This window comes from Vreelandella titanicae BH1, from assembly GCF_000336575.1.
GTDB classification, from domain to species: Bacteria; Pseudomonadota; Gammaproteobacteria; order Pseudomonadales; family Halomonadaceae; genus Vreelandella; species Vreelandella titanicae.
In genome coordinates this window covers 516,338-574,008 of record NZ_AOPO01000001.1, presented here as the reverse complement: position 1 = coordinate 574,008, position 57,671 = coordinate 516,338, and the positions used below count along the sequence as shown (strand labels likewise).

At 49.5% G+C, this 57,671-nt stretch carries 50 protein-coding genes, 1 pseudogene and 1 other annotated feature (2 of these 52 running past the window's edge); of the genes and pseudogenes, 34 read left to right on the top strand and 17 right to left on the bottom strand.

Annotation, left to right across the window (positions count from 1 at the left end):
• Positions 1-116: the 3' portion of a DUF6691 family protein gene (locus tag HALTITAN_RS02420; protein WP_039857564.1), read on the top strand. It extends 298 nt beyond the left edge of the window; only the last 116 of its 414 coding nucleotides appear in the window; its start codon lies beyond the left edge, outside the window; its stop codon occupies positions 114-116.
• 137 nt (positions 117-253) lie between these two features.
• Entirely contained in the window at positions 254-715 is a 462-nt protein-coding gene (locus HALTITAN_RS02415) for a DUF2892 domain-containing protein (RefSeq protein WP_039857563.1), read from the top strand.
• A gap of 812 nt (positions 716-1,527) precedes the next feature.
• Here HALTITAN_RS02415 and HALTITAN_RS02410 read toward each other — a convergent pair.
• Complete coding sequence (locus tag HALTITAN_RS02410) at positions 1,528-1,863, bottom strand: hypothetical protein (RefSeq protein ID WP_039857561.1); 336 nt, start codon at positions 1,861-1,863, stop codon at positions 1,528-1,530.
• Between the two features lie 120 nt (positions 1,864-1,983).
• Here HALTITAN_RS02410 and hsdR point away from each other — a divergent pair, with 120 nt between their 5' ends.
• The 7 genes from hsdR to HALTITAN_RS25790 all read left to right on the top strand — a co-directional run bounded on the left by hsdR (position 1,984) and on the right by HALTITAN_RS25790 (position 9,961).
• Positions 1,984-4,428 carry an EcoAI/FtnUII family type I restriction enzme subunit R gene (hsdR, locus tag HALTITAN_RS02405; protein WP_009286134.1) on the top strand — a complete coding sequence of 815 codons (2,445 nt, stop codon included), beginning with the start codon at positions 1,984-1,986 and terminating at the stop codon, positions 4,426-4,428.
• Positions 4,429-4,518: 90 nt separating this feature from the next.
• Positions 4,519-6,015, top strand: a complete 1,497-nt coding sequence (locus tag HALTITAN_RS02400; RefSeq protein WP_009286133.1) for a type I restriction-modification system subunit M — start codon at positions 4,519-4,521, stop codon at positions 6,013-6,015.
• Positions 6,016-6,170: 155 nt separating this feature from the next.
• The gene (locus tag HALTITAN_RS02395; protein ID WP_161609167.1) at positions 6,171-7,721 is read left to right on the top strand and encodes a restriction endonuclease subunit S; all 1,551 of its coding nucleotides are present in this window, start codon (positions 6,171-6,173) and stop codon (positions 7,719-7,721) included.
• Complete coding sequence (locus tag HALTITAN_RS02390) at positions 7,718-8,731, top strand: Abi family protein (protein ID WP_009286131.1); 1,014 nt, start codon at positions 7,718-7,720, stop codon at positions 8,729-8,731. The genes HALTITAN_RS02395 and HALTITAN_RS02390 overlap by 4 nt, the downstream gene beginning before the upstream one ends.
• Before the next feature lie 122 nt (positions 8,732-8,853).
• The gene (locus tag HALTITAN_RS26170) at positions 8,854-8,982 is read left to right on the top strand and encodes a hypothetical protein (RefSeq protein ID WP_268871407.1); all 129 of its coding nucleotides are present in this window, start codon (positions 8,854-8,856) and stop codon (positions 8,980-8,982) included.
• Entirely contained in the window at positions 8,961-9,668 is a 708-nt protein-coding gene (locus tag HALTITAN_RS25795; RefSeq protein ID WP_009286130.1) for a PDDEXK family nuclease, read from the top strand. Before HALTITAN_RS26170 ends, HALTITAN_RS25795 begins: the two co-directional genes overlap by 22 nt.
• Complete coding sequence (locus HALTITAN_RS25790; protein ID WP_197671966.1) at positions 9,620-9,961, top strand: hypothetical protein; 342 nt, start codon at positions 9,620-9,622, stop codon at positions 9,959-9,961. Before HALTITAN_RS25795 ends, HALTITAN_RS25790 begins: the two co-directional genes overlap by 49 nt.
• A 248-nt stretch (positions 9,962-10,209) precedes the next feature.
• On the opposite strand, the gene HALTITAN_RS02380 is transcribed toward HALTITAN_RS25790, so the two are convergent.
• Entirely contained in the window at positions 10,210-10,455 is a 246-nt protein-coding gene (locus tag HALTITAN_RS02380) for a helix-turn-helix domain-containing protein (protein WP_039858018.1), read from the bottom strand.
• 151 nt (positions 10,456-10,606) lie between these two features.
• On the opposite strand from HALTITAN_RS02380, the gene HALTITAN_RS02375 reads away from it, so the two are divergent.
• Genes HALTITAN_RS02375 through HALTITAN_RS02360 form a run of 4 tightly spaced genes read left to right on the top strand, consistent with a single transcriptional unit; the run spans position 10,607 to position 12,607 of the window.
• Positions 10,607-10,846, top strand: a complete 240-nt coding sequence (locus HALTITAN_RS02375; protein WP_231896791.1) for a hypothetical protein — start codon at positions 10,607-10,609, stop codon at positions 10,844-10,846.
• Positions 10,839-12,002 carry a site-specific integrase gene (locus HALTITAN_RS02370; RefSeq protein WP_039857559.1) on the top strand — a complete coding sequence of 388 codons (1,164 nt, stop codon included), beginning with the start codon at positions 10,839-10,841 and terminating at the stop codon, positions 12,000-12,002. Before HALTITAN_RS02375 ends, HALTITAN_RS02370 begins: the two co-directional genes overlap by 8 nt.
• 9 nt (positions 12,003-12,011) lie before the next feature.
• Positions 12,012-12,332: a hypothetical protein gene (locus HALTITAN_RS02365; protein ID WP_050712923.1), complete on the top strand. Its 321-nt coding sequence runs from the start codon at positions 12,012-12,014 to the stop codon at positions 12,330-12,332.
• The gene (locus HALTITAN_RS02360) at positions 12,323-12,607 is read left to right on the top strand and encodes a hypothetical protein (protein ID WP_039857557.1); all 285 of its coding nucleotides are present in this window, start codon (positions 12,323-12,325) and stop codon (positions 12,605-12,607) included. The genes HALTITAN_RS02365 and HALTITAN_RS02360 overlap by 10 nt, the downstream gene beginning before the upstream one ends.
• A gap of 86 nt (positions 12,608-12,693) precedes the next feature.
• Here the strand turns inward: HALTITAN_RS02360 and HALTITAN_RS02355 are convergent, their stop codons facing one another.
• Genes HALTITAN_RS02355 through HALTITAN_RS25175 form a run of 3 tightly spaced genes read right to left on the bottom strand, consistent with a single transcriptional unit; the run spans position 12,694 to position 18,862 of the window.
• Positions 12,694-15,978, bottom strand: coding sequence for a tyrosine-type recombinase/integrase (locus tag HALTITAN_RS02355; RefSeq protein WP_152419213.1), 3,285 nt, complete (start codon positions 15,976-15,978; stop codon positions 12,694-12,696).
• Positions 15,975-18,359, bottom strand: a complete 2,385-nt coding sequence (locus HALTITAN_RS02350; protein WP_009286127.1) for a DNA breaking-rejoining enzyme, catalytic core — start codon at positions 18,357-18,359, stop codon at positions 15,975-15,977. The genes HALTITAN_RS02355 and HALTITAN_RS02350 overlap by 4 nt, the downstream gene beginning before the upstream one ends.
• A 20-nt stretch (positions 18,360-18,379) precedes the next feature.
• Positions 18,380-18,862: a hypothetical protein gene (locus HALTITAN_RS25175; RefSeq protein ID WP_152419212.1), complete on the bottom strand. Its 483-nt coding sequence runs from the start codon at positions 18,860-18,862 to the stop codon at positions 18,380-18,382.
• A 550-nt stretch (positions 18,863-19,412) separates the two neighbouring features.
• On the opposite strand from HALTITAN_RS25175, the gene HALTITAN_RS24420 reads away from it, so the two are divergent.
• The 3 genes from HALTITAN_RS24420 to HALTITAN_RS02335 all read left to right on the top strand — a co-directional run bounded on the left by HALTITAN_RS24420 (position 19,413) and on the right by HALTITAN_RS02335 (position 21,771).
• Positions 19,413-19,778: a hypothetical protein gene (locus HALTITAN_RS24420; protein ID WP_050712925.1), complete on the top strand. Its 366-nt coding sequence runs from the start codon at positions 19,413-19,415 to the stop codon at positions 19,776-19,778.
• A gap of 840 nt (positions 19,779-20,618) precedes the next feature.
• On the top strand, positions 20,619-20,825 hold the full coding sequence (locus HALTITAN_RS02340) for an AbrB/MazE/SpoVT family DNA-binding domain-containing protein (protein ID WP_039857552.1): 207 nt from the start codon (positions 20,619-20,621) through the stop codon (positions 20,823-20,825).
• Positions 20,826-21,501: 676 nt separating this feature from the next.
• Complete coding sequence (locus HALTITAN_RS02335; protein ID WP_050712926.1) at positions 21,502-21,771, top strand: MbcA/ParS/Xre antitoxin family protein; 270 nt, start codon at positions 21,502-21,504, stop codon at positions 21,769-21,771.
• A 299-nt stretch (positions 21,772-22,070) separates the two neighbouring features.
• Here HALTITAN_RS02335 and HALTITAN_RS02330 read toward each other — a convergent pair whose 3' ends face one another.
• A complete protein-coding gene (locus tag HALTITAN_RS02330; protein ID WP_009286126.1) occupies positions 22,071-23,486 on the bottom strand; it encodes an amidase in 1,416 nt (471 codons plus the stop codon).
• A gap of 187 nt (positions 23,487-23,673) precedes the next feature.
• Here HALTITAN_RS02330 and HALTITAN_RS02325 point away from each other — a divergent pair, with 187 nt between their 5' ends.
• Genes HALTITAN_RS02325 through HALTITAN_RS02305 form a run of 5 tightly spaced genes read left to right on the top strand, consistent with a single transcriptional unit; the run spans position 23,674 to position 28,148 of the window.
• Positions 23,674-24,858, top strand: a complete 1,185-nt coding sequence (locus HALTITAN_RS02325; protein WP_039857551.1) for an ABC transporter substrate-binding protein — start codon at positions 23,674-23,676, stop codon at positions 24,856-24,858.
• 33 nt (positions 24,859-24,891) lie between these two features.
• A complete protein-coding gene (locus HALTITAN_RS02320; RefSeq protein WP_009286124.1) occupies positions 24,892-25,779 on the top strand; it encodes a branched-chain amino acid ABC transporter permease in 888 nt (295 codons plus the stop codon).
• The gene (locus HALTITAN_RS02315; protein ID WP_009286123.1) at positions 25,776-26,729 is read left to right on the top strand and encodes a branched-chain amino acid ABC transporter permease; all 954 of its coding nucleotides are present in this window, start codon (positions 25,776-25,778) and stop codon (positions 26,727-26,729) included. Before HALTITAN_RS02320 ends, HALTITAN_RS02315 begins: the two co-directional genes overlap by 4 nt.
• Positions 26,707-27,423 carry an ABC transporter ATP-binding protein gene (locus HALTITAN_RS02310; protein WP_039857548.1) on the top strand — a complete coding sequence of 239 codons (717 nt, stop codon included), beginning with the start codon at positions 26,707-26,709 and terminating at the stop codon, positions 27,421-27,423. The genes HALTITAN_RS02315 and HALTITAN_RS02310 overlap by 23 nt, the downstream gene beginning before the upstream one ends.
• Positions 27,423-28,148 carry an ABC transporter ATP-binding protein gene (locus tag HALTITAN_RS02305; protein WP_039857545.1) on the top strand — a complete coding sequence of 242 codons (726 nt, stop codon included), beginning with the start codon at positions 27,423-27,425 and terminating at the stop codon, positions 28,146-28,148. The genes HALTITAN_RS02310 and HALTITAN_RS02305 overlap by 1 nt, the downstream gene beginning before the upstream one ends.
• Before the next feature lie 560 nt (positions 28,149-28,708).
• Here the strand turns inward: HALTITAN_RS02305 and HALTITAN_RS02300 are convergent.
• The 4 genes from HALTITAN_RS02300 to HALTITAN_RS02285 all read right to left on the bottom strand — a co-directional run bounded on the left by HALTITAN_RS02300 (position 28,709) and on the right by HALTITAN_RS02285 (position 33,736).
• A complete protein-coding gene (locus HALTITAN_RS02300; protein ID WP_039857542.1) occupies positions 28,709-29,194 on the bottom strand; it encodes a MarR family winged helix-turn-helix transcriptional regulator in 486 nt (161 codons plus the stop codon).
• 51 nt (positions 29,195-29,245) lie between these two features.
• Entirely contained in the window at positions 29,246-30,433 is a 1,188-nt protein-coding gene (locus tag HALTITAN_RS02295; RefSeq protein WP_039857540.1) for a Gfo/Idh/MocA family oxidoreductase, read from the bottom strand.
• A gap of 15 nt (positions 30,434-30,448) precedes the next feature.
• Positions 30,449-31,438: a PDR/VanB family oxidoreductase gene (locus HALTITAN_RS02290; RefSeq protein ID WP_009286122.1), complete on the bottom strand. Its 990-nt coding sequence runs from the start codon at positions 31,436-31,438 to the stop codon at positions 30,449-30,451.
• Positions 31,439-32,519: 1,081 nt separating this feature from the next.
• Positions 32,520-33,736, bottom strand: a protein-coding gene (locus HALTITAN_RS02285; protein WP_085947139.1) for an IS3 family transposase whose coding sequence is annotated in 2 segments (ribosomal slippage) — positions 32,520-33,451 and positions 33,451-33,736 — 1,218 coding nt in all. Because the reading frame shifts where the segments join, the coding sequence is not laid out codon by codon here.
• Positions 33,345-33,461, bottom strand: a sequence feature (AL1L pseudoknot). (Overlaps the previous gene by 117 nt.)
• 273 nt (positions 33,737-34,009) lie before the next feature.
• Here HALTITAN_RS02285 and HALTITAN_RS02275 point away from each other — a divergent pair.
• From HALTITAN_RS02275 to HALTITAN_RS02255, 5 genes are all read left to right on the top strand, one after another.
• A complete protein-coding gene (locus HALTITAN_RS02275; protein ID WP_051051808.1) occupies positions 34,010-35,308 on the top strand; it encodes a Rieske 2Fe-2S domain-containing protein in 1,299 nt (432 codons plus the stop codon).
• Between the two features lie 35 nt (positions 35,309-35,343).
• Positions 35,344-36,396, top strand: coding sequence for a substrate-binding domain-containing protein (locus tag HALTITAN_RS02270; protein ID WP_009286121.1), 1,053 nt, complete (start codon positions 35,344-35,346; stop codon positions 36,394-36,396).
• 99 nt (positions 36,397-36,495) lie between these two features.
• Positions 36,496-37,491 carry a TAXI family TRAP transporter solute-binding subunit gene (locus tag HALTITAN_RS02265; RefSeq protein ID WP_009286120.1) on the top strand — a complete coding sequence of 332 codons (996 nt, stop codon included), beginning with the start codon at positions 36,496-36,498 and terminating at the stop codon, positions 37,489-37,491.
• Positions 37,492-37,527: 36 nt separating this feature from the next.
• Positions 37,528-39,441 carry a TRAP transporter permease gene (locus tag HALTITAN_RS02260; RefSeq protein ID WP_009286119.1) on the top strand — a complete coding sequence of 638 codons (1,914 nt, stop codon included), beginning with the start codon at positions 37,528-37,530 and terminating at the stop codon, positions 39,439-39,441.
• 84 nt (positions 39,442-39,525) lie between these two features.
• Positions 39,526-40,422 (top strand): DMT family transporter, encoded by an 897-nt coding sequence (locus HALTITAN_RS02255; protein WP_009286118.1) that lies wholly within the window; start codon positions 39,526-39,528, stop codon positions 40,420-40,422.
• A gap of 169 nt (positions 40,423-40,591) precedes the next feature.
• On the opposite strand, the pseudogene HALTITAN_RS24655 reads toward HALTITAN_RS02255, so the two are convergent.
• The 4 genes and pseudogenes from HALTITAN_RS24655 to HALTITAN_RS02230 all read right to left on the bottom strand — a co-directional run.
• Positions 40,592-41,639, bottom strand: a pseudogene (locus tag HALTITAN_RS24655) (IS3 family transposase); the annotation flags it as partial.
• A gap of 220 nt (positions 41,640-41,859) precedes the next feature.
• The gene (locus HALTITAN_RS02240; RefSeq protein WP_009286117.1) at positions 41,860-43,794 is read right to left on the bottom strand and encodes a TRAP transporter permease; all 1,935 of its coding nucleotides are present in this window, start codon (positions 43,792-43,794) and stop codon (positions 41,860-41,862) included.
• Between the two features lie 4 nt (positions 43,795-43,798).
• Complete coding sequence (locus HALTITAN_RS02235) at positions 43,799-44,755, bottom strand: TAXI family TRAP transporter solute-binding subunit (protein WP_009286116.1); 957 nt, start codon at positions 44,753-44,755, stop codon at positions 43,799-43,801.
• A 76-nt stretch (positions 44,756-44,831) separates the two neighbouring features.
• A complete protein-coding gene (locus HALTITAN_RS02230; RefSeq protein WP_197671968.1) occupies positions 44,832-45,578 on the bottom strand; it encodes a class II aldolase/adducin family protein in 747 nt (248 codons plus the stop codon).
• A gap of 118 nt (positions 45,579-45,696) precedes the next feature.
• Here HALTITAN_RS02230 and HALTITAN_RS02225 point away from each other — a divergent pair, with 118 nt between their 5' ends.
• Entirely contained in the window at positions 45,697-46,611 is a 915-nt protein-coding gene (locus HALTITAN_RS02225) for a LysR family transcriptional regulator (protein ID WP_009286115.1), read from the top strand.
• Here the strand turns inward: HALTITAN_RS02225 and HALTITAN_RS02220 are convergent.
• The gene (locus HALTITAN_RS02220) at positions 46,608-48,350 is read right to left on the bottom strand and encodes a thiamine pyrophosphate-binding protein (RefSeq protein WP_039857533.1); all 1,743 of its coding nucleotides are present in this window, start codon (positions 48,348-48,350) and stop codon (positions 46,608-46,610) included. The two genes, HALTITAN_RS02225 and HALTITAN_RS02220, sit on opposite strands and share 4 nt — an antisense overlap.
• A gap of 9 nt (positions 48,351-48,359) precedes the next feature.
• Entirely contained in the window at positions 48,360-49,817 is a 1,458-nt protein-coding gene (locus tag HALTITAN_RS02215; RefSeq protein ID WP_009286114.1) for an aldehyde dehydrogenase family protein, read from the bottom strand.
• Between the two features lie 342 nt (positions 49,818-50,159).
• Between HALTITAN_RS02215 and HALTITAN_RS02210 the strand changes: the two genes are divergently transcribed.
• Together HALTITAN_RS02210 and HALTITAN_RS02205 are read left to right on the top strand one after the other, a co-directional pair.
• Positions 50,160-52,109 carry an FAD-binding monooxygenase gene (locus HALTITAN_RS02210; protein ID WP_009286113.1) on the top strand — a complete coding sequence of 650 codons (1,950 nt, stop codon included), beginning with the start codon at positions 50,160-50,162 and terminating at the stop codon, positions 52,107-52,109.
• A 159-nt stretch (positions 52,110-52,268) separates the two neighbouring features.
• Positions 52,269-52,769, top strand: coding sequence for a MarR family winged helix-turn-helix transcriptional regulator (locus HALTITAN_RS02205; RefSeq protein ID WP_051051807.1), 501 nt, complete (start codon positions 52,269-52,271; stop codon positions 52,767-52,769).
• 394 nt (positions 52,770-53,163) lie between these two features.
• Here HALTITAN_RS02205 and HALTITAN_RS02200 read toward each other — a convergent pair whose 3' ends face one another.
• Complete coding sequence (locus HALTITAN_RS02200; protein WP_009286112.1) at positions 53,164-54,066, bottom strand: LysR family transcriptional regulator; 903 nt, start codon at positions 54,064-54,066, stop codon at positions 53,164-53,166.
• A 111-nt stretch (positions 54,067-54,177) separates the two neighbouring features.
• Here HALTITAN_RS02200 and HALTITAN_RS02195 point away from each other — a divergent pair, with 111 nt between their 5' ends.
• The 5 genes from HALTITAN_RS02195 to HALTITAN_RS02175 all read left to right on the top strand — a co-directional run.
• The gene (locus HALTITAN_RS02195; RefSeq protein ID WP_009286111.1) at positions 54,178-54,936 is read left to right on the top strand and encodes a 5-oxoprolinase subunit PxpA; all 759 of its coding nucleotides are present in this window, start codon (positions 54,178-54,180) and stop codon (positions 54,934-54,936) included.
• A 71-nt stretch (positions 54,937-55,007) separates the two neighbouring features.
• Positions 55,008-55,256 carry an acetyl-CoA carboxylase gene (locus tag HALTITAN_RS02190; RefSeq protein WP_039857531.1) on the top strand — a complete coding sequence of 83 codons (249 nt, stop codon included), beginning with the start codon at positions 55,008-55,010 and terminating at the stop codon, positions 55,254-55,256.
• Positions 55,253-56,641 (top strand): acetyl-CoA carboxylase biotin carboxylase subunit, encoded by a 1,389-nt coding sequence (locus tag HALTITAN_RS02185; RefSeq protein WP_039857529.1) that lies wholly within the window; start codon positions 55,253-55,255, stop codon positions 56,639-56,641. The genes HALTITAN_RS02190 and HALTITAN_RS02185 overlap by 4 nt, the downstream gene beginning before the upstream one ends.
• The gene (locus HALTITAN_RS02180) at positions 56,631-57,527 is read left to right on the top strand and encodes a 5-oxoprolinase subunit B family protein (protein WP_201764670.1); all 897 of its coding nucleotides are present in this window, start codon (positions 56,631-56,633) and stop codon (positions 57,525-57,527) included. Before HALTITAN_RS02185 ends, HALTITAN_RS02180 begins: the two co-directional genes overlap by 11 nt.
• Positions 57,517-57,671 carry the beginning of a 5-oxoprolinase subunit C family protein gene (locus tag HALTITAN_RS02175; protein WP_039857528.1) on the top strand. Its footprint extends 817 nt past the window's final position, so 155 of the gene's 972 nt are visible here — the first part of the coding sequence; it begins with the start codon at positions 57,517-57,519; the stop codon falls past the right edge of the window. Before HALTITAN_RS02180 ends, HALTITAN_RS02175 begins: the two co-directional genes overlap by 11 nt.

Sequence of the window (57,671 nt, the reverse complement as noted above, 5' to 3'; positions counted from 1 at the left end):
ACTGTCCAGGTCCTGCCATCGCCTCGGTCGTCGGACTGAGCACGCCTCTCGTCGCGATGCTTGTGGCAATGATTGGCGGGTGGTGGTTAGCAAAGCGGTTCTCAGGCAGCCGCTGACCAGCGCTTGAGCTTAAACCACCGCTTGCTAAGAGTGAATTATAGAACTAAAAGTGTAGATCTAGATTAGCGTTAAGATTGTTAGCTCTTGGTTAAAGATATCTTTGGACATGTTAACTTAAGGATAAGGAGGTCACATGCTGCCTTCAACGACTTCACGCGTTGAGCAGAATACTGCCGAAAGCATCAACCAGCATATTCGGCGGCGCACCGAAGACAACATCGCGTACTTTGCCCAACATCGCCATGAAATTGAACAGCGTCTGAACGAGCTCGACCATGAGTGGGATATTGAACGCACTCTGGAAGCGAACGCGGCTACCCTGAGCTTGGCTGGAGTGGCCCTTGGGGCGTTAGTCGATAAGCGATGGCTCCTGTTGCCTGCGGCGGTAACCGGCTTTCTGCTGCAACACGCATTGCAAGGATGGTGTCCACCCATTGTTATCTTCCGTAAACGTGACGTACGCACTTCAAAAGAAATTGACCAAGAACGCTATGCGCTTAAAGCCTTACGTGGAGATTTTTCCCAATTAGAAAGCGTTTCGCCGGCAAGCCCGCATGACCGCATGCATGAAGTGCTGGACAGAGTAGAACGTTAAGAGCGCTCCCGCTTATCCAAGCGAATGCTCGTCAGGCCAAGCAAGTCCGACCCTTAGCGGCAGGACCAAAATGTACATGCCAAATCACCGCTCTGCTCTCCTTTATTAAGAGAGCAGAGCTTATTTCTGCACGCTACACCTCCCCCCAGTGTCTTTCAGTCCGCTGAGTAATGTACTTACCCTGCTCAAGGTTTATGTTTACGTGCTAAAACAGCTGTTCCTGGCACAACTAGAAAGTGGAATACTGCGCAATCATGCCAAACAACGTAGCGCTGTTTGGGCAGAGTTGTATGAGTGGTAATATCCACGAACAATTATTCCACAGTGTTTGAGACTGTCTCGAAACGTTGCTTGGTTGCTTGGATTGCTTCGTTTGAAATACCTAGAACACTAAAATTCTGATAGCCAAGTTTGAGAAGATCATCGGCTAACGCAAATTAACCGCCGCCCACGTCGATAAATAGCCGCACTGCGATCTGGTGCAGCTTGTTGAACGAAATGCAATGACTGTGCAAGGTGTGAACAATGCCAGCTGACTTTTCAACGCCCTCTCAAGATTCATAGTGTCGTATGCTTAACAGGTATAAGACTGCCAACTCATTTATTGAGTTGACCCGCTGGCACGTTCATTTGGGTTATACCGCATTTCATTCACGATCTATACCCTTGAAATCACGTGAAACTAAATACAGCTCGGCAGCAAAGCATCAATATCGTACCGGCTGCATAACACTGTCGAACCAACATGCCTAATTGGCCGCAACTTCCGCTTTGGGTCGTCAGCTGTCCCTTTGCAACAATGCATGATGCGATTATCTATCTGCTGTCTTGCTATCTTGATCACGGAAATAGTCATCGGTAGCCACTAAACCCAAGTTGCCATCCGCTTTCACTACCTCAGCACAGCCATCTTCGCTGAATAAGTTTTGCACACGGCGTTCCTGCTTAAAGTAAGCCAAGGTGCTGAAGAAACAGCTTTCACACAGATGCAATTCGTAACGCTCTCCATCGTGTTGAGACCCGTAGCCCCACTGTGCTTGAAGCGTGGCAAATTCAAGCCCTTCATCCGCTACGCGGGTTGAGGAAAGGCATACATCACAGACCACATCGGTGACGGCATCCACTTCTACTTTTTCGATAACTTTCATTTTTCCCTCCCAAGGCCCATCACCTTAGTTTACGTCAGCCTAGCACGGGATGCTTAAGTCGGCTGAGTATCGTAAGCTTGAGTTTTCAACGCCCAACCCGCGAGACGAGCAGGATCTGCTATGGATAAGAAGGCCCTCAGTGAGCGCGATATTTGCACCAAGTTTATTACCCCTGCACTAGAGCAGACTGGGTGGGACATCCAAACGCAGATTCGCGAAGAGGTGACCTTCACTGCCGGGCGGATTATCGTTCGTGGTCGGATGCATACGCGGGGTAAAAAGCGCCGGGCGGATTACCTGCTGAGCTATCAGAAAAATCAGCCTATCGCGGTCATCGAGGCAAAAGACAACCGCCATCGCGTGGGTGATGGCATGCAGCAAGCGCTAGCTTATAGCGACGCGCTAGACGTGCCCTTTGTGTTCTCCAGCAACGGCGATGGCTTTCTTTTTCATGACCGGACTGGGTTGAGCGAGCAAACCGAAACCACGCTCACCATGGCTGAGTTTCCTTCACCGGAAACGCTCTGGGAACGTTATTGCCAGTACAAAGGCATTCAGCCAAACGCTCGCCCTATTATTGAGCAGCCTTACTATGATGACGGCAGCGGGCGAACACCGCGCTACTACCAGCGCGTAGCAATTAACCGTACCGTCGAAGCCGTAGCACGCGGTCAAAATCGTATTCTACTTGTCATGGCAACAGGCACCGGCAAAACGTTTACCGCTTTTCAGATCATTTGGCGACTATGGAAGTCGCGCCAGAAGAAGCGAATTCTGTTTCTCGCCGACCGTAATATTCTGGTCGACCAAACCAAGAACAATGACTTTAAGCCCTTTGGCCAGGCGATGACCAAGGTCACCAATCGCACAGTTGATTCGTCGTATGAAATTTATCTTTCGCTCTACCAAGCCGTGACTGGTAGTGAGGAAGAGCAAAACATCTACAAACAATTCTCACCGGACTTCTTTGATCTGATTGTTATTGATGAGTGCCACCGGGGTAGCGCGGCGGAAGATTCCGCTTGGCGCAAGATTCTGGACTATTTCAGTGCGGCGACCCATATCGGCCTTACCGCCACGCCTAAGGAGACCAAAGAGGTCTCCAATATCGACTACTTCGGTGCGCCGCTATATACCTACTCGCTCAAACAGGGTATCGAAGACGGCTTTCTCGCACCTTACAAAGTAGTACGGGTAGATATCGATAAAGATCTGCAAGGCTGGCGCCCCAGCAAGGGTCAGCGGGACAAGCTTGGCCAAGAGATTGAAGACCGCATCTATAACCAGAAGGATTTTGATAAACAGCTAGTACTGGGAAAACGCACCGCCTTGGTGGCCGCCAAAATTACCGAGTTGCTGGAAAGTACTGACCCGTATCAAAAAACCATCGTGTTCTGCGAAGATATCGACCACGCCGAGCGGATGCGCCAAGCACTGGTAAACCTAAACCCCAGACGCGTGGCCGAAAATCGCAAGTATATAATGCGCATAACCGGCGACGAGCAGGAAGGCAAAGCCGAGCTGGATAACTTTATCAACCCGGAAGAACGCTACCCGGTCATTGCCACCACCAGCAAGCTGATGACCACCGGGGTAGATGCCCAGACCTGCAAGTTGATCGTGCTCGATCAGCGCATTCAATCAATGACCGAGTTCAAACAAATTATTGGTCGTGGCACGCGTATTAACGACGACTATCACAAGCACTGGTTCACCATTCTCGACTTCAAAAAAGCCACCGAGCTGTTCGCCGACCCCGACTTCGACGGCGAGCCCGTTCAGGTGTATCAGCCCCACTCGGATGACGCGCCGATCGTGCCTGAAGACGAGCAAACCGATGTGTATGGGGTTGAAGAAGAAAGCACTGAGGATGAGACAAACACCGAAGGCGTAGAAGCGGGCTGGGCAGAGTACGAGGTGGACGACAACGCTATCTGGGAATCGGATGACGGTGACGGTCGCGGTACAACCGAGAAGCCAGAGCCACGGCGTAAATATGTGGTAGATGACGTAGAAGTCAGCATTGTTGCCGAGCGAGTCCAGTACCTGGGGCCAGATGGCAAACTGATCACAGAAAGTTTGCGCGACTATACCCGTCAACAGGTGCAAGCGCAGTACGCCACGCTCAATGATTTTTTACGCCGTTGGCAGCAAGCGGAACGCAAGCAGGCCATTCTTGATGAACTGGCAGAACAGGGTGTTTTCTGGGAAGAGCTGACGGCCGAGCTAGGCAAAGCCTGGGGCGCTGAGCCAGATCCCTTCGATGTTATTTGCCATATTGCCTTTGATCGCCCCCCGCTTACTCGTCGCGAGAGGGCCAACGAAGTCAAGAAGCGCGATATCTTCACCCGCTATGAAGGCCAAGCACGCGAAGTGCTTGAGTCGCTGGTAGAAAAATATGCCGATGCGGGCATTGCACCCATTGAAGACCCAAAAGTGTTAACGCTGGCGCCCTTTAGCCGTATCGGCGCTCCGATGGAGCTAGTGCAAGCCTTTGGCGGTAAACTAGGTTACGACCAGGCACTGTTTGAATTAGAAAACGCCCTTTATCGGCCAATTGCCTAGTCTGGACTGGTATCCTTCCCATTTTCCCGACCTGCGCCGTTCGCCGCGCAGGTATGCTTGTGTCACTTTAATAATAGGTAACGATTCACCATGGCCATTAGCACCACGATTAAATCCATCCAAGACATTATGCGCAAAGACGTTGGCGTGGACGGTGACGCTCAGCGTATTGGTCAGTTGGTGTGGCTGCTGTTTCTGAAGATTTTTGACGACCGCGAGCAAGAGTGGGAAATGTTCGATGCCGCCTATCGCTCGCCCATTCCTGAGCCGCTGCGCTGGCGTAATTGGGCTGCCAACCCGGAAGGCATGACCGGCATTGAGCTGAAAGACTTTATCGATAATATGCTCTTTCCTGGCCTGCAGCAGTTACAGCCCAGAGGAGATGACTACCGTGGCGTGGTAGTACGCAACGTGTTTGAAGACGCTTACAACTATATGAAATCTGGCCATTTACTGCGCCAAGTGATCAACAAATTACAGGACGGCATCGACTTCAATAAATCCACCGAGCGCCACGAACTCGGCGGGATGTACGAGCAAATTCTCAAAGACCTGCAAAGCGCCGGCAACGCCGGCGAGTTCTATACACCACGTGCGGTGACCGAATTTATGGTCAACCGAGTAGACCCGAAACTGTATGAAAAAGTGATGGATCCGGCCTGTGGCACCGGAGGCTTCCTCACCTGCACTATCGAGCACAAGCGCAAGCATTACGTGGAGACGACGCAGGACGAACAGACCCTGCAGAAGAGCATTCATGGGGTCGAGAAAAAGCCCCTCCCGCACCTGTTGGCCACTACCAACATGATTCTGCATGGCATCGAAGTGCCGGATCAGATTAAGCACGACAACACCTTGGCCCGCCCGTTGATTAGCTGGGGGCCAAAAGAGCGGGTGGATGTCATCGTTGCCAACCCGCCTTTTGGTGGCATGGAAGAAGATGGCATTGAAACCAATTTCCCCAGCGCCTTTCGCACCCGGGAAACTGCTGATCTGTTTATGACTCTGTTCATTCATCTACTCAGGGACGGAGGCCGCGCAGCCGTGGTGTTGCCGGATGGCTTTTTATTTGGCGAAGGCATGAAAACCCGCCTCAAAGAAAAGCTGCTGGAAGAGTGCAACCTGCACACTATCGTGCGCCTGCCCAACGGCGTGTTTAATCCTTATACCGGCATCAAGACCAACCTGCTGTTCTTCACTAAGGGTAAGCCTACGGAAAGCGTGTGGTATTACGAACACCCCTACCCGGAAGGCGTGAAGAACTACAGTAAAACCCGGCCCATGCGCTTTGCCGAGTTCCAGTCCGAAATCGACTGGTGGGGCACCGAGGATAATGGCTTCGTCAGCCGCGAGGAAACCCACCAGGCTTGGAAGGTCTCTATCGAGGAGATCAAGACTCGTAACTACAACCTGGATATCAAGAACCCCCACAAAGGCGAACAGGTCAGCCACGACCCAGACGAACTGCTGGCTAAGTACGAACAGCAACAGGCCGAAATCCAGGAAATCCGCCACCAGCTTCGGGACATCCTGGCCGATGCGCTCTCTCACAACAGCGATGAGAACACCGGCGGAGGTGCGGCGTGAGTGCTCGGGAGCTGATTACCGAGCATCTGGATTTGTGGACCGGGGCGGTTACTAAGAAGTCCAGCAGTGGCCGGGGGAATAATGGTAAGGTTGAGCTGACTGGGATTAAGAGACTCCGAGCCTTGATTCTAGAGCTCGCTGTGAGAGGGCAACTTGTGCCTCAATCTCCCGAGGACACTTTGTTCAGAGAACTTCTGCTGCAGCTGCGAGGAAACCATGCGCCCATCAAAACACGGAGCCGGAGAACGATATCGGGCGAAGTGGAAGAAGATGAGAAACCTTTCAGCATCCCGAAAACTTGGGCATGGACAAGACTCGGAGAAATCGTTGATGTCCTAGACAGCCAGCGGAAGCCAATAACAAAGACTGCTCGGAAGGCAGGCCCCTTCCCATATTATGGTGCCTCCGGAATCGTTGATTATGTTGACGGCTATCTATTTGACGAGTCATTGGTGTTGGTTGGAGAGGATGGTGCAAAATGGGACAAGGGCGAAGCGACTGCCTTCTCTATTTCAGGTAAGAGCTGGGTTAATAATCATGCCCATGTTTTAAGGCCAATAAGAGAAGCTGTTACCGATGAGTATTTGGTGTACTTCTTAACTGCAGCGGACTTGAACCGGTTTATCACAGGGATGACTGTTCCGAAGCTTAATCAAGCACGACTGTCATCGATACCTGTCGCGACTCCTTGTCTTGAGGAACAACACCGCATCGTCCAAAAAGTCGATGAATTGATGGCCCTCTGCGACCGGCTTGAGCAGCACACCAGCGACCAACTCGACGCCCAAGAAACCCTCGTGGACACACTGCTTGGCACCTTAACCCAATCCGCAAATGCTACCGAACTGGCCGACAACTGGGCCTGCCTCGCCGCCCATTTCGATACCCTGTTCACCACCGAACAGAGCATCGACAAGCTCAAGCAGACCATCCTTCAACTGGCCGTGATGGGGCGGTTGGTCGAGCAGGATGAGAGGGATGGGTCTGCCATCGACTTACTAACTCAAATTCATACAAGAAAAACTAAACTAGCTGGCAACAAAATAATCAAGCGGCCTAGACCCCTGACTCTACTGGGCGATGCTCAGCACAGTTACATAGCGCCTTCACACTGGGCTTGGGCTTCATTTCAGGATGTTGCTGACGAGATATCGACAGGGCCGTTTGGCTCCATGATTCACAAGCATGACTATGTTGAAGGTGGAATTCCTTTAATTAATCCGTCGCATATGATCAAGGGCCACATCAAAGAAGACTCATCAGTGAGTGTCTCCATGGCCAAAGCCGACGAACTATCTAGCTATAGACTAGCCACTGGCGACATTGTGATGGCTAGACGGGGTGAAGTTGGGCGTTGCGCAGTAGTGACAGAAAAAGAGGCTGGGTGGTTATGTGGCACTGGCAGCTTCGTACTCCGGTTTCACCCCTCTATGAACAGACAGTTCATTCTGCTGTTGTTTTTAACGGACACGGTTAGAGAGTACCTAACTGGCAACTCCGTCGGCACGACCATGACAAACTTAAATCACGGCATCTTAAAGAAAATGCCGGTTGCCCTGCCGTCTCCAGAAGAACAACAGCGCATCGTTCAAAAAGTCGATGAATTCATAGCCATCTGCGACCAAATTAAAGAACGCCTGAACCAAGCTAGCAAAACCCGCTGCCAATTGGCCGAAGCGGTGGTAGAGAATGCGGTGGCAGAATGACCGATTACTCCAAGCCTTGGCTCAGCCATCTTGAGCAATTGCAGCAGCTCAAAGATCGTGGCCTTACGGTCACAGATGACCAGCGTGGGTTGGCTCACCTCCAACGAATTGGTTACTACCGGCTAAGCGGGTACTGGTTCACTTTCCGGCAGCGTTCAGGTGCCTGCACGCCTTTAAATAAACACGGCAAGCCGCTGCTTAAAAAGGGCAAAACGGATCACCTAGCATTAGATACGTTTAAACACGGCACGACTTTTCAGCAGGCTGTTGACCTTTATGTGTTTGATAAACGGCTGCGTCTTCTCGCGCTGGATGGCCTTGAGCGTATCGAAGTTGCGCTGAGGGTAGATATTGCCCATACGCTGGGGCGATTAGATCCGTATGTTTATTTGAACCCTGCACTGCTGCACGATGAGTTTGCCTATAAAATCGATCAGAAAACAGGCGTAACACGTCTGCACAAGTGGCAAGAAAGTCACGCGCGTTTAATTAACCGTTCTCGGGAAACGTTTATTGAACACCATAAAAAGAAGTATGGCTTACCGTTACCGATCTGGATTGCCAGTGAAGTATGGGATTTTGGCACGCTTTCGCATCTGTTCGGTGGAATGAGAGAGGAAGAGCAGGATGCCATTTCCGTCCGTTATGGTATTAGCAATGGCCGCGTATTCGCTTCTTGGCTGCGCAGCTTGAATTATTTACGCAATGTCTGCGCCCATCACAGTCGATTGTGGAATCGCAATATGACTGACCAACCACGAAAACCCGGCAATAACGAAGCCACCTTGTTTTTCCAGGGCTGGCAAGATTCGCACGTTCAGGCACGCCCATTCTTACTGCTATGCATTGTTCAGTATCTATTGATGACGATTAACCCGACGAGCACTTGGTGGGCTCGCTTATCAGGCTTGTTAGGCAGTTTCCCCGATTTACGCGAAGCAAGCCTGGATTTAAAAGGTATGGGAATTATAGAAGGTTGGGAGCAGTGGGAGTGGGAAGCAAGGCAATAAAAAACCCCTAAGCAATGCTACTGCGTGGCAGTCTCACCGATAGGGGCCGTGTTGCAGTAAATACTAGGCCCCCACGTTTCGAAATACAACACTTTTTAACACCTGTAAGATAGCGAATTAACATGGCCATCGAACAAGGCATCTGGAAACTCGCGAGCACTCCTGGCGCGTTGCTGCAAAAGCTGCGCCCAGCGGGGCTGGCGCATGAAAGCCTGCTGGAAGAGCGGTTATGCAGGATGTCTCGATTCTAAATCAGGACTGGCTGCTGATTGGCCGCCAGGTGCGCACTGGCTTCGACAAGTTGATTGATCTTCTTACTGTGGACGCCAATGGCTCTGTCATCGTGATTGAGCTCAAGCGCGATAAGACACCGCGTGATGTGGTGGCTCAGGCTATCGACTACGCCCCCTGGATCGTGACACTAACGGATTACCAGTTAATCGATATTTACCAACAGTTCGCTGAGCGCTATGCGCGCCCTTACGCCACGCTGGAAGAAGCCTTTGAGGCCAAATTCGGTATATCACTAGACGGTGTCACGCTCAATGAAAACCATCAGTTGGTGGTGGGCGCCACGCAGCTAGATGCCAGCAGCGAACGGATTATCAACTACCTCAACGAGCATGCTCAGCTACCGATTAACGCCATGTTCTTTAATGCGTTTGAGGATAACGGCAATCGTTATCTCAGTCGCGCTTGGATGATCGACCCGGACGAGCCGACTAACCCCATAGACAGAAAAACCAATAAAGACCCTGGAACGGGGAGTTTTACGCCTCCTTTGGCGATGAAAGACCATGGGAGCAAGCGCGGCGTTTGGGCTTTATTGCAGGCGGTGGCGCCGCGTGGTATTCCAAAACTCTCTCAATGCTCTCAGAGGGCGACCGTGTGTGGGTCAATATTCAGAAAACGGGCTATGTGGGGGTCGGTGAGGTAATTGGCGAGCGCTTCCGTGCTACGGAGTATCACTTCGACACAGAAAACGGTGCTAAAACGCTGTTAGAGCTTGCTTCGGCTAGCGAGTACCCACACCTTTATCGAGAGTGTGATGATGAAGAAGAGAGCGCCGAGTACTTGGTACCAGTGCGCTGGCTTTATACGGTAGAGCGCACCGATGCATTCAGCGAGGTAGGCTTGTTCGGCAACCAGAACACGGTCTGCAAACCCACCACGCCAAAGTGGTCGCATACCGTGGAGCGCCTGAGACAGGTCTGGCTACTGAAATGCTAAAGCAGGTCTTATTCTTTAGGGGCGGTTGTGTCGCTGCCTTATTAATATGGAAATAAATCCTCACCTAGTATCATAAAATCTGTGGAACCCTATCAAACTTCAATTCCTAAGCGGTTTACCTCTTCCTAGTATTACCCCTTGATAGTCTCTCAATTGTTATCGGTTTCACGAGCGTCGTTATAATATTTAGGCTTCTTTTCTTCCATGAGTCGAGATAAGTGGCATCTGAGTATTAGCCACTCCATCGGTTATGCTGTTGGTTCAGACTTATCAGGTATTGGGACGTGCTCGATGATGTCTTCGACCTTGCATTTAAAATAATCACATAGTCGATCAACATTTTCCGTTCCCGTGTTGTAACCACGCTGATTAGCGATTTTTGACAGCGTTGTGCGATGGATGCCTGTGGCCTGAGATACTTCATCAATAGTAACCCGCCTATTTTCTTGAAACCCTTTCTCAGCAAGTAGCTCTTTTAAGCGAAATCGAATCATGAAAGTAGCCTTTATCAATTGGCTGCATCCTATCAAATATTTTAACTTCCCGCATCTTATGTTGAGCAAAAGCTACAAAATGCGCTTGACAGCATCTTTTTAATGCCTATTATGTAGCGTGTAAGCTACATAAATCCACTAAAGAGCACATATGATGTCTATCCACTACTTAACTACGGGTGAGCTTGCAGAGCGCATCAAATACGATGCACGCACTATCCGTGAACGTTTAAAAGATGACGTTTTTATTGAAGGTATTCATTACATCCGCCCGTTTGGCGGCCGGAAGATTTTGTACCTTTGGGAGCCCATCGAGCGCGATATGCAGCTTCACTCGAAAGAGGAAAGTATTGGCGTACCAATGGCAGGGGGAGGTGTGTGCCATGGGTAAAATTGTTGCACGCCAGGAAACAGGAAAGCTGTACTTTGACTTCCGTTATTTAGGCAAACGCTGCCGAGAACAAACGTCACTAGATAACACGGCGGCTAACCGGAAAAAGCTAGAGCGGATTCTGGAGAAAATTGAAGCGGAGATTACGCTGGGCTCGTTTGATTATGGGCGCTACTTCCCGGATAGCCCACGAGCAAAGACGTTAAGCAAGCGGGCACTGACTACCTTAGGAGGTTATCAAGCGACGCCATTACTGCGCGGCTTTGCTGAGACTTGGTTTGCGGAGAAAGAAATCGAATGGCGCGAGTCACAGATCATCACCGTGCAAGGATGTCTGGATCGACATATTTTGCCAGCGTTAGGGCATAAGGAAGTCGGCAGCATCACCCGTGCAGAGATTCTTGAGTTCCGGGCCTCACTCGCCAAAGTAAACACCCGGAGCGGCAAGAAACTCTCTGCTAGCCGTATCAACCACATCATGACGCCATTGCGCATGATGTTGAATGAAGCCGCCGACCGCTATGAGTTTAGCTCACCGTACCGCGGGATTAAATCGCTCAATGTGCCACGTACCGATGTGGAACCGTTTTCCCTATATGAGGTGCAGCGGATCATCAGTAACGTCCGCGACGACTTTCGTCAGTACTACACCGTGCGCTTCTTCACGGGCATGCGAACGGGCGAGATTGACGGCTTAACCTGGGAGCATGTGGATTTCTCCCGACGTCAGATTCTAGTGCATCAAGCGATGGTGAACGGCAAGGTTGTGCCCACTAAGAACGATGGGTCCTTTCGTGCGATTGATATGTCGCAGCCGGTCTTTGATGCCTTGAAAGCTCAGTTTGAAGTCACTGGGAAGACAGGTCTGGTCTTCACGACGCGTAAAGGCACCGCGCTATCGCATCATAACGTCACTAAGCGCGTCTGGTATCCGTTGCTAGAAGAGCTTGGGATGAATAAGCGACGGCCTTATCAGACACGCCATACCGCGGCGACATTATGGTTGGCGGCAGGCGAGAGCCCCGAGTGGATTGCACGCCAGATGGGCCATACCACAACGGAAATGCTTTTCCGTGTTTACTCACGCTTTGTGCCCAACCTAACGCGCCAAGACGGCTCTGCGTTTGAGCGCATGCTTAACCAGAAACGCGCCTAGGAGAAGACGATGAAACAGCTCAATACTCTAAAATTGAACCGCGACGCTATCGAACACTCCATGCGCGTTACGGCAGCTATCCAATCTCAGCGACGCCTTGAACGGCGTTTGGCGGAGTCCTTGGCCGCCGCCACCAGCTTAGCTTCTGGCTGCGCGCTCGTAATGTGGCTTGGTGATGGGCAAGAGAACAGCAACCTTGATGCGCTAACGACCTGGGTAGGGCGCACCCTTCAACAACTTGGCCTTGACGCTAATCGCCAAGCGATCCCGCGTCTTCTTGCGGAATTAGAGCGCACATTGTGGGCCTGGGAGGATCAAGCATGGCAGTAACATCGCAGATAACTACTCAGAAGGCAGGACGTCAGTTTGAAGGTGAGGTTTACGTTGCTGGGGTCGAGGGGCCTGAATGGTTGATGCAGCATCAGGTTTGGTCGCTTTATTTGATTTGTGAAAAGGGGAACTGCCGTTTTTATCTCACAGATCGCCATATTACAGAGCAAGGTGTACCGCTAATGGGCCAGCGCATTCAGGTGACCGTTAAGTGGGCGAATTTCGCTAGTCAGAAGCTTTGTTTCATCACCTGTTATGAGGTGTTGGTCGGTTAGGGTTGGTACGGCTTTCACCATCCATTATTTAACTTATCCCCACCCCCTATTAGCAAAGGCGGTGGGGATAGTATTCTAATAAATATCTAGACATTAAACACTCTGAAACCACCCACCAGCATCATCATAAACACAGCAAATCTAAAGGCTTCCCATAGCGGCTGTTGACGATCTGAGTAATGACCGCGCGTGATTTTTAGATTGACATTGCCGTACCAGTACCTTGTGCGGCCGGAGGATGAAGATGTCGGTACAAGCTCGATACGTTTGTGAGGAATGTCAGTGGCATTAGACCAATAATTTTTTACCGGTTTATCTTTGGCCCCTTCTCCGGTTTCAACGATTAGGTAAGTGTGTTTCACACAGCGCAACGGCCGAAGAAGTTCCAGTACAGCGTTTATAGACTCCGCATCTGGGAGGGTGATATGTCCAGTACTTCGCTGCATACAATGGAACAGGTGAGTTGAGCCTACTTCAGCAATTGCTATGTTCTGTGGACACCAATCCATCAATTTGTGAAAAAACTGCCCAGCTTCTCGTAACACATGAGGTTTTATGGGCGGGGCCATGCAGCTGTTCAGTTCAGGCATATAGATGTTTTGGGATGCGATTAACTCACCTCGTTTAACGTTTTTATTGCGGCTGAATTTAGGATTACTTCGGCGAGTTGTTTGGGCCATAAGGTACTCCCCGCTTGCTATCCAACTTTGGAATTCTACAGGGTCGAGTACGAAACGTTTTGTAACTTGTGTTATTGCATCGCCCATGGACATCCCATGATGCTCTAGCTGTTCGAAGAGTCGTAGGCTCTGATAAATCGCGGTGACTTCAGGAAAATTACTACTTGTTTTCAGTACAATGTTCAATGGATTCTGGCTAGGTGCATGGTAGGGCTTCCACGCTGTCTTACTAAGAGAATCGGCCATAAAGTCATGCCATTGATCTTGTAGGTGCTGTAGTAACTCACTCCCGAGGGTGGGGTCTTTAAGCCCCCGCCGATGACGCCAACTTGTAAGCGCTGTTTTGGAGGGCAGGTTGAGTAGTGTGAGTTGCTGATCAATGCTTAGGGCTAGATCAAATTGTTGGTTTAGGGTTTTTCCTAGCGCCCAATCTAGTAAATGGCTATACGAACTGAGTGTTTCGTCGGGGCTGGCATGCCCCGCCCATAGTGCAAGTTGCCATAAGCGCTTACGGGAGGTTCGGTGCAAGGGCGGTAACCCTGCTAGGTCAGATATATCAACGCTGACATTGGGCAAAGCAATTTGGCCGTTATCATCGGTAGTCCACTCGCTGCTCAGCAGTTCGTCTGGTCTTCGTTCAAGCAATCGCAGTAGCGTAAAGGTGACGAAGCTGTGGCGAAGGTGGTGATAACGAAGATTCTTATCACCACTAACGGCTTTGAGGGCGATCTGAATCGGCCTGAAAAGCACGTTGTCTTCTAGCAATGAGTTACCGTCTCCACTACGGCAAAACAGTAGCTGCTTTTCGACGGAACGTGTCGTAACTTCGCCACGGCGCTGTTGTACCCAGTCGGTTAGCAGCGCTCGTTCTTCCGGCATCAATAACCATAGTGGTAGTCGTCGTGTTGCTGAGTAGCTTTTGCCGTTGTGAAATTTGTTCGCGCGTACGATGACGTCCCCTGACATTTCAGGTCTGTCCGGCAGATAGGCTATGTCATGTAAAAGCAGTGAGGCGCATTCATTGCGGCGAAGTCCTAGTCGATAACCAAGTATCAACGCAAGTTGTTGCATGGTTTTGAAACGTTGAGTCTGTTTAGACGATTCAATCATAGCGATCGCCCGACGGTATTCGGCGGGCGTAATAACATTCACATCTACGCGACGTTGTTGCTGGCCAGCTGCCTCAAACGCCATGGGCGGAACAGCATAGGCGTTGGATAAATAATGATGAAAATCGCGTAAACGACTTTGCGTTCTGATGCGGCTGGCCGATGTTTTAGCGTCATTAAGCACAGTCTCGTAAAGCTTTTCCCATTCATCGGTGGTGGCGATTTCCAACTCGTCAATCGTGTGTTCGTGAGTAATCAGCGGACGTGCAATAATAGAAAGGTAGGTGGCAACTGTACTGATGGTTAATGTAGATTTAACTCGACCTCCTTTACGGATCAGCGTTTTACACCAAGCCGCTAATAGCGTCATCATGACGCCGTTTTGCTCGGGTGTGGCTAAGAACGTGTTGATGTTGGCAATGGCCTTGGTTTTTCCTGTTTTTCGAGATGAGGAGGCTGCAAAACAGGCCTGTAGCTGTCTGTATCTCTTAAGCTGATCAGGGTACGAGCGACCACGCGCCGGGAATACAGTAAAGGCTGGATGAGTGTCTTCCTCGTCTTCGGTTACTTCATCTGTAGTAACGGACACTACCTGTCGGCTGACAAGTCGACGCCATGCGCTCGGTCGTAGCGATGAAGATGCGTCTGCGTGGCTAGCGTAGTGGGTTAAGAGAGGCGGCATTTCCATCGATGCCGATGTTTTTGCGACGGAAAGAAGCGCTGTTAGCCTCACTCTAGCCAGTTCGCTGGAGAGGCGTTTTGCGTAATAAAGTAGACACGCTTCGGCGCTGTCAGACGGCGGCCAGCTGCGACCACGTTGCTGGTAGTAATTCAGTAGCAAAAGCTGACTCATAGGGCTCAGAAAGAGGCGTCTGTATTGGTAGTGTTGTTCATACTCCAAAATATTATCAGGTGACTCGTCAAGACAGGCTTTAGCCGAGTTGGTTTCCTTTTTGCTACCGGATCTTCCGGCTTGAAGTTCTTTTTTCAGCGTTAGATAGGCCATGTTCTTCTCAAACGCGATACCGTCAACGACGGCTGTAGGAACCTGTTTTAACCCCTCTTTATTGAGTAACGCGCCTTCGCGAACCAGCTGAAATAAAAAACGCCCCGCCAGCCATTTTTTTAATTCATCCTGCCGAAGGTTAGTGGGTGGCAATAATTGATCGTGCTTGTTTACAGCGGTATCCCAGCCGTGTAGCTGACTAAAAGAGTCCGTCGTGACTGGTGGCGATTTGCGTGGCAGCGTGACCATAGGGCTTGGAATACTCACTCGCCAATCCAGTTCTCGCGTGCCGCGCTCCAATCCTTTCACTAAAAAATTATGCTGTTGGCGTAGCTTTTGTGGGCTTGTGATCGTGTGAAGCGACTCAAACGCATCGCTGGTAGCTCGTTCAGGAAAGTCCAATCCAAGGCGTCCTTCCATGGCCCCCGGCACTCGAGCCTCTAGCTGATTTAGCGCTGAGGACAGCTCTTTGTATTTTTCGCGTGCGCGTTGATAGCGCCGCGACGCTTCGCCGTCAGTACTTGCTTGTATCGGAGGCGTTAATTTCCAGCCGGCCCAAATCGATTGTTCGCTCATAGCACCGCCCCCTCGATGGCTTTCCATCCCTGGTGCTGCATGATTGACTCGATGGCTGAGCTAATGTGCTCACGATACTCGAGTGGGCAAAATGTTGAATATTTTGCCCACGGCTCTTGGCCGGCATCCCAGTGGCCCATATAAGCATCGACTAGCTCGGATGAGCAGCCGCTTTCTTTAAGCTGTGTATGAAGAAAGTGGCGGTTGATGTTAAGTGGTGGAGAGCCTGGCCAGTCCAAGTGTTCCTGAAGTCTTTTAGGTGTGACCTGTTTGGGATGGCCGTATGTATCTAAAAATAGAAAAGGACTTTCCCACGCCTGCTGCAGATATAGCTGTAGGCGACTTACAATTGCTTCACGATGACGCAGGTAGTGTTGGAGTTGTTGCACCATGATACTTGGCAGCGGCAAAAAGCGAGCGTGGCTCTGTGCATCATCGGTTTTATCAGCGATGACCATCATGCGGCGTGACAACGATAGTTGGTTCCATTTCGGCAATGGGTCGCGAATGCTGCGATAACCGGTGCAGAACATCAGCATTGCCAAGGTGTAGGCCGTATAGCTGTTATGTACACTCACCGTCCGCTGAAACAGTGAACCGCTCTGATCGGCTGTCATTAACTGTTGTTGCATATGAGTTATCAGCTTCTCAACATACGCCGAGGTGGGAACTAACTGAGAGCCTACGTAGTGAGCTGTTTGCTGTTGTGAATCTGAAGCCACTGCTGTGTACTTAGAGTCAGCGGTTGTTTGCCCCTTTTCGGTTTTAGGTTTTGGCCACTGTTGCTGGATTACCCGCATGGCATCCTGGTAACGCTTTATCAGGTAGTGATTGCTAGGGGCGAAATAATACAATGATGCCTGCTGGCCAAAAGAGGGTACCCGGGCGGTTATCAAACAGGCCGCAGTTAGATCTGCATCACCGCTGTTCAACGTATTGAAGAGATGCATGCCAAGACGGTGTACCGTCAGTCGGGAACCTGTTTTCTTATTAGTGTTGGCAAGCAGTTTTTTAAGCTCGCTCGTGAATTGCTGTTTAAATTGGTCGGGAAATAAGGTAACTGCCCGCTTCCTTACTCGGTGTCCTCTGTGTCTAGTCAGTAAGTCTACGAGCGGTTGCAAAAATGCTGGAATCGGTAACACGAGATGCGCTTGTGTATTACGCATGGCGTGGCGCCACTGGCTGCTCAATTGGCGGCTATCCGGAGGTCTTATAACCCCAGTTATCCAGCTAGTCGAGTCAGACAATAAATAGAGTGACTGAGCATGAAGTGATGTTTTGGGTACTTGGTCAACGCGCTTTATGACATGCGCATCGAGTACGCTTTCCAAGCTTCGGCCGGTCATCAACATTAGACCAAGAATACATTTTAAGAAATCGTGGTTTTGCTCTGTACGATTTAGCTCAGCGTGTAGATGATGTAAATCGTATGCAGTGAGCTGCTCCCATCGGCCGGGTAAAAGCTGTGCCGATTTATCTAGATGCAGTTGCTGGGATCTGGCGCGAAAAACAGATTGAAGCGACGAATCGCCCTTCGCTAACGCTAATGGCTTGTCGCTCTGTATCAGTTCAATCGATGAGCGCTCTTCAATGGCAGAGAGGCCCGCTTTGCGTATGGTGCTGTAGTCTGCTGTTTGAGACGGGAAAGTGATTACTGAACTCGATAATGCTAACCATGGCTCATCGGGGTCTACGTCAAGGGGTCGAGTACGTTGAGGTAGTAAATAGTTATCGTTATCTGCTTGCTCAGCCCGGTAATTTTTTCGTGGCTGCCGATCATTGAGAGCGTACGCAAAAAAGCGCTCTAATTCTTGTACATAAACTTCACCGCCATCTGCCGTTCTTCCGGCAAGCGTTTGGCAGGATTTTAATAATTCATGAGTGGATTGATCCCATGGAGCAAACCGGGCCAACCTATCAGCATCCATACGTCGAGCAACTTTACAGGCTGCTTCAAGGTTTTTTTGATAAGTGGCCATGTTGAGACGTTTCTTATCATCGGCTGATAGCGATTGATGTTCGGCTAATGCCTCAATCTCTTTTCGCCATTGAAAAGCCGCGTTGATAATATGAGCGAGAAGCTGTAATCGATCTTCAGTGTCGATATGCTTAGATATATTATAGAGCGCGCCGTGGATCGGGTTAGTGCCGTAAATGCCTTTTTCGCCCTTACCTGACTCTACTTGAAACTCGATATTTTGGTTCTCAAGGGCGGAGATCAAATCTCTGATCGTTGTTAAATCCCAGCAGTCATCTCCAACAATAATAAGATGCTGAAGCGTGGCAATCAGAGCGGGAGAGAACTGTGAAAACGAGAAGTAGTCAGCGCGAGGCTGTATCGCATCTTCAAGAAGCAATGTTAGAGATACATTTAGTGTCACCTTAAAGGCCCTTATCTAGGTCAGTATTTTCTTCGGTTGAGGCCAATTGCTTCTAAAAACGATTTTTTAAATTGACACTTAGTCGATATTAACTCTAATACATCCGGAAAGTTGTCTTTCGTATGAGTTCGTAACTCTGAAAAATATGCACCTGCTTTAACTGGATCTAAAGATAAAGCCAAGTCGCTACTCATGTTTAAGGTTAGTGCAACTTTATTTATGTCGCTTTGCAACGGTGGCGCAATCAGGTTGATTCTGATTTTTGAAGAAGCAGGGAGACGTCTGGCAAGTTCAAGCGAACGAAAGTTACCAACACATATGTATTTCTTCCCTCTATTATCATTGTTCTTTTCATAAATTATAGGTGGTGAGTGAAGAACCGCTAGTTTGATGGCTTCCTCAGTCAGATCTCGCGCGTCTCTCAATAGCGGAGGGCGTAGCATAAGTGTTTTTAAAATATCGTGAGTGATATGCTCAGAGATTTCTATCTGAGACGCTGTCACAAGCTTTGAACCTAAGGGATTTATCATCAGTTTTAAGGTGCTTTGGCTTCAGGTTTTTATTTAATCTAACTGTGTTTTTGGTGAAAATCAAGACTATTTTTACATATAAAATTCACCTGTTAAGTTTGAATTTAGAAGTATCGGTATAAACTATATACGTAGTGAAATAGGAGTGCTTAATGAGTAGGTGTAATATACGTATTACTGATATTACACCTAAAAGAAGAGTGCTTAAGCCGGTTGGTAGTTCTTCTGGCTGCTAATCCGTCCATCCTCATGCGGAGTTAAATGAAGGTCCTACCGCCATGCTCAGCATGATTTGAAACAAAGATAGCTTCGCTCTATCTCAAGGAGGCTAGTGTCAGCGATTGATCGATCGCGATTGATTCATTGTGGAGGAGGGGGGCAAGTCTGTATTTGTAAGCTCAAATTTGCCGGTGGTGCGTATGCTGCAGGTGTGTGGGAGATTTGTGAGAAGGGAAGCGGTCGGCGCAAGAAGCGCACTATAATGTATGCTTAATGACGAATTCTGTTGAGAAGGAGAGCAGAGATGCCGGACGATCCTGTACTTAGCGTTTTTGCTTACCGGGCATTTGATCTGCGTGATCATTTTCCACAGCCATTAGAGACTTTCCGTGATGCGTTGGAATGTCTTCAAAGCGAAGATGCCTATTTGCCTGATATGACGGGTGAAATCGTAGCGTATCTGCGAGGCGGTAAAGCACTAACGATTCCAGATGAATTCTTTCTGCGCCGTTTGGACGGTGACGCATCCCTGGTTCACCCAGAAGAAAACGATGTTGTTTGTGATTCAGTGGAAAAATGGCTTCAGGAGACATTGAGTCAGACACAGCCCATTACAGAAGCGTATACCGCTTCATCGGCCTATCCAAGGCGGTTTGAGTTGACGAGCTGATGAGAACGTTGGGTCTCGCTCCAGAAAATGAATGGGCGTATCGTTTGATGAAGCTTTACTTGCCGTCAGTTTGAATGATGCTGCCTATTCACAACTGATAGCGGGCGTCGCCGCCTAATACCGCTGAGGCACAGAAGGTCAAATGAAACCCTATCCAGACAAGTTAATGCGTAAACTCAACCTTCCGCATACTGAGTCGGCGTTGGTTCAGCGCATGACGCCGTGTAGTGCTCATGCGGACGACCTCGCCCAGCTATCCACGAATGAACTGGTCCCAGAAAAAAATGACAGTATCTCTTCCCTGCACGACATGCATCATCATCGGAGAGAAAATTAATCATTACGCTTCAAATGGCTGTAGATGCGTTGATGAGTGTCATTATTAGCTACTACTGCGCGGGACATGTGCTTCGGCCCATCAAATAGGACAGCACATTGGGCTAGGTGGCGAGGCAAGTTTGTTTTGTCCTTTGTCAGTGGGAGTGACTATGGCCTGTACTTGTGGTGGAGAACTTATCAGACTTAATGGCACAAAGCCCGATTGCCATGCAGAGATAGTGTTCAAGAAATGTTTACGTTGTGGTTCAACTTGTTGTGCCGTGCTGTCCATCTATGGCAAAGCAGTGTCTTGGGATTATCAAGACCACTTGGTGGCGCAATGCTGGTTCAATTCATTGACGCTAAACCGCGCTGATGAGCTATATCGGTCTGTCACGGCACTACAGTCAGTCTTAGAGGTGCCTCCCGAGAGCTAGACACGGGGCTTATGAAAGCGTTGAAACCTCACTGTGAGTATCAATCTCTAAGATATATTGGTTCTTTCTAATAAGGCGGTATGCTATGAAAAGTCCTTTAGACACATTGCGAGGCAGTGTTAACACGCAAGGGAATGTTGTTGCTTTTGATAATGAAAATGATTGGGAAGCCTTAGGCGATTCACCCAGGTATACGCTCGAAGAGCTGCTTCATCAGTGTGATCCGTCAGCGCCTGAGGCTGCTGATATGATTGCTTGGCAGAATCTTAAAAAAGTAGGTCGAGAAGAGTGAGCCACTGTTGCTGATGGTATCGGCGCAAAGCGGAGAAGCTCGAGAAGCTGCGTACTAGGATTGAAGCGGATCGTGATTGTGCGGGTTCTGGATAGATACACGTTTGGCATGTGCATAGCACTCGTGTATTTTCTGCTATTATCTTAATCATGCGCGGCATTATTAGAGGTGAAATCATGAATGATGCGTCTCAATTTTGGATAGGTATATCGCCGATTTTGTTTATCATGATCGCTACATTAATTGCTGGCGGCTATACGGTATACAAGAATATTAAGCGCTCTAAGGGTAAATAAACGACTTTGTGCCTATGGTAAAACCTTATGAGCCCTGTGAACTTATTCCCTCAGTTAATGCTGTACTGAACTCATAAATTGAAGTTTCAATATGCCATATCCATCCTTGTTCACTTCTCACCTGTCTTTGTATCAAATGATATGGAGTCTTGTGGGCATTGGCTAAATTGGCAGAAATAGATTAGCCAGCTAGTTATAATTTCTACTGGTGAATGCAGGATCACTATTGATTAGATAGAGTGCATCATAAAAATTTAATTGCTTTAATTAAATTATATTTGTTCTACTCCTATAATGCTGAAAGCGAAAGCAAGCTTTCTTAAAAATTTAGTAGTTAATGTTGGACGAGGAGGGCTCTATGCAATCTAATAAAGAAGAGTATGGAAACCATGCCTGAACAATCAAGCACACCAGATGAAAACGATCAGACAGCCAAACTGGATTATCAGCTTGAGCGACTTATTAGAGTCGCAACTGTCAGCATGTTAGCTGCAGATGTGTGGGAGGACAAAGATGCCGCTGTTGCTTGGCTTTCTCGACCAAACGAATCGTTAAGCGGCAAAATTCCTATAGTGCTCTGTGAAACTGAAACTGGAGCGAAACAGGTTCAGCGTGTGTTAAATGCTTTGGAGTGGGGCGGCTCCGCATGAAGTGTTTTACATATGATGAATATCGTGTATGTCAGCTGACGGCCGAGGCTGTGTAAAAACGCTTGAAGAGTCTCGACCGGCCAAAAAATGATCAAAAATCTCGCTTCCTCGTTAAATTTGAGTCATCTTCATTGCGAAATTTCTCCAGATTTCGCGTACGGACGCTAACTTCTGGACGGCTTAACAGTTTTCACACAACCTCGGCCATGAGCTTACTTTAAGTGGATACTTGATGATGCACTGAATCGCCTCGAGTATTCTAGACACCCGTTAGGCTCTTCAAGTAACGCCTTTCATACTCAACGCATCGAATGGCCATGAAAAGGTTTGGGTTGTTGGACTGGATCCAGAAGGTTCTCCAAGGCGACGGCAATGGCTAATAGCCTCGAATCAGAGTTTCCTGGGCCATTTAATTGCAAGCCCAGTGGCAAGCCATCCGAGTTTGTTCCCATTGGTAGGGTAACGGCGCACCAATCAAAATAATTGGCGGGTTGGGTATTTCGCGTCATCCCCATCGCCGCCTGCATCGCCATGTCAGGATTTTCTAGTTCACTCAATTTCTGCGGTGGCGCCTGAGTGGTAGGGCTAACAATTACGACTACTTGATCAAACAAAGATTTCGCTGCCTCAATATGACAGTGCCGCTCTTCCGCCAGTGTTAGGTAGTGATGGGCTTTGATATCAATCCCCTTATCAATACGTGCACGAATAATGGGATCGACAAGCGCTTTATGGTCCAAAAAGAATTCTTCTCCCAGCCATGCGAGTAAGTGCGCAGGCATGGCAACAGGGAAGTAACGCTCACGTCCATCCACATCGGGTACATGTAGGGAAACCTGCTTTACACCACTCGCTTCAAACCCTGAAAGGGCATGTTCAAATGCGTTTTTCATTTCCGCATCGATGCCATCGAGGAAGTAATTGTCTGGCACGCCCAACGTGAGCTGACCAGGCGTTATCGAAGCATGATGAGTTTGTGATGACGGATTGATTCTGGCATTCAACGCATCGAAGGCAATGGCAGCATCCTGAGCAGTTCGAGTAAGTAAGCCGATGGAGTCGGTATTGGGCTCAAGGGGAAAGGCACCCTCAGTGGGCCATAGGCCTACCGTGGTCTTTAAGCCGAACAAGCCGCACATCGCTGCCGGCACCCTGACGGATCCTCCTGTATCGCTACCGATAGATAAGCCACATAAACCCGAAGCGAGCGCGACCCCGGCGCCTGAGCTTGAACCCCCAGGCAGCCGATGTTGCTGATCATCCCACGGATTCCAGGGCGTGCCACGAGAGACGGAGTGCCCCGTTATCCCAAGTGCAAACTCGACCATCCGAGTGGTTCCCAGAATTACGCAACCCGACGACTTCAACGCACGGATGAAGGTTCCTTCCTGCGTGCCCAGTTTGTCCTGAATAGGCAGATTGGAGCCCGCATGCGGGGTCATCCCATCGATAACAAATAGATCCTTAACTGAGACCGGCAGCCCCATCAGCGGACCTAAGTCGACTCCATTGGCCAACAGCGTATCCATGGCGCGTGCTGTGGCTAGGGCACGGCGGGCATCCACTGTTTCATAGGCACAGAGCAACGGATCCAATATGCCGATACGGGCTAAATACGCGCTCACCGCTTGCTCCGAAGTGATTTCACCTCTGCGCAGCGCGGCGGCAAAGCCAGCGATTCCGAGTGACGCTACTGGATCCGAAGGGATAGTCATGAAAACTCCTTAATTAATAAATGAGCGACCAGATTGGTACATGGCAGTGTAAGGGTGCGTACCGTTTAAAGATTTTGTCTTGCAGCCGTTAGCAAGCTTGGTCTATACATAATTAGTCGTGAATAATCGAAATGCCACTAAAAAATCGACATAAATGGTTTTTATAGATATTGATGGGAGACAAACAATGAAGAAATTGATCGCTGCCGCTTCCGTGGCCCCCTGGCTTCTGGCGGCCCCCGCTGTATTAGCTGATATCGAAGTTGGTGTCATTAATAGCTTGTCGGGTCCCTTCGCCGCCTTTGGTGAGCGCTATCAGGCAGGAATGGAAGTCGCGTTGGAGGAAATCAACGAAGGCGGTGGGGTGAGGGGAGAACCTCTGGAGCTGGTCGTGCAAGATGACCGCTCTGAAGCTACCAGTGCGTTGGCAGCGATCGAGTCACTTAATCGACAGGATGTTCCTTTGATTATGGGCTCCTATGCATCAAGCATTACTGGGCCGATGGCACAGCTAATGACCCGCCAAGAGATTCCGCTCATTGTACTCGGCAGCGCAGACAACAGTATTACCAAACCTGGCTCGCCCTGGGTATTTCGTGCCAAGCACAACTCAACGATTGTGGCTGAAAGCTATTTCGACTATTTCGATTTCCTACGTGAACAAGACGATAGCTTGGAAACCGTCGCCATGCTGTATGGCAATGGGGCTTGGCCGGAGTCTTTGGCCGAAGAGGGCGCACGTTTAGCCGAAGAACGGGGCTATGAAATCGTAGGAGACCAATCTTATGATCAAGGCACCTCTGATTTTCGCCCCATCCTCAACCGTTTCCGCTCCGAGGAGCCCGACCTGCTCTATGTGGTTGCCTACGCTGAAGATGGGGTCGCTATTGCGCGTCAAATGCGCGAGGTAAACCTCAATCCCAAGGCTGTGGCGATCGACACTGGCGCCGCCTTGCCTAGCTTCGTCGATCAGGTGGGTGATCTTGCCGAGTATGTGGCCACTGTGGTGAGTTGGAGCAAGGACGTTCAGTACGAGGGCGTGGAAGATCTCTATGAACGCCTTAAGGCCAAGACGGGCGAAGAGCCTACCTTCTACGAAGCAGAGGGTTATCTGGCACTTCGTGTTGCAGCCGATGCGCTTGAACGTGCCGACTCCCTTGAGCGTAGTGACGTCAGAGATGCGCTAGCCGAAACCGATCTGGATACACCGGTCACTCATGTTGTGTTTGAAAGCTTCGATGGCTTTCAAGGACAGAACCCGATTCGCAGCCTTGTATTACAGATCCAGGACGGTGAGCACGTCACCGTATTTCCAGCCGACCTGGCTGCTGAAGAAGTTCGGTACCCAACACCGGTATGGGACGAGCGCTAATCGGGACGCCTGCATGGCACAACTTGAGAGATCATGATGTTTGACTATGTATCCTTCCTGCAAAATCTGTCTAATGGGGTGTTGATCGGTGGGGTCTATGCGCTGATTGGGGTAGGCCTAACGCTGGTGTTCGGGGTAATGAAGCTAATCAACTTCGCCCACGGGGACTTCGTTATTCTGGGCATGTATTGCGCCGTATTGCTCAACTCCCTACTTGGCTGGGATCCTTACCTTTCTCTACTTGTTGCCATGCCTCTTGGGTTTATGGCCGGGGCATTACTACAGCGATTAGTGCTCTCCCGATTAATGGAAGCACCGCCAGAAAGTTCGCTCCTGGTCACCCTGGGGCTAGCCTTGGTTATTGGCAATATATTGTTATTGACCTTTGGCGCCGAGCCCAAGTCCGTCAATGTGTCGTATGCTTCTAGTACGGTTTCCCTGGGGGATGTCAGCTTTTCATTGATCCTGCTGCTCGCGGGTCTGGCAACGATGGTGGTGATTGCCGGACTCTATACGGTACTCAACCATACGGAACTGGGCCGTGCCATTCGTGCCACTGCTGACAATCGATTAGGTGCCGAACTCGTTGGTATCAATACCCGTTGGATCGAAGCCGTGGTCTTCGGTATTGGCATGGCCCTGGCCGTTACAGCAGGCGTTGTACTGATTCCGCTGCTGTTTGCCACGCCGACATTTTCGGGCGCCATCTTCACGCTTAAGGCTTTTGTGGTCACTGTGCTAGGCGGGCTTGGGAACATCGGGGCTGCTATCGCTGGCGGGCTCCTGCTGGGGGTGGTAGAGGTGATGGGGGCTTCATATCTTACATCGGACTACCGAGACGCCTACGGTCTACTGGTCTTCCTGTTGATATTGTTGCTAAGACCTGAGGGCCTATTCGGGAAGACGGTGAAACGCGTATGAAAAAGCACTACATCATTTTTGCCGGATTAGTTCTGATGGGTATTTTTTATCCACAGATGTTCCCGGGCTATCTATCGGTGGCCATTACCTTGCTGTTATATGCTGGCTGGGCCACCGCCTGGGACATTCTGGGAGGGTGGGCCGGTCAGGTGAGCTTAGGCCATGCGAGCTTCGTAGGACTTGGTGCCTACTTCGTTGCAGTGGGGACATCCCATTACGAAATTGCTCCTTGGTGGACGGTCCTGATGGTACTGTTCGCTGCCTCTCTGGTGGCCTACCTATGGGGTCGCCTGACTTTTAAGCTCAAGGGGCCTTACTTCACACTATCCACCATCGCCATCGCTGAGATCTTTCGACTGATCGCCATTAATGAAGGCTGGTTGACCGGCGGCGCGACGGGGGTCTTTATTATGACACTGCCGGAGCCCTTTGGGCTGGATCTCTTCTCTCGCCAGGTCAACTACTATCTGGCGCTGGCATTCGCGGCGATAACCGTCTTGGTAGTGATGCTTATATCGCGCAGCAAGTTCGGCTACCAGCTTCGCGCCGTGCGAGAAGATGAAGACTCCGCCATGGCGTCGGGCATAAATCCCACTACCGTCAAGCTGAAAGCGTTTATGCTCTCGGGGGCATTAACGGCACTGGGAGGAGGTATCTATGCGATTTTTCTCTCCTTTATCGAACCTCACATCATTTTTTACCTGCTGCTGTCGGTACAGATCGCTTTAACGGCCATCATCGGTGGGCGGGGTACCATCTGGGGGCCATGCATAGGGGCATTGCTGGTCGTGGGGTCGGGTGAGATATTCCGGACGACGTTCGCCGAGGCCAATATGTTGATTTACGGCTTGTTAATCATGGTCGTGGTTATCTTTATGCCTCGTGGCATTGTTGGCGAGCCAGCGCGTTATTTGATCAGGAGGGTTTATGCCAAGCGCGCTCAGAGCTGATGGTATCACCGTCAAATTCGGTGGTGTCGTCGCGGTAAATGATGTTTCGCTGGATGTCGAGCAAGGCAAAATCCTTGGATTGATCGGACCGAACGGAGCGGGCAAGACCACATTATTTAATGCCCTAACGGGCTTCGTTACTCCCCAGGCAGGCCGCATTTACTTACACGGGAAGGAGATCACCCGACTTCCCCCGTATATGCGCACACGTGTTGGTATTGGGCGTACATTTCAGACGGAAAGACCCTTCGAAGAACTGACATTGCTAGAGAATGTCCTGGTGGCGGCCTTCCTTAAGGAGCCCAAGCGCAAGAAAGCCGAACGATTGGCCATGGACGTCCTAGAAAAGGTGGGCTTAGCCGACCGATATGACCAACCCGCCTTGGATCTGAACTTGGCCAGACGTCGACGCCTCGAGCTCGCCAAAGCGCTGGCCGTCCAACCCAGTGTTTTGTTCCTTGATGAGATGATGGCCGGTCTCAATCCCCCCGCACTTAAAGGCATGATCGGTTTTGTGCGTCAATTGACTGACCAGAACCTGACCATCGTGATGGTGGAGCACATCATGGAGGCCATCATTGCCTTATCGGATCATGTGATTGTTATGGCAAACGGCAGTGTGATTACCGAGGGTTTACCAGGCGATGTGATCGAAGATCCACGCGTCATTACCGCCTATCTGGGAGAGGACTGATGTCAGATCAAGCGGATAATGTACTGAGTGTCCAGAATGTGGATCTCGGTTATGGTTCATTAAAGGTGGTCTTCGACGCCTCGCTGACGGTCAAAAGTGGTGAACTGGTGGGATTGATTGGCGGCAATGGCAGTGGCAAGTCGACCATCCTGCGAGCAGTGTCAGGGATGATTAAACCCTGGAAAGGAACCATTCACTTTGATGGACAAGAAGTTTCTGGGCGTAAACCGCATGAGATGGCGCGCTTGGGGCTCGCTCATGTACCGATGGGGCGTCAACTGTTCGGCAATATGACAGTACACGATAACCTGTTGTTGGGGGCCTCACTGCCCTCAGCACGTGAGCGTCGTGACGAAAATCTGGAGAAAGTTCTAACGCTCTTTCCTGATCTTAAAAAGTACGCCCGTGAAAAAGCAGTGCAACTTTCGGGGGGGCAACAGCAGATGGTGGCGATTGCTCGGGGGTTGATGCTTGGTCCTAAGATGCTCCTGCTGGATGAACCTAGCCTGGGATTGTCGCCCCTATTGGTCAAGGATGTGATGGCGGCAATACGCCGAGTAGCCGATACCGGCATGCCTATTTTGTTGGTCGAACAGAATGTTAAGCAGGTGTTACAGGTTAGTGATCGCGCATATGTGCTTGAAAATGGTTATCAAGTCTTAGATGGGCCTTCCAGAGTGTTGCAGGGAAATGAGATGATTAAGAAGGCCTACCTGGGGCTTTGAAAGGCAGTAACTAATCCCATTGGATATACTCAAAGAGCGGGCTAATGAGGATTTCATTGAGTCAGTGGCATTAATCTACGAGAACGGTCACGAGGCCCAGAGAGAAATTAAACGCTCGATATTTGCGTGGTCGTACTGCAAAAAGCTTTTTCTGGTGCTTAAAGTCTACAATACTATTGCACTTGAAATGTGAGGCAGCCACTTCACAATGGGTTAGATACTTTTTGAACATTATTTAACGTATAGAAACTCATATGGTGTCGACGAGATCTGGGAGCAAAGCTGCAGAAAAGAATTATTTCTCGTCGAGGATCGATAAATCGCAAGACATCGTCAATAGGCTGTTTGACACTAAGAGAGCGCCCTTTTCGGGATAGACCGCATGGTTTGCCGGCAAAGTAGGAGTTAACAACTGTCGAGAAGCGAAAAAAGCGCAGCGTTTAATTTGCCTACGGCAACGACCTATCCAGGACGCCTGCTTAGGAGAGGCCATGCAGGACGCTATGGCAGGCGAAGGGCAGTTGCAATTGGCGAGAGTAAAGCGGAATCTGATTAAATATTTATTCACTAACAATTGCTAAATTGCTAATGATTTTAAGGAGAGTTCGACGCGTAACTCTTAAATCTTCACACTCTACCCCCTCCACAGCAATATCGTTAACTTCCTCAGCAAGCGGTATCAAAGTTTTCTTGAGATCTCTTCCTTTCTGCGTCAGATAGATATGAATGTTTTTCCGGTTTCCATTCAGTTGCCGACGTTCGATTAGTCCATTAGCTTCCATCGCTTTTAAAGCGGTAAAAGTTGTAGGCTCCATAAGCCCTGCTTGTTCGCTAAGCTCCCGTTGAGTCAAGCCTTCAGTAACCCATAAAACACGTAAGAAAGACCAGTGGCCGAAGCTTACTGAATGCTCCGCCAAACGTGCCTGAAGACTTTTTGTCAACACTCGGCCAGCATCACGTATCAAGTGTGCCAGTCGATCATCTGGCACATCTTCTTGCCAATGAAGTAGAACGGATCGGGTTTCTTGGTTTTGAGTACGAGGCATCCTGGAATACTCCAAAGAATCTAAATCCTGCCAGCTATTATAACACACCAGTTAAGGCATAATTGCCTGGTGGGAAAGCATGATTTCGTGCCCATTCTGGGCTGAGTCTAAAATTGCCAAACAGACTTCCATCGTTGCCATTCCCCATTCCCCTGTGTGAATGGGTTGATGATTATTGCGTATGGCACCAATCAGTTCGTCCAAGACCTCACGCCGCGGGATCACAGGTGCTGGCAATGGTTCCAAATAGCGTCTTGTATGAGCATATACTTGCACCCCCTGCGGCATGGGACGAATATCAGCGTTATCACATGAAACAAGAACAAAGCCGAAATGATTATGCGCGCTGTCCTGTGGTCGGCTATTAGACAAACATAAACCTGAGCCATAGGTACGGGCATTTTTGAGGTCAGCCTCCTGTTCCGGACTGTCAACTTCCGCCAGCTTTGCCCTGGCAAAACCATACTGATCGGGGTCTCGAGGCTGCCCAAGCTCACCTGACCAACCACAGAGTTCATCGCTGTCAAAGTGAGCGAAGCCGCTATAGGTTATGTTAGCAAAGGCATCATTATTAAAGGTGAGCAGCGCACTGTAAGCGCCTTCTGTGGGGCGTGCAGGATCCCAACTTCCAGTGACGGCTCGAACGCTCTTGACGCTATCTCCGCCAAGAAGACGTACAATATCGACCTGATGGGCGGCCTGACTGAACACCACACCACCGCCCTGTATCGTGTCTAGCTCTTCAGGACGGCGAGGTCGGTAGAGAAAATCGGTGTAATTGAAGGCGCTAATCATACGTACCTTCCCGAAAGCTTGGCTGTCGATCATCTCGCGAGCCTTTAGATAGGGTGCGTCAAAGCTATGACTATGCCCAACAATTAACCATCGATTAGCACGTCGCATGGCATTGATCATAGCTTGGCAATCCTCAAGGGAGAGTGCCATTGGCTTCTCGACAAGGACATGCTTGCCATGTGCCGCCGCTAATTCAACATGCTTACGATGAAACTGATGGGGAGTAGCAATATATACCACTTCAACTTCGGGGTCGGCGCAAAGATCGGCGACCTCAGCGTAAGTGGAGGCATCGAAATCTTCACGAAACTGTTGGCGAGCCTCTGAGCGGGGGTCGGCAGCAGCCACTAAGCTAATGCCTGGATGGGCCGCAAGAGTGGGTAGCAGCAACATGAAACCGCGGCCCAATCCTGCGACGCCTAGTTTTAATTGAGGGTCTGTCACTGAGCACACTCCATATTAGCGTAAAGAATCATTTGGAAGGTCAATTACCAATTCTTCCGAACACGCACGTGAGACACAGACCATGATGTGATTCTGACGATCGGCTTCCGATAAGACTAAATCTCGGTGCTCCGCTTCCCCTTCCAATAGCTGTGTGCGACAGGAGCCGCAGGTTCCGCTTTCACAGGAATAAGGAACATGATGACCATTAGCTCTTAATGCCTCAAGAATTGAGACACCTACCGGAACCGGGATCGCCTCTCCAGTCTTGTGAAGGCGTACCGTGAAAGGGGTGTCATCTGCCGTGTTAACTGTTTGACTCGTACCAAAGTCCTCAAACCTCACACTCGATGGAGACCAGTGACCAGTCATGTCTTTAACCGCTTCCATTAGACCTCGGGGGCCGCAACAGTAGATATGAGCTCCCTTGGGTTGCTCAAGGATTGGCCATAAGTCATAAGCGTTTTCGGGGTCTCCATGATCATGATGGATCACTATCTTGCCCCGATATTCTGGAGCGCTGAGTTCTTTCAAAAAAGCGGTTTGAGACGGCTCACGTGTTAAGTAATAGAGCTTAAAGGGTTTGCCACTCGTAGCCCTGAGATGGTGAATCATAGAGAGAATAGGAGTGATGCCGATACCTCCAGCTATGAAGATATAGCGGGCTGGGTTGCCTTCAAGCTCGAAGTCGTTTTGAGGCACTGATACCTTGAGTCGGTCACCAAGCTGAGCCTCGTCCACCAAGCTCTTGGATCCGCCTTTGCCAGTATCTTCACGTTTAACGGCAATGACATACCTATCGTGCTCATCAGGAGCATTGCATAACGAATAGAAACGCTCTTGCCCGTTAGGAGTCTCAAGTCTTATATGAGAACCGGGGGTAAATTCGGGAAGTTCGCCACCATCAGGATCAACTAATTCAAAGCGGTGGATGCCGTCAGCGATCTCGTCCCGAGCGGAAACGATTAGCTCATGCATAAGAAGTTTGTCTGAGGGGGTAGACATAACATACTCACTATTGTTGTGGTGTTTTCGAAAAATAATTATATATCTAAGTATTTTGGCAGTGTAAATACAAGTAGGTGGCGTTCTACTTTAGTCGCATTTGGCGCTAATGAATTTTTTGCTTGCCGTTAGACCGTTCTGACTGATGCCAGATTATGCACTGTAGAAAGAGAGATATTTCAAACAGCCTCCCAACTTACTGAAGGGGAATACAGGTTCTAAGTGAGTATAAACGGTGGCAAAACCATCGTATGAATAGCAAGGCCGATACTTACAGAAAAGGATCAGCAACTCCGAAGAGGGATTGTAGTTGACACGGGGTTGGCTGAACGATGGGGTGAAAGTCGTTTTTGCCGCAGTGAACGGACTGACGTTGTTGGCATGCAACACTAGAGACTAATCGACAACTAACTAACTCAGTCAGGAAGGCTTCCCAGCCGATAATAGACCGTCTGTAAATATCGAGCATCATCACTCGATAGTTAGTAGCACTCGCTCGTATCTAACGGCTAGGAGTCATGGCTTGGCAATTCGCATCTCGCGATTTCTGGTGCCCTAGATGCATGCCTTCATGTCGGGTATATGCTACTAGGCCACAACGAATCTTACTGGTCGATTCGTCGTTGCTCAGTCACTGAATCAGCCCTTCCTTATGTTCGCCAACGGGCAAGGGTTAGATGGCGCTAGAGACTCTCTCGTGACAGATACAAGCATCTGCAAAGCTGGCCATTATCATACTTAGCTTGCTCACGATTTGATCTGAAGACAAGTGTTCACTGCCCAACAGCAGCTTCCATTTGGAGCGACAGACAGCGCTTTGAGCGCAGTGTTGCGTCTGCACACGAACACAATAGGTACTCGATAGATTTTGGTTGCGTCGTTCTTCCCGGCTGAGAGTAGAGACGTAGAACGCCACAGCATATGAATAACCTAGCAGAAGCTCTTACGTGCAGGGTGATGCGCTCTTCGATACTGCATTCTCAATACAGCATAAATCCGTCACCTCCCTTAAATTTACAAGTGTTTCGCCCAGCTAAGTGTCTGAACCGCCCCGGTTATTCCGGAGACCGGTTTGTTTGAGTCAGGCAGCTTCACCCGACTCCTCCAATTGACGATAATACGTCCTTTCTCGTTCTGCTGGTGGAACGTTTCCTATGGGTTCCAGCAGTCGGCGATTGTTAAACCAGTCAACCCATCCCAGCGTGGCATACTCAACGGCATCTCGCCCTTTCCATGGTCCACGATGGTGAATCACCTCCGTTTTGAATAAGCCGATGATGGTCTCGGCCAGCGCATTGTCGTAGGAGTCACCGGTGGTGCCGACTGAGGCATCGATACCCTCATCAGCCATACGCTCTGTGTAGCGGATCGAGAGATATTGGCTTCCTCTATCACTATGGTGGATTAACCCTTGCCTGTGCTTTCGTGCCCACAGGGCTTGCTCCAGAGCGTCCAGTACCAATCCCGTTTTCATCGACGTTGCTACACGCCAACCCACGATACAGCGTGCATAAACATCGATAACGAACGCAACGTAAACGAAGCCAGACCAGGTAGCGACATACGTGAAATCGGCCACCCAAAGCTGATTAGGACGCATGGCCGTAAAGTCACGTTTCACTAAATCAGGTGCTCGTTTCTGGCCGGGATCACTGATCGTCGTGAAGGGGCGTTGGCCTCGCACCACGCCGCGAATTCCCAGGCGTCGCATGAGTCGCTCTACGGTGCAACGAGCAACATTAACGCCCTCACGGCGGAGTTGCCGCCAGACCTTACGAGCACCGTAGACGCAGAAGTTTTCTTCCCACACTCGCTGAATCTCAGCGGTAAGAAACGCATCCTGCCGATATCGATCTGCCCGCCGCTCAGGATCAGTCTCAAGTGCCTTGTGGTGGTAATACGTCGATGGGGCGATTGGCAGCTGGCTACAAATCGACTCGACCCCGAACTGAGCACGATGCTCGTCGATAAATGACACCATCAATTGGGTTTGCGGTCGAGCTCCGCCTGGGCGAAAAAAGCAGCCGCCTTGCGGAGAATTTCATTAGCGCGCTTCAATTCGACGTTTTCACGCTCTAGCTGCTTGAGTCGTTCATTTTCAGGCAGGTTAGCCGAGCTATCTTCCTGCGTGAGTTCTGAGCGTTTGCACCAGGCTCTTAAGGTCTCTGGTGTACAGCCAAACTTGCTGGCAATGGAGCAGATCGCCGCCCACTTGGACGGGTATTCGCCTTGCTGTTCAAGGACTAATCGAACAGCTCGCTCTCGGACTTCTGGGGAATATCGTTTTGGTGAGTTCATAACTCCATCCTCTCAAGATATGGAGTCTCCGGTAAAGCCGGGGCGGTTCAGTCTACGGCTAAGATCATTTTCGTTAAATATACAAATATTAGCTGTCACTAAAAAATATCTTTATCGCACTCAAGCATAAAAAAACATGCGACTTTGGTCTGTTTGACATAGTGATGAAAGGCTCTATGGTTAGATATGTAAGTTAGATATCTAATTATATTCACAGAGCCATAAGTTCAGCTTGAAACTTATAAATCCAAACAAAAATGGAGACCGGGTCTTATGTTGACACAAGAAGAGAATGATTTACTTTGCCGTGTTGAAGGTGATGCGCCTATGGGTGAGATCATGCGCCGACACTGGCTGCCGGCCTGCCTATCCGAGGAAGTCGAAGAGCCGGACGGTGATCCGGTGCGGGTACGTTTGCTTGGTGAAGATCTAGTCGCGTTCCGCGATACAGAAGGAAGAGTAGGGATACTGGACGAGATGTGCCCGCATAGGCGTGCTTCGCTGGTGCTGGGTCGTAACGAAGAATGTGGATTACGGTGCCTTTATCATGGCTGGAAAATGGATGTCGATGGCAATGTTTTGGAAATGTCGTCTGAGCCACCAGAATCGAAGATGACAGAAAAGGTAAAACATAAGGCTTACCCAACCCATGAAGCAGCGGGTTTTATCTGGGTCTACATGGGGCCATCCGAGGAACAACCGGAGTTCATACCACCAGTTTTCCAGCCTAGCCCCGAAACCAAAGTGTCCATCTCCAAGGTGATCATTGACTGTAATTGGGCTCAGATTCTTGAGGGCGCAATAGATTCGGCACACTCTTCAAGCCTACATTCCACGGACATGGTTCCTGCCCGTAAGGATGGTGCCGAAGCGACTGATAAACTCTGGCTACGCCCCTCCACTGATAAAGCACCACGCTTGGAAGTGCAACAAACACCATTCGGCTTCAGATACGTAGCGCTTCGCCGGCCGATTAAAGATGCCAAGACGCATAATTATGTACGTACTACGCTCTTTATTGCTCCTTTTACCGTACAGATCCCTCCTAATAATCTCTACGATATCGCGATATTGCATGTGCCAATTGATGATACCCATACAGCATTTCACTTTATTGCCTGGGGTGATGCGAACACGACTCCAGATACAGAGTCTTGGCGTAAATTTCTCCACACGCAAGTTGGGCTCGACGTGGATAAGCACTTCCGTAAGTTTCGCACACGAGAAAACAACTACTGGCAGGATCGCCGAATAATGCAACTCGGCACCAGCTTTACTGGGATTGCGGGCATCCCTAACCAAGATATCGCGATGTGGGAAACCATGGGTCCTATCGCCGACCGTAGTCATGATCGTCTCGGAGCAAGCGACTTGGCTATTGTCGAGTTCCGTCGACAGATGGTTCAAGCCGCTAAAACCATGCAACAAGATGGAAAGGCTATCGGCGCTGAAGAGCCAAGAATTCCACACTACAAGCTCAAGTCGTTTCAAGGCATTGTCCCGAAAGAAGAAGACTGGCGTCAATTGGGTACTGCACCTGAAGAAGAGGAGTTATATGAGAGCTTACAGTAACCATCAAACTCTTAAACGATGATACCCATGAGTGCATGAGCGCATCTTTTCATGGTGATGAGCATTCCATTTTAGATAACCACGCAGGAACCCTGATGAACAAGTTGGAACTTTCGGTTGCGATTGGCAATTATGATCGTGTGAGGCCATTGATCGATGGGGAGGTTCAGATCGATGGTGTGGACTCTATATATATGTTGCATGACCCCGAAGAAATTTTCTTTCGTGCTTTCCGTCATGCCGACTTTGATATCACAGAGCTTTCGCTAAGCAGTTACACTGTGAAAACAGCTGCAGGTGATTGCCCTTATATTGGAGTTCCCGTCTTTCCCTCACGTGCCTTTAGGCATACCTCCATTTATATACGGACCGATCGAGGAATCCAAACACCTACGGATCTTCGGGGCAAGCGTATTGGGGTGCCCGAATATCAGTTGACTGCCAATGTTTGGGCGCGCTTATTCCTCGAAGAGGATCATGGCATTCGTCCACAAGACATGACATGGCTGCGTGGTGGTTATGAGGAGCCAGGTCGGGTCGAGAAAATCAACCTCAATCTTCCCGAGGGTGTTCATGTAGAAAATATTCCCGAAGGAGAAACACTCTCGGGAATGCTGGCTTCCGGAGAGCTTGATGCCGTAATGGGCCCTCGTGCTCCTTCTTGTTTTATGCAGGGACATCCACATGTCAGTTACCTCTATAGTGATCCTCAACAAGCAGCCTCGGATTGGTACCAGCGAACTGGCATTTTTCCAATTATGCATTTACTAGGTATTCGGAAAACACTGGTGGATCGCCATCCATGGTTACCGTTCTCGGTTTACAAGGCTTTTGAGCAGTCAAAGGCTAAAGCACTTGCAAAACTTAGTGACACTTCGGCGACCAAGGTAACTCTCCCGTTTGTTGAAGACCAGCTGCTGGCGGCACGCCGCCTAATGGGTGAAGATTTTTGGTCCTACGGCTTTGCACCTAACCGAAACACATTGGAGCGCTTTTTAGTGCAACACCATGCGGAAGGATTATCTCAACGTCTCCTGAAACCCGAGGAGCTTTTCCACCCCGCAACACTGGAAAGTTTCAAAATATAATAGTGTTCGGTAGCAATAAGAGCACTCAACATCAAAGATACTTATAAAATAAACTAATCGTATTTTAACCAATAACAAAACTAGTAAAAAGGCTAAAAAATGAAAATTTCAATTAAAAAAACCGTGATTGCTATAGCCATTGTTGTTCCTAGCGTGATGAATGTCGCATCGGCTCAGGAATACAAACTCACCGTTGCTGGCGCCTCGCCAGGAGGATTATGGTCCCTGCTAGGTGCTGGTCTAGATAGCGCTTTAAAGGAGGAATATCCTGGATCAACAGTGACTTACCAAACATCAGGAGGTGGTATAGCGAATGTGGCAGTATTACAGCGTGGCGACGCTAACCTAGGACTTGTCGAGGATGCGGTTCTGCAGTTGGCTCGGGATGGAGAAGCTCCCTTCCGAGAGGCTGTTAATGATGACATTAGAGTGCTCTCTTATCTTTATACTTGGGCGCCGATGCAAGCCGTAATACGGAAGGAGTTTGCGGAGGAGCATGGCATAACTAGTTTCTCGGATATCGCTGATATTAAGCCGCCAATCACCATCGCCATCAATAAGCGAGGCAATATCGCGTCAGGTGTTGCCGAAGCTATGTTGGACTCTATAGGAGCAACCTCAGAAGAGGTCAAAAGCTGGGGTGGTAACATCATCTATGCCGCTTCTAGTGAGCAGTCAGGCTTAATCCAAGATCGACGCGTCGACATGTTATTAAATAGCTTATTTGTGGGGCAGAGTTCGATCATGCAAGCGGCCTCTAGTGTTGATTTGGATTTATTACCCCTTTCTGAGCAAACCATCCAAGAGGTTTCTGAAAATACAGGGACCAATCCTTTTACAATTCCTGCAGGTGCCTACGAATGGGAGCAGGAAGAAACACCCACCGTATCCATCAGCGCTACCTTAGCCGTGAATAGTTCCATGGATGATGAAATGGCTTATAACTTGACCAAAGCCTTCTATGAAAACTATGAAAAAATTGCCGGTGTTCACCCAGCTATGGAAAGTCTGACGCCAGAAGTCATGGCGGGTGTCGAAGTGGTTCCATACCATGATGGTGCTGAACGTTACCTCAAGGAAGTTGGCCTTCGCTAAGCGTTAAGGACAATATCAATACTGAGAGGTTTCTAGATGAATCACTTACTTCCGATTATAACAGGGACCGGCGCCAAGAGGTCGTTGACAGGCAAGCTAGGGAAGACTGTCCATGGAAGTGCAGCAATTGTGGCGCTTGGAGTTATTTACACTACGACGGTCGTGTATGTAGATCTTTATGCCATGATGGTTGTATTTCTATCTGCCATGCTGGCTTTGCTATTCCTTACTGTGAGCGCAGGACCAAATGGGCGAGTAGAACGTCCCAGCTTTGTAGACTGGTGCTTGGTAATAGCCAGTCTTGTTGTCGGTATCTATTTTTTGGCGGAAAATCAGCGGATTGTTGAGCGCATTACATTGCTGTATCCATTGGAAATGCCTGATTTGGTGGCAGCCAGCGTGCTTTTGGTGCTAACGATTGAGGCGACGCGTCGTACGGTCGGTTTTGGGCTGACTAGCGTTGTTCTGGCCTTTGTCTTTTACAATCTATGGGGGCACGGTCTACCCGGAACACTCGGTTTCAGGGAAGTTAGTTATAACCACTTCCTTGATATCATGATGTTTACGTCGGATGGATTGTTTGGAGTGCCCCTTCGAGTGGCTGCCACTTATGCCTTTCTTTTTGTAATGTTTGGTACCTTCCTTTCTAAAGCCGGAGGTGCTGAGTTTTTCTATAACCTAGCGTCCGCAGTGGCTGGCCGTAGAACGGGCGGCCCTGCTAAGATTGCCGTTATTTCCTCAGCGCTCTACGGTACCATGTCGGGAAGCCCAACCTCAGATGTTGTCACAACGGGTTCCGTCACTATCCCTATCATGCAACGCCTTGGCTACAGTAAAGCGCTTTCAGGTAGCGTAGAAGTAGCTGCTTCAACGGGCGGGAGCCTGTTGCCTCCAGTAATGGGTTCTGCAGCCTTCATCATGGCGGAGTATACGGGAATCGAATACCGCGATATCGCCATTGCAGGCATCATTCCTGCTTTACTCTATTTTTTGTGTGTTTACGCACAGGTGCATTTGCGCTCCCAGAAGCTTGGTCTGAGAGGATTAACGAAAGAAGAGACTCCGCCGTTAAAAGGTACTCTTAAGAACGGTGGCCTGTTCATACTTCCCTTGATTGCATTGTCATCTGCTTTGCTGATGGGCTATTCGCCCACTTATGTTGCAGCGGTATCAACTGTCGTAGTTCTGATGGTGTCTATGGTGCGTCGTTCAACACGAATGGGACCCATGGCAATATGGAATGCCTTGGCCGTAACTACGCTACGAATGGTATCCGTTGTTGCCGCTTGTGCAGCTGCTGGCTTGGTCATAGGGGGAATATCAATGACGGGGTTGGGCGGAAAATTTGCCGATCTTGTTTACTTGATGGCTGGCGATACCGCCTTTCTGGCCCTAATTATTTCCGCCGTGTTGGCCATTATCCTAGGGATGGGTATGCCAACACCCTCAGCTTTCATCCTGGCTGCTGTTCTGGTCGGGCCCACCTTGCTAGGACTTAATTTTAGTGTCCTTCAGACCAACATGTTCATCCTTTACTTCGCTGTGCTATCAGCTATGACGCCACCGGTCGCAGTAGCCGCGTTTGCCGCTTCGGCAATTGCGGATGCTAAGCCGCTGGAAATTGCCACCGGCGCGGTCAGATTAGCCATTACGGCTTTCATCGTTCCGTTTGCATTTGTATATGGCGAGGGACTTTTGATGGTAGGCGATCCTATCGAGATTATAGTTACCTGTGCTAGCGCAGTGATCGGTGTTTTGCTATTGAGCATCGCCGTGGAAGGGTACTGGCGAGGTCGAGTCAACGTGCTCCCAAGACTTGGTTTTGGAGTGGCAGGACTACTCTTTATTACACCAAACAGTTGGGCAGTTGCACTGGCTGTGATTATTGTCGCCATGGCAATTATCGGTACACCACATCTACGGTTACATAGCCAAAAATTGCCTGCATAAGGTAGATCACTTTTCTTCGTCATCTATGGAGGCAGAGTTATGGTAAAGACTCTGCCTCTATTCTTATTATAGCGGGAGAACATAGTGACAAGCTTGCAAGCAGTACCGATCTTGCTATCGCTTGCCTCTGCATTAATGTTTGCTGTCACATTTGTTCTCGTCAAAATAACTGGGCAAAACGTATCATCTCTTGCTGCTCTTTGTGTAACTCTCACTACTAATGTGGTAACTCTTTGGGGCTGGAGCTTGCTTAGTGCGCAGGAGAGTATTTCGATTTCGATTGAATGGGGCTACTTTGCAATAGCTGGTATTTTCGCACCTTTGATGGGGCGTTTTTTTCAGTTCCAAGGCATGGCTAAATTGGGCGCAAATATTACTACACCACTAACCTTGACTCACCCAGTTGTTACTGTACTTTTCGCGGTTATATTTCTAGGTGAAACCCTTAGAATTGAGATAATTGTCGGTGTATTAATGGTTTTGTTTGGAAGCTTACTTCTTGGTGCACAGAACGGAAACCATCCCAAGAATGTTTCTGAAGTCTCGAAAAAGTATTTACTATTTCCGTTAGCTGCTTCGTTTACTTATGGCGTTTCAGTGGTTTTCAGGAAAGCAGGTATTGATATCGGCACCGATGCAGTAACTGCCGCTGCAGTCACTACTACATCCTCCTGGCTCGTTTTGAGTATATACCTTGTGGCATTCAGACCTGCGCATGCGTTGATTCTTTGCCATACTGAGTTTGTAACACTTGTGATTGCCGGTATTTTCTCGAGTATTGGCCCCGTATTGCTTTATATGGCACTGCAGAAAGGTCATATTGCGATTATTGCGCCATTAGCAGCGACCACGCCATTCTTTGTACTACTTATTACTTTTTTGTTTATGCGTGATAATGAAACTTTCAGCGTGTGGATTATAATCGGAACTTTGTTTACTGTTTTAGGTTCAAGTTTTATGGCATATATTGGAATGTCTTGAAGTAATTTTAAAATACATCAAAAATAGTTGCTTATGCATAAGCCGGACGCTGAAAAGCTCAGCTCGAACTTAACGAAAAGTGTTTCATTTGCATTAATGAGATGTTAGAGCTGGTTATATAACTGACTGTCCCCTGGATTAGCACCACTCTCTCATGTGTCTCCACATATGCCGTTCGTTGAGCAAACTCAACGAACGGCAGGTAATTGAGTGAGCTGTGGGGGGGGGGGCGAACGTGATTGTAGTGGTCTCGCCCCGCATCAATTTCCGCTCTCGCCTCATTCATTGTTCTAAACCAGTGGCGGTTCAGGGATTTGTTTCGGAACTTACTGTTCAAGCTTTTCACCGAGGCATTCTGAGTAGGCTTGCCCGGCTAAATAAAGCCTAGTGTCACCGCCGTTTCTTTACTCCAGAAGAACATCGCTTTGCTCGTAAACTCTGTAATATAATCGCAAATAATTCTGTGAAGTTTACTTCTTGCTTCGCAAAGCTGCCCCATAAACTGAGCCACCTGACGTCCGTTAATCGATTCGGATACTAACTGGCCTACCATCTCCCGTGAAAAGTCGTCCACCACATTCAGCTCCCGAAGGCGCTAGCTGATCGGACACGAAGTCCATCGACCTACGCTCATTGGCCCTCGTTGGCACATTCAGCGGCTGCCGTGGCCGGTGGAGCTTCTGGCGCCGTTTGGTACGTACCTGCAGGCCTTCTTCGGTATAAATCCGATACGATCGCTTTCGGTTAGTGACCAGGCCTTCAGCTATTAACAGCGCATATAATAGCAGATAGCCATAGGCAGATTTCTGAGCGGCAAGCCCTTTAAGACGCGCTCTTAAGGCACCGTCTTGTTTATCCTACGCTTGATACCGATACGCTGTTCGAGGAGAAATGCCTACAAGTTGGCAGGCGGAACGCTCGTTAAACTGGTGATCATAAACCAGATGCCGAGCAGCCGCTTTTTGGGCTGTAGGCGTTACCACTTTTTTGACAGCACATCCTTCATGGCCTCGACTTCCAGGAGCTTGTCAGCCAGAAGCTTTTTGAGCCTATTGTTCTCTGTTTCAAGCTCCCGCAAGCGCTTCGCTTCATTCACTTCAAGGCCAGTGTACTTACTACGCCAGTTATAGAAGGTGCCGCTGGAAATACCCAGCTTGAGGCAGACAGAGGACGTCCACTTTGGCGCCTGCCTCATATTCCAGGATGGCGCCAATGATCTGATCTTCGGTATAGTGTGTCCCTTACATGTTGAGATCTCCGTCAAATAAGGGTTAGCGTGAAATCTCCTTATGTTCATAGCGATAGTTTTGGGAGACAGGTCACCCCTAAAAACGATTTTCCAAGTATGAATTAATTATTTGAGCTTCAACCCCCTTTATAGACCATCACCGCAACTTGAGTCACGAAAATTAATTGTCACTATAATTAAGGGCAAAACTAAGCTAGGGGAAGGACAGACGTTTTTTTACACAAATATTTATAAGCTATGCAAAAGCCAAAAACAGCTAAGCCTATAATATCGGTATAGAATCCACCAGAAAAAAGATCCGCTGGAATGAGTAGGAAAAGCCCTCCAAAAAGTAGTAAACAGCGAAACCATGTGCTCACTATACCGTTCATGTATCCAACGATTCCCGCCGTAACCATGTATATGCCTAATATTGCCGATCCTAACGCCAAAACTACCTCTATAAGACTGCCCTCTAATATAAGAGATGGGGCAAATAGAAATAGAAACGGTACGACATAGGCTGGCCAGGCCAGGCGCATTGCAGCAATACTCGTACTCCACGCTCCAGCACCAGCAATGTTAGCGGCCGCGAATGAAGCGAGGGCCACGGGTGGAGTCACCATAGAAAGAAGACCGAAGTAAAAGACGAAAAGGTGTGCCGAAATCACAGGTATACCGACCTCAACAAGTGCTGGCGCCACTAGCGTTGCGAGTAAGATATATACCCCTACAGTGGGCATTCCCATACCTAGCACAATACTAATTAGCGCGGTAATGAGAGCTAGCAGGAAAACATTCTCTCCACTTGCGTTGATAATATGAAGCGTGAGATTAAAGGCAAGGCCTGAAATATTGAGTACACCAATGATTAAACCAGCTGCAGCACAAACAATAACGAGCCCACACGCGGCTCCCCCTGCTGAAGACACAACCGGCCAAATATCACTAAGCGCAATGCGGCGTCCACGATACCCAAAAATTAAGCTTACAATTAACAGGGTGAGCACCGCCAAAACGGCCGCTCGTTCGGGGCGCATATTTAAAGCAAACAGTGCATAAAAGAGGATTAAAAAAGGAATTAGAAAATGCCAGCCTTGTTTTAACGAATGCCAGCCTGAGGGGATCTGGGAGGCTTCGACCGAGCGAATATTGCGCTTGGCGGCATAAAGATCAACGTTGATAAAAATGGCAAGGTAGTACAGCAGTGCAGAAGGCAGCGCTGCCATCATGACCGTTGAGTAGTCGACACCTATGAAGTCTGCCATGATAAATGCAGCCGCCCCCATTACAGGAGGTACTAGTTGGCCACCTGTAGAAGCCACTGCCTCTACCGAGGCTGCATAAGAAGGGGTGAAGCCTGCCCTTTTCATCATTGGGATCGTAACAACGCCAGTGCCAACCACGTTACCCACGGCACTGCCCGATATTGAGCCGAAGAGCCCCGAGGCGGTGACGGCAACTTTGGCTGGCCCCCCTCGAAATCGCCCCATGCCCGCTAAAGCGATGTCATTGAAAAAATCAGCTGCCCCGCAACGCGCCAGGAGCTGGCCGAAAAGCAAAAAAGGAATGACGATTATCACTGCGACTTTTAGTGCAGTCCCAAGCATCCCATTTGCATCGATCGCGAGATAGACCACCAGTTCCGATAACGTTGTCTCCCTGCTCTGAAGCTCCCCTGGGACGAGATGTCCAAATAGCCCGTAGGCTAGAAATATCAGAACAACCGATAGGATGCCAATACCGGCAGAGCTTGGCAGGTTAAATATAAGTGCGCTGAACAGGACTACGCTAGTCGCAATAAGCCAGCCCGGAAGATAGGGAGCCTCCATCGATATCATTGGATAGTAGAGGGAGACATACAGCCCAACACAAAATGTTAAAGCCGCACAGACAAAATCGGTTATTTTAAGAAGTCTTTTTTGAGAGTGCTCCGCCATGATCAAAAAACCAGCAGAGAGAGCAAGTGTTAGAACTAAGGCCAAGAGCTGTACATCGTAAACTGAAATGTTCAGCAGTTGATGCATGTTGCCGGCATAAGCGACCGGCAGCAGTACCATTAGTCCTCCTGCGAGCCTCTTCAACTGCTTGATCACACTAGTAGACATGTCAGGAACCATGGTGTCATCTTTGGACTCTAGCATGACGTTACTCCATCATCCCTACTTCATTATAAAAGCTAATCGCACCTGGGTGATAGCTTAACCCATTGAATTCAGGCGCCATTCTTTCAGGATCAAATTCCGCAAAGGTTCTGAGAATTCCACGCACTTTTTCAGGATTATCATGTAAAAGCTTCACAATTTCATAAACAGTTTCTTCAGGAACATGTGTTCCCGCCGTTAGCACGTAGTCGTAACCCATCATTGGTGTAGGCTCATCCACGCCTACACTGTCACTGCCCGGTTCGACCGTCTTAATATAAGAGGTGGGTACGAATTCCTGCATCGCTGCTTCGGCCTCGGGTGTATCGTTGACCGCAAGCCAGCGGATGCCTAGGGAAGCATCTGCCTCGCGTGTTTTACCCCCTTGTAATGCGAAGAAAGCTACATCTACGTTGCCCGTAATAAAGTCATCGACGCCATTTGGCACAGAAGGAACCATGTGCGCTTCCATATCATCAATAGACAGCCCCCCAGCAGCGAGAATGCCATCGACCTGAAATTTTAAGGTCGGCTGAGCTGTGTACCCATAGGTGATACTCGTGCCTTCAATATCGGAGACTTTGTAATAATCTGAATCTTCACGCACCATGAAGCCATAAGCTGAGGAGCTCAGCGAGGCAACAACTCGAAGGTTTTCCAGGGGCCTACCCTCGAATGGCTCCTGTCCCTGTACAGCAGCCGAAATATCGGGACTTGGTATTAATTGCAGGTCTAGACGCCCTGTATCAATCATTGGCATCGACTGTCCCGTTCCGCCATAGGCCTGAACACGCACATCTATACCCGCTTCATCAGATAGAAACTTCGCCATACCGGCATTGACGGCGTAGTTTTGTGAGCCTTGAGTTCCTGCGCCAATACCAAGCGACTGTGCGTTTGCACCGTTAGCCATAAAGAGTGTTGTACCGAGGAAAATTGCGCCCAGCATTGTTTTTTTCATGGTAATACTCCGTTGTTAATTTTATTTTTATCGATGATAAATAGCTTGTTTTTGTTGGGGTCAATCGCTTCCGTGCTTATATTCCACTATATCCAGCACGTGCCACCCAATAATCCCACGCACGTGCTAATGGCATAGGACTTAGGAGCATGGCGCTGGTTTTTTCTATCTCTCCGTCGGTCAAGTAGCTCAGTTCTCCGATCTGTAACGTGTCATGAATGAGCTTGGCATTATCCTTCAATCCTATAGAGACCATGCAAACCGCCTTAAGATTGTCAGCAGCACAGACACACCCATGCCCACGCAATAGAGCAACACGGCTTTCACCAAGTACCTTAGAAAGCGAGTGGCCCATCTCCATTGAATCTACAAGCATATTGGTATCGCCGAATTCGTCTTGGCTGTCCCAAGTTTCTATTGTTGAGCCTATTACGGCTGACATATGAAAGATCGGACGCAATGAAATGGCGTTCATGGTAAACGGCAGGATTGAGCGCGCATGATGATGCGTGACCGCGTTCACGTCGGGTCGATCCTTATAAATTGCGCCATGAATATGTCGCTCAGCATAAGGCCGACGATGGTCACTGCCGACCAACTCGCCATCCAACGTAAACTCCATGATATCGCCACGGGTCACTACCTCGGGACTGCGCGAGCGCGATAAGAAATAGCGATCAGGGTTCAGTGGGTTTCGTACGCTCACATGCCCAAAGTCATCTATTACGTCTTCACGAGCAAGAATGCGATTGGCAATGACTAGGTTGGTAATTGTCGTCTCAAGGATATCGTGCTCGAAACGTACGCTCATATTTTCAGACATTTGTTGGCTACTCCGCCGGAAGGGATTGGGAATGACTTCCTTCAGACTAGTTGTGTATTGTCACTTGAACTAATATATATTTATATGCTTCTTTATACTCTTAAAGGTATAGATTACTATGCGATCCTTTGTCTCCCAGCTCTCCATTCATAAGCTCGAGGTCTTTTGCATGGTCGCCGAGCTGAAGAGCATTTCTCGTGCTGCAGAGCGCCTTAACATTGCTCAGCCTGTCGTCTCAGCACATCTTAAATCGCTTGCGGACAAATTAGGGGTATCACTAACTGAACGAAGTGGACGTCGAATAGCATTAACCGAAGAAGGGGAACGTGTTTATCAATGGGCTCACGATGTTGTCATTCGCACTCATGAGCTTGAACGTGAAATAGCTGATACTCAGCGTGGACTGGCAGGGAAGGCTAAGGTGGGTGCTTCGATGACTCTGGGCTCTTACGTTCTGCCTAGTATTATCGCATCGATAAGGCAGCGTTATCCCCAAGGGGAAATATCAGTACAAGTAACTACCCCAATATTAGCGACGGATGCGGTGCTGCAAGGTGAATGCGACTTTGCTTTTACTATTCTAGACCCACGTCATGAAATCGCAGGTTTGGAAGTGCAGCGTGTGCGGGATGAGCAGTTAATCCTCGTTGCTTCTAATAATTCGGGGCTCAAGACAAAAAGCGTATCGCTTGAGGAGCTTGCTGAACTGCCTTTCGTCACTGCTCAGTTACGCACTCCTCGTCGCGAGATCGAGGAGCACTTGTTAATGGAATTTGGCGTGTCGCGCAACCAAATTGTAATGGAATTTGGACATGCCGAAGCAATTAAACAGGCAGTACGCGCCGGTGCAGGGGTTGCCTTCTTGTTCCAATCTTCGGTCAACGACGAACTTGCCTCGGGACTACTAAGAAGGCTCGATACATCAGGTATGGAATTACGTGTTCCGGTTTATCTGGTGCGTAGGAAACACAAGAAATTGGCCAAATTCCAGTCCATGATGCTGGATGAAATAACCCAAGCGCTAAGCAATTAGCCTGGCGATCTCATCGCATTTTCCATCGAAGGTGCGTACCCCTTAGCGGCCTCAATCTCAACTACCGCTACACCGCCACTATCAAACACATCCAGAGCACCAATCATAGCTTTTTTCACTTCATCAGGTGAGTTTAACAGACCATAACTTACCGCCCCGAAGCCTTGAGCTATGGAACTGACATCAATATCTGGCCCGTTCATAACGATGCCAACATGCTTGTTTTCGACTGGGCGATTCCGCTCTCTAGCAACCGACTCCTGGTGTACTTCATCGTTGTAGAATGAATGGTTATTCACGACGACAATCAGCAAGGGGATGCTCTGGTTTACCGCAGTCCAAATAGCTGAAGCATTCATCAGAAAGTCTCCATCGCCCAGTACTGCCAGCGCGAGGAGCTTAGACTTCTCGTCACGTAGCGCTAAGGCTGCACCCACCGCCATACCGGGGCCAGATCCTATGCCGCCGCCTCCATCATAGCCCAGCGAGCCATAAGGATTGTCCACGGGCCAATCCGCACCTGTCCAACTGAGCGGGGCGCGGATTAGGCATGCAGAGCGCTTACCAAGAGCGCTGCGCACTATTGCCGCTATATCTTGCGGAGTCATCGGTCCGTTCGCGATTTCTGCTGGTATGGGAAGCACAGGAACTGGATCTGGATCTCTTGCCTCTAGTGCTTCTACTAGTGCGGCTACTACTTGGTCAGGCTCATTAAGGAAGGCTACATCGGCCGGAGCGGGCGCCCCTCCATCCTTCACCCAGCCGCGATGGTTATGAACATCCAGCGTCGCTGAGATGATTTTCGCTGGAACCGGACGATCTCCAAAAACTGAACGCAGTGTGCCTCCGAAGTCCAGCCAGTCGAAATTGACTATAACGTCAGCTTCGGCGATGGCGGTTTTAGCTTGAGTGTCTGGAAAGTAACCTGCGCGTCCTACATTCGCGACATGAGTGCTGGGAAATGTCGCGCCGGTCTTAAAGTCAGTCACTACTTGCGCTCCCAGGCGCTCTATTAACGCAATGCGCAGCTTCCAATCCGTTGCAGAGCGCGACATACGGCCCATTAGAACGACAACTTTTTCTGCACCTGACAACAGCTTCGCTGCTACCGTTACTAAGTCGGGCGCGGGGGCGCCGGCCCTCGGTGCTCCTCGGCGGGCTATATCTATGTCAGGTAGCGGAGCATCTAGAGCCTTCTCTTGAAGTGCTGAATCGATATTTATATAGACTGGGCCGCGTGGCGCGGTTCCCGCATGAGAAACCCCTTCGACCAACGCGTGAAGAGTGGCCGTGACACCGCCAGGTTGATCGTCCCACTTTACAAAGTCTCGAATCAGTGAGCCTTGGTCTTGTGAGGTATGGATCCAGTCTATCCAGGAGCGTCTATGTGTGGCATCAACCGGCCCTGTAGCTCCAAGAACCAACATTGGCACCCGGTCGCACCATGCGTTATAAATGCCCATAGAACCATGCATTAAGCCCACATTAGAATGTAGTGCTACGCCCATGGCGCGCCCAGTTACTTTGGCATAGCCATGCGCAATGGCAACCGCCGCCTCTTCATGTACGCATAGCAACAGTTGAGGGTCATTGTGGGTGAAGTTTACTAAACTATCGTGAAGCCCTCGATAACTCGCTCCGGGATTGAGAGCGATATAACGAAGATCCAGTTCATTTAATGTTTTGGCGATCGCATCCGAGCCCCAGCAGGGGGTATTGTTTTGGGTCTTATGGCTCATGATTTCCTCTCAAGACAGCATGATGTTAATAGTTTTTGATTCGGTGTAGCTAAGCAGCTCTTCACGACCTTCCTCGCGGCCCACGCCGCTTGACTTCATCCCGCCAAAAGGTACTCCCAGGAAGTGCATGCTTGAGCCGTTGATCCATATATGCCCCGACCGGATCTGCTTCGCCATCTTCAGAGCTGCGTTAATGTCATGCGTCCAAACGGCAGCGGTTAAGCCGTATTCTGTGCTATTAGCCATAGCTACTGCTTCATCAAAGTCTTTCCAGCGTCCAATCGCCATAACAGGCCCAAATACTTCCTGTTGCCATAAGCGCATGTCGGGCGACACATCAGCGTAGACTGTTGGCGCTACCCAGAACCCCTTAAGAAACTGTTTCCCTTCGGGCCGCGCGCCCCCTAGCATTCGACGCGCGCCATCAGCATCGGCATTGCCGCAATGAGCCAGGATACGCTGCATGTGCAGTTCAGAATTGACCGGTCCCACATCGGTTGCGTCACTCAAGGGGTCGCCAATGCGCAACGCGGCGACACGCTCAACAACCGCATTAAGTACGTGATCGTAGATATCTTCATGCACTAGCAAACGACTGAGCGAACCACAGGATTGGCCCTGCCATGAAAAGTTCATCCCAAACACGGCGGCGTCAGCGATCTTTTCAGGGTCGCAATCGGGGAACACGATCATCGGATTCTTGCCGCCCAGTTCCAGCGTTATATGCTTGACCCCGACTTCGGCCGCCGATCTTTGGATAGCCCGTCCGGTTTCGGGCGAACCGATGAAAGCGATCCGCTTGATCCCTGGGTGTCGAACGATTGCGTTTCCAACAACGTCACCTTCACCAGTTACGATATTAAACACACCCGGAGGTAAGGTATCGCGAGCGATCTCGGCGAGTACCATCGACGATAGTGGAGATGTTTCAGGGGGTTTTACGATCACGGCATTACCTGCCGCCAGCGCCGCGGCGGTACGTGCGACGGCGAACATGATCGGGTGGTTAAAAGGTGCAATTCGCGCCACTACCCCATAGGGTTCATGCAGCGTCAGGTGTAGATTCTGAGATGTCGCCGGAATGGTGTCGCCCCGCAGATCGGGGCCAAGTCCGGCGTAGTAGCGCAAACTCTCCACGGCGGTTGGCACGTCGATCATTCGCATTGGCCGAATCGTGTTTCCAGTATCGCTGACCTCGATTCGCAGTATTTCATCCGCACGGGCAGCAATAGCGTCAGCGAATCGGTTCATAGCTGCGGCCCGTTCCATCGGTGTTAACGCCGCCCAGGCGGGCCAAGCTTTTTCTGCAGCTTGTACCGCTCGATCCACATCTTCTGACGAACCTGCTGGTACACGACCAATAGGCTCTTCCGTTGCGGGATTTATAGATGTCGACCATTTGCCAGTAACGCTTTCAACCAGTTCACCACCGATCAGCATTCGCTCTGCTTCGCAGACACGTTCCATTTTGTTCTCCTTATTCGGATCTCAAGAAGTAAACAGTAATGAAGGCATCGGCAGCCTTCGGTCAAATATATAAACGATGCGACATCTATAGCTGATTAGATATATTTGGATTCTTTTTAACCATGTGGGCTATGAAAAATTTCTTAGGCATCGTGAGGGCACAAGGATATTCATCAGAGATTAAAAGTATTCAGACGGACATACCGTCAATCGTTTTCGTTGTTTTTTACTTAGGCTGAAGGTCAATTACCAAAAAGTATAATTGCAATCTCACCAATCAGTCACAACACTGATGATCACAATGCTGATCAATATTAATAATATTTATGATGAGGAATCGCCATGCAGTTTCATCTCAACGGCTTTCAGACAGGCGACCCAAAGCGCTATACCTCTGACAAGGCAATTGCCAATTCAGACCAATTACCTAAAGAGGTCGATGTACTTATCGTCGGCTGCGGCCCAGCAGGTTTAACGCTTGCCGCCCAGCTTTCACGCTTTCCTGAGATCCGTACACGTATCGTTGAGCAGAAAGACGGGCCCATCAAGCTCGGTCAGGCCGACGGCATCGCCTGCCGCAGCATGGAAATGTTTAACGCCTTTGGTTTCGTCGACAAAGTGATGAACGAGGCGTGTTGGATCAACGAGACGGTATTTTGGAAGCCAGATGAGACAACTCCTAAAAATATAGTGCGCCACGGGCGCGTACAGGATACTGAGGACGGACTTTCCGAATTCCCTCACACGGTACTCAACCAAGCTCGTGTACATGACTTTTTTCTTGAAGTGATGCGTAACTCACCGAGCCAGCTGGAGCCAAACTACTCACGCCGGGTGGTCGATGTAAAGATTGATTCTACGCAGGCCGATGTGGTCACATTGGGCACTGAAGCGTATCCGGTAACGGTCAAGCTAGAGCGCATAGATGATGCACACCAAGGCGAGACAGAAACAGTGCGTGCCCGCTACGTGGTCGGCTGCGATGGGGCGCGCAGTGCAGTGCGTCAGTCACTTGGTCGCGCACTAGTTGGTGATTCTGCGAACCAAGCCTGGGGTGTGATGGACGTGCTAGCGGTTACGGATTTCCCCGATATTCGCATGAAGGCGACTATTCACTCTGCTAACGAAGGCAATATTTTAGTAATTCCGCGAGAAGGCGGTTACTTAACGCGCCTTTACATAGAGTTGGATAAACTCAGCGAGAACGAGCGTGTTTCGAGCCGGAATATCACCTCTGATCAACTCGTGGCTGCAGCGCAACGTATTCTCCACCCCTACAAGCTGGATGTGAAAGAAATTGCTTGGTGGTCCGTGTACGATATTGGCCAGCGCTTGTGCGATAAGTTTGACGATGTGCCCGTAGAAGCAGTTGGCAGCCGTATCCCCCACGTGTTCATAGCAGGTGATGCCTGCCATACACACAGCCCAAAAGCGGGGCAAGGCATGAATGTTTCCATGCGCGACACCTTCAATCTAGGCTGGAAGCTAGCCGCGGTGTTGCAGGGCAAAAGCTCTCCAGCAATATTGGATACCTATACTACCGAGCGCCAGACAGTGGCGAGAGAACTAATTGATTTTGATCGTAAGTTTTCTAAGATGTTCAGTGCCCCACCCAAAGGTTCGCCTGAAGATAAAGGCGACGGCGTGGATCCTAAAGAATTTCAAGATTACTTCATCAAGCAAGGGCGCTTTACTGCAGGCACGGCAATTCAGTACTACCCTTCGCTAATCTCAGCTGAACCGCTCCATCAGCACTTAGCTAAAGGGTTTGAAGTGGGCAAGCGCTTTCACTCTGCCCCGGTGGTGCGCCTGTCAGATGCTAAACCTATGCACCTGGGCCACACTATCGAAGCCGATGGCCGTTGGCGATTGTTTGCGTTTGCCGGTGCGGGCGACCCCACAGCGGCAGGCTCAGATATTGGCCGTCTATGCCGTTTTCTAGACGAGTCGCCGGACTCTCCAGTACGTAAGCATACGCCGAAAGATGAAGATATTGATGCTGTGTTTGATCTGCGCGCTGTTTGCCAGCAGGGCTTCCGCGAGCTTTCACTGGATGCTTTTCCAAAATTTCTGTGGCCGCACAAGGGAAAGTATGGTCTGCATGACTATGAGAAAGTATTCTGCCCAGACCTAAAAAATGCGGAAAATATTTATGATTTGCGTAGAGTTAACCGAGAGCAGGGGTGCCTAGTAATTGTCCGCCCTGATCAACATGTCGCCAACGTACTGCCGCTTAATGCGCACGATGAACTCGCTGCATACTTTGACCGCTTCATGCTGGTTGCCACCTGACTTACACTACGCTGACGGGCTCGCTAAAGTCGAGAACGCTGTTATACCGTGCATATATCTCACTGGATAGAATGTACAACTGACAATTCCATTGAATAGCAGCCGTGCCTCATTAACGGTCATGGCTTTTTTCATTCACTACTGAGTAAAAGCGAGAACATGGCCGGAACCCCGCTCTCCGATGCAAACGTGCTGCCAGGTAACCTACTTCGGCGCTGCCACCAGATCAGTGTTGCAATATTTCTGCGCAAGTGCGAGGCAAGCAACCTTACTCAATTGCAGTACATTATACTCTGTGCGCTCGAGGAAATGGGCCCGGTCGACCAGATCACCCTGGGCGGTTACACCGCCTTAGATCGCAATACTATAGCTGTGGTGGTTCGTAAGCTGGAAGAGCGCGGCCTTGTCAATCGACGCCGAAATCCAGAGGATCGGCGATCAATGTTTGTCAGTCTCACCGAACAGGGAGAGCAACTTCGCAACGACTCTGAATCAGCAGTTGCCGAGGTGCAGAAGGAGATTCTTGCCCCTTTGAACGAGAACGAACAGGAAGTGCTTTGCTCGCTGCTGAAGCGTATTGCTGACAGCAACAACCACTTGAGTCGTGTACCTATACGTCTTGGAGGTTTGCCCAGGTTACCAGCCAATCCAGATAAGTAATCTGCTTAAAAGCCATTGGCCTTAACTGAGCTGAGTGCAATACTTAGAATTTTTGATTTTTTGTCGGCTCATCAGTCCCCAATAACATCAGTTCATGAAAAAAATTTCCGTAACGAAGCTAAAAACCGAATTAGACGCTTTTATTATTTTATATCTGTACTAGGTAATATAGGATTAGGGCCAAAGAATTTTAAACATTTCATATTGGTTCACAGTGTGAGGAAATTGGTGCTGAAAATATAAATAGCAATACTGTGTATGAAACACCATGTCTCTCCCGTACCTGTCGAGTGATATAAAGTTGCTGTGGTAATTTAATAAAGCGAGAATTTTATAATTTATAAAAATGTAGGTTATACCATACTAATCCTATCTTAATTTTAATTTTTAACGGTTATCCAAGGAGCATTTCCGCTAAATTGCAAAACACTTTAGCAGGTGTGCTTAGTGGCCTATTTTTAGGCCACGAAATTCCTATTTCCATCGAGGGAATTGCACTGCTGAGTTCGATATGCTCGATCCTTTTACCATCAAGCGACCATGGCCGATAGACCATGTCGGAGAGGATAGTAATCCCTGTTCCATTAGCTACCATGCTTCGAACTGCTTCCACTGAGGATGTTTGAAACATTATATTTGGGGAGACTCCCTCAGGTTTCCAGTATTTGAGAGCTGTTTGATCCGCTTCGTCCACAGTCAACATGATATAGGGATGGTGGGCGATATCTTTCAGAGAAAGTTTTCCCTTGTTCAGTAGTTCATGATGACTGGCAACCCAGAGCCGTCGACGAGATTTGGTCAACGTCATCTTTTCTAACCAATGATGATGTTCAATATTGGATGTTAAAAAAATTGCCAGATCATACTCTCCTGACTTTAAACCTTGTTCAATTTCGGGTCTTGATACCTCGCTTAACTGAAGCTTTATCCCTGGGTAACGGCGTTGGAATTGCGCTAACAGTGGCGGAAGAAAATAGCCTGCCACGGTGTAGGTCATAGCTAACCGCAAGTTGCCTTCCAACTTGGTGTGAGTATCTTGCAAGCTATCAAAGGCATCATCAAGCGCTTGGAAAGCATAGTTGACACGCTGCAAAAAACGCGTGCCTTCGCGAGTGAGTAGCATTCCACGGCTAGTGCGTCGAAACAGTGCTACACCTACCTGATCTTCAATTTCCCTTACCCCAGTAGTGATCGAGGACTGGGAGACATTCAAATCAATGGCAGCCTGGGTGACACGACCACTCTTAGCAACGGCTAAAAAGTAACGAAGTTTACGGAGCGAAAGATCTCGAGACATATCGAACTACCTACAGCATTCGGATTTTTTGATAACACTCTACAAAAATTAATATTATCAATATCTCTGCTTAGCTGCCATTAATGAAAGGAAGTCCTAAGGAGAGACTACATGACAACGACGATTGATCTGAATGCAGATATGGGAGAGAGCTTTGGTGCATGGACAATTGGTGACGGGGTTGACCCTGACATTATGCCATTGATCAGTTCTGCCAATATCGCGGCAGGCTTTCATGCTGGTGACCCCTCCACCATGGTAGAAACGCTTCGCCTAGCATCTCGTCATGGGGTAAGCGTAGGAGTTCACCCAGGATTTCGTGATCTGGTCGGTTTTGGACGACGCCCCATCTTGGCATCAGCCGATGAACTAGTGAATGACGCGATTTACCAGTTGGGTGCATTTCGAGAGCTTGCCTGCCTGGAAGGCTTGGAGGTGAATCACTTCAAACTTCACGGCGCGCTATTTATGCATGCAGCGCAAGATGTGGAGTTTGCCGAAAAACTGAGTGCTGCGCTCGTAACAGTCGCTCCCACTCTGCCTGTTTATTGTCTGGCGGGCTCCGCCATTGATAAAGCGGCTGAAAGTGCTGGCCTGCCGAGAGTGCATGAGTTCTATGCAGATCGTGGCTACAACGATGAGGGCAGTATTGTTTTCGTGCGCAAGGTGCAGCGCCTAGACCCGCAGCAGGTGGCGCAAAAGGTACTACGCGCCTGCCAGGAGGGAAAGGTTGAAGCGGACAGCGGTCAGCAGGTAGCCGTTAAGTTCCAGTCCGTCTGTATTCACAGTGATACCCCAGGAGCCTTCTCACTGGTTAAGGCCGTGCGCGAGGTGCTTGACGACGCAGGAATTACGGTAGCTAAACCTTAAGTAAATTAGCATCACGTCCATGTGCTCACTTTGGGCGTACTTAAATTACGATAATTCACAGGAGTTGAATAATGACAAAACCAGAGATTCAAGCCCCTTTCCCCGGTGTGTTCTACCGCAAATCTTCTCCAGATGCCCCCGTCTATGTTGAGGAAGGTCAAGTGGTTCAAGTGGGCGATGTTATTGGCTTAATTGAGGTCATGAAACAGTTTGTGGAGCTCAAGGCAGAAGTTTCTGGAACGCTGCTACATTTTTCAGTCGACAACGAAACAGTTCTTGAGGCTGGTGATGTAATTGCAACCATGGAGATGAACGAATGATTCGTCGACTGCTGATCGTTAATCGTGGCGAGATAGCATTAAGAATTGTTCGAGCGGCACAAGAGTCTGGTCTTGTCAGTATTATTGCTCATAGCGAGGCAGACACGGACACACTTGCCGTTCAGCGGGCAGATGAAGCTGTCTGCATTGGCCCAGCGCAGGCCTCCAAAAGCTATCTCAATATTCCCGCCATCATCGAAGCGGCAAAGGCCTGTCAGGCGGATGCCGTACATCCTGGCTACGGTTTTCTATCTGAAAGTGCTGATTTTGCTCGAGCGGTCAAAGAGGCTGGCATGGTCTTTATTGGCCCTGATGCTGAAATCATTGCACGCATGGGCGACAAGGCAATGGCTCGCCAGACGGCGATTGAAGCGGGTGTTCCTGTGGTGCCGGGTTCCCCCCATGCGGTCAAGGGTCTGGACGACGCATTAGCGGTTGTCGAGAGCGTCGGCTTTCCGCTGCTGATCAAGGCTGCCGCAGGCGGCGGTGGGCGTGGTATTCGCATTGCCGAAGATAGGGATGCCTTGGGCAAGCAGTTGCCACTGGCACAGGCCGAAGCACAGGCGTCCTTCGGTGATGGGCGTGTATATTTGGAGCGTTTTATTTCTAGCGCACGACATATTGAGGTTCAGGTATTAGGTGATGGAAAGCGTGCCGTCCACTTTTTCGAACGCGAGTGCTCATTGCAACGCCGCCGCCAGAAAGTATTTGAAGAGGCTCCATCCTCAGCGCTCGATAGCGCCACTCGCAAAGCGCTTTGTGAATCTGCCGTAGCGCTTACCGAACATGTGGGCTACGTAGGGGCCGGTACGTTGGAGTACCTTTTTGATGACACCACAGGTGAATTCTTTTTCATCGAGATGAATACGCGAATCCAGGTCGAGCATCCAGTCACGGAGATGATAACCGGCGTTGACCTGGTCAGGGAAATGATCCGTCTGGCCTGTGGCCAGGCACTGCGAATGACGCAATCGGACATTAGTCTGAAGGGGTGGGCCATCGAAATGCGTATTAATGCAGAAGATCCTGAGCGGGACTTTTTCCCCTCTCCAGGTACGGTAAAAAGGCTAATTTGGCCAGCTGGGCCGGGTATCCGTATCGATAGCGGCCTGTACGAAGGCTACAAAATGCCTCCATTTTATGACTCCCTAGTGGCCAAGCTCATTGTTTGGGATGAAGATCGCGAATGCGCATTGAAGCGTGCTGGCCGTGCGCTAGATGAGTTCCAGCTTGAAGGATTTTCCACCACTGCAAGCCTGCATCGCCGCCTAGTCGAAGACCCCCAGGTTAAGGAAGGGGCTATAGATACGACCTTTCTGGAGCGTTGGCTTGCCGAGCCAGCGTCAAGTCACGTCCATGCGAAGGAGGTCATCGATGAGCAATGAGATGACAACCACAGCCCGTTATAGTCAGGCGGGTGATGAGTTCTTGTTTGTTGAGCTGAATGAAGAAATGACCCTTGAGGCATTCTTTCGCTCAATTTCAATCACCCAGCGGCTACGTGACATGGCCCTGCCGGGAATCGTTGAGATCTGCCCGGCAAACGCGTCCTATCAAGTACGCTATAACCCTGATGTCATATCTGCAGGCCAGTTGCAGGAAACGTTGGAGTCGTTGGATCGTGAGGTGTCGACCCAGCAAGTGCGTACCCTTGAAACCCGAGTGATAGAAGTGCCCGTGCTGTACAACGACCCCTGGACCTATGAAACCCTGATGCGTTTTCGTGACCATCATCAGGACCCTTCCAGTACAGACCTGGAATACGCAGCCCGTATCAACGGCTACGACAGTGTCGACGCTTTCATTGAAGCACATAGCTCAACGTCCTGGTTTGTTTCTATGGTGGGGTTTGTTGCAGGCTTGCCCTTTATGTATCAGATGGTACCGCGAGAGCGCCAAATCCAGGTGCCTAAATACCTGCGCCCTCGTACAGATACACCCAAGCAGACGGTGGGTATCGGCGGGTGCTTCAGTGTGATTTATTCGGTGCGTGGCGCCGGTGGCTATCAGATGTTTGGGGTCACCCCTATGCCTATCTACGACCCCGCAGGCGATCAGCCGCATATTGATGATTCGATGATTTATTTCCGGCCGGGCGACATCGTAAAGCATCGTGCTATAGACCGTGAGGAATACGACGCCCTGTTGTCTGCAGCAGAAAAGGGGGATTTCAAGCCACGGGTAGCATCGTTCACCTTTGATCTTGATGCTTTTTCACAAGATCCAGATGGCTACGCACGTCGTGTTAAGGAGGTACTGTATGAGCATTGAAGTCATTAAGCCTGGTCTGGCTTCGTCGATTCAGGATAAAGGGCGCGAAGGGAAGTACCACTTGGGTATCCCTCCGTCAGGCGGCATGGATCAGCGCTCCTTGATTGCCGCCAACCTGCTGCTCGGTAATCCGGAAGGTGCCGC

Coding starts and splice junctions, on each gene's coding strand:
- HALTITAN_RS02415 (WP_039857563.1), top strand. CDS start 254: ATGCTGCCTTCAACGACTTCACGCGTTGAGCAGAATACTGCCGAAAGC.
- HALTITAN_RS02410 (WP_039857561.1), bottom strand. CDS start 1,863: ATGAAAGTTATCGAAAAAGTAGAAGTGGATGCCGTCACCGATGTGGTC.
- hsdR (WP_009286134.1), top strand. CDS start 1,984: ATGGATAAGAAGGCCCTCAGTGAGCGCGATATTTGCACCAAGTTTATT.
- HALTITAN_RS02400 (WP_009286133.1), top strand. CDS start 4,519: ATGGCCATTAGCACCACGATTAAATCCATCCAAGACATTATGCGCAAA.
- HALTITAN_RS02390 (WP_009286131.1), top strand. CDS start 7,718: ATGACCGATTACTCCAAGCCTTGGCTCAGCCATCTTGAGCAATTGCAG.
- HALTITAN_RS26170 (WP_268871407.1), top strand. CDS start 8,854: ATGGCCATCGAACAAGGCATCTGGAAACTCGCGAGCACTCCTGGCGCG.
- HALTITAN_RS25795 (WP_009286130.1), top strand. CDS start 8,961: ATGCAGGATGTCTCGATTCTAAATCAGGACTGGCTGCTGATTGGCCGC.
- HALTITAN_RS02380 (WP_039858018.1), bottom strand. CDS start 10,455: ATGATTCGATTTCGCTTAAAAGAGCTACTTGCTGAGAAAGGGTTTCAA.
- HALTITAN_RS02375 (WP_231896791.1), top strand. CDS start 10,607: ATGATGTCTATCCACTACTTAACTACGGGTGAGCTTGCAGAGCGCATC.
- HALTITAN_RS02370 (WP_039857559.1), top strand. CDS start 10,839: ATGGGTAAAATTGTTGCACGCCAGGAAACAGGAAAGCTGTACTTTGAC.
- HALTITAN_RS02365 (WP_050712923.1), top strand. CDS start 12,012: ATGAAACAGCTCAATACTCTAAAATTGAACCGCGACGCTATCGAACAC.
- HALTITAN_RS02360 (WP_039857557.1), top strand. CDS start 12,323: ATGGCAGTAACATCGCAGATAACTACTCAGAAGGCAGGACGTCAGTTT.
- HALTITAN_RS02355 (WP_152419213.1), bottom strand. CDS start 15,978: ATGAGCGAACAATCGATTTGGGCCGGCTGGAAATTAACGCCTCCGATA.
- HALTITAN_RS24420 (WP_050712925.1), top strand. CDS start 19,413: ATGCCGGACGATCCTGTACTTAGCGTTTTTGCTTACCGGGCATTTGAT.
- HALTITAN_RS02340 (WP_039857552.1), top strand. CDS start 20,619: ATGAAAAGTCCTTTAGACACATTGCGAGGCAGTGTTAACACGCAAGGG.
- HALTITAN_RS02335 (WP_050712926.1), top strand. CDS start 21,502: ATGGAAACCATGCCTGAACAATCAAGCACACCAGATGAAAACGATCAG.
- HALTITAN_RS02330 (WP_009286126.1), bottom strand. CDS start 23,486: ATGACTATCCCTTCGGATCCAGTAGCGTCACTCGGAATCGCTGGCTTT.
- HALTITAN_RS02325 (WP_039857551.1), top strand. CDS start 23,674: ATGAAGAAATTGATCGCTGCCGCTTCCGTGGCCCCCTGGCTTCTGGCG.
- HALTITAN_RS02320 (WP_009286124.1), top strand. CDS start 24,892: ATGATGTTTGACTATGTATCCTTCCTGCAAAATCTGTCTAATGGGGTG.
- HALTITAN_RS02315 (WP_009286123.1), top strand. CDS start 25,776: ATGAAAAAGCACTACATCATTTTTGCCGGATTAGTTCTGATGGGTATT.
- HALTITAN_RS02310 (WP_039857548.1), top strand. CDS start 26,707: ATGCCAAGCGCGCTCAGAGCTGATGGTATCACCGTCAAATTCGGTGGT.
- HALTITAN_RS02305 (WP_039857545.1), top strand. CDS start 27,423: ATGTCAGATCAAGCGGATAATGTACTGAGTGTCCAGAATGTGGATCTC.
- HALTITAN_RS02300 (WP_039857542.1), bottom strand. CDS start 29,194: ATGCCTCGTACTCAAAACCAAGAAACCCGATCCGTTCTACTTCATTGG.
- HALTITAN_RS02290 (WP_009286122.1), bottom strand. CDS start 31,438: ATGTCTACCCCCTCAGACAAACTTCTTATGCATGAGCTAATCGTTTCC.
- HALTITAN_RS02275 (WP_051051808.1), top strand. CDS start 34,010: ATGTTGACACAAGAAGAGAATGATTTACTTTGCCGTGTTGAAGGTGAT.
- HALTITAN_RS02270 (WP_009286121.1), top strand. CDS start 35,344: ATGAGCGCATCTTTTCATGGTGATGAGCATTCCATTTTAGATAACCAC.
- HALTITAN_RS02265 (WP_009286120.1), top strand. CDS start 36,496: ATGAAAATTTCAATTAAAAAAACCGTGATTGCTATAGCCATTGTTGTT.
- HALTITAN_RS02260 (WP_009286119.1), top strand. CDS start 37,528: ATGAATCACTTACTTCCGATTATAACAGGGACCGGCGCCAAGAGGTCG.
- HALTITAN_RS02240 (WP_009286117.1), bottom strand. CDS start 43,794: ATGCTAGAGTCCAAAGATGACACCATGGTTCCTGACATGTCTACTAGT.
- HALTITAN_RS02235 (WP_009286116.1), bottom strand. CDS start 44,755: ATGAAAAAAACAATGCTGGGCGCAATTTTCCTCGGTACAACACTCTTT.
- HALTITAN_RS02230 (WP_197671968.1), bottom strand. CDS start 45,578: ATGTCTGAAAATATGAGCGTACGTTTCGAGCACGATATCCTTGAGACG.
- HALTITAN_RS02225 (WP_009286115.1), top strand. CDS start 45,697: ATGCGATCCTTTGTCTCCCAGCTCTCCATTCATAAGCTCGAGGTCTTT.
- HALTITAN_RS02220 (WP_039857533.1), bottom strand. CDS start 48,350: ATGAGCCATAAGACCCAAAACAATACCCCCTGCTGGGGCTCGGATGCG.
- HALTITAN_RS02215 (WP_009286114.1), bottom strand. CDS start 49,817: ATGGAACGTGTCTGCGAAGCAGAGCGAATGCTGATCGGTGGTGAACTG.
- HALTITAN_RS02210 (WP_009286113.1), top strand. CDS start 50,160: ATGCAGTTTCATCTCAACGGCTTTCAGACAGGCGACCCAAAGCGCTAT.
- HALTITAN_RS02205 (WP_051051807.1), top strand. CDS start 52,269: ATGGCCGGAACCCCGCTCTCCGATGCAAACGTGCTGCCAGGTAACCTA.
- HALTITAN_RS02200 (WP_009286112.1), bottom strand. CDS start 54,066: ATGTCTCGAGATCTTTCGCTCCGTAAACTTCGTTACTTTTTAGCCGTT.
- HALTITAN_RS02195 (WP_009286111.1), top strand. CDS start 54,178: ATGACAACGACGATTGATCTGAATGCAGATATGGGAGAGAGCTTTGGT.
- HALTITAN_RS02190 (WP_039857531.1), top strand. CDS start 55,008: ATGACAAAACCAGAGATTCAAGCCCCTTTCCCCGGTGTGTTCTACCGC.
- HALTITAN_RS02185 (WP_039857529.1), top strand. CDS start 55,253: ATGATTCGTCGACTGCTGATCGTTAATCGTGGCGAGATAGCATTAAGA.
- HALTITAN_RS02180 (WP_201764670.1), top strand. CDS start 56,631: ATGAGCAATGAGATGACAACCACAGCCCGTTATAGTCAGGCGGGTGAT.